This is a genomic window from Pseudooceanicola sp., from assembly GCF_041987405.1.
GTDB lineage: Bacteria > Pseudomonadota > Alphaproteobacteria > Rhodobacterales > Rhodobacteraceae > Pseudooceanicola.
The window spans coordinates 172369-226158 of sequence record NZ_JBHIWR010000003.1; the positions used below are offsets into that span (position 1 = coordinate 172369).

Annotated in this window: 60 protein-coding genes and 1 tRNA gene (1 of these 61 only partly in view); 33 read left to right on the forward strand and 28 right to left on the reverse strand. The window is 65.3% G+C overall.

All coding sequences use genetic code 11. From position 1 onward, the window contains the following. Positions 1 to 1218, forward strand: partial view of a phospholipase D family protein gene (locus ACFC2Y_RS08795; protein ID WP_375174862.1) — the 3' portion only. Its footprint begins 360 nt before the window's first position; 1218 of the gene's 1578 nt are visible here — the last part of the coding sequence; the start codon falls outside the window, past its left edge; the stop codon is at positions 1216 to 1218. A gap of 4 nt (positions 1219 to 1222) precedes the next feature. Here the strand turns inward: ACFC2Y_RS08795 and ACFC2Y_RS08800 are convergent, their stop codons facing one another. Further along, positions 1223 to 1936: a rhomboid family intramembrane serine protease gene (locus ACFC2Y_RS08800; protein WP_375174861.1), complete on the reverse strand. Its 714-nt coding sequence runs from the start codon at positions 1934 to 1936 to the stop codon at positions 1223 to 1225. Positions 1937 to 2090: 154 nt separating this feature from the next. On the opposite strand from ACFC2Y_RS08800, the gene trpS reads away from it, so the two are divergent. The 4 genes from trpS (at position 2091) to ACFC2Y_RS08820 (ending at position 7029) form a co-directional block, all read left to right on the forward strand. Beyond that, entirely contained in the window at positions 2091 to 3122 is a 1032-nt protein-coding gene (gene trpS, locus ACFC2Y_RS08805) for a tryptophan--tRNA ligase (protein ID WP_375174860.1), read from the forward strand. A gap of 561 nt (positions 3123 to 3683) precedes the next feature. Beyond that, complete coding sequence (locus tag ACFC2Y_RS08810) at positions 3684 to 4985, forward strand: DEAD/DEAH box helicase (protein ID WP_375174859.1); 1302 nt, start codon at positions 3684 to 3686, stop codon at positions 4983 to 4985. A 448-nt stretch (positions 4986 to 5433) separates the two neighbouring features. Next, on the forward strand, positions 5434 to 5919 hold the full coding sequence (locus tag ACFC2Y_RS08815; protein ID WP_375174858.1) for a VOC family protein: 486 nt from the start codon (positions 5434 to 5436) through the stop codon (positions 5917 to 5919). Between the two features lie 240 nt (positions 5920 to 6159). Beyond that, a complete protein-coding gene (locus ACFC2Y_RS08820; protein ID WP_375174857.1) occupies positions 6160 to 7029 on the forward strand; it encodes a branched-chain amino acid aminotransferase in 870 nt (289 codons plus the stop codon). 91 nt (positions 7030 to 7120) lie between these two features. Here ACFC2Y_RS08820 and ACFC2Y_RS08825 read toward each other — a convergent pair whose 3' ends face one another. Continuing rightward, complete coding sequence (locus tag ACFC2Y_RS08825; protein WP_375174856.1) at positions 7121 to 7837, reverse strand: GNAT family N-acetyltransferase; 717 nt, start codon at positions 7835 to 7837, stop codon at positions 7121 to 7123. 138 nt (positions 7838 to 7975) lie between these two features. Between ACFC2Y_RS08825 and ACFC2Y_RS08830 the strand changes: the two genes are divergently transcribed. Beyond that, the gene (locus ACFC2Y_RS08830) at positions 7976 to 8452 is read left to right on the forward strand and encodes a hemerythrin domain-containing protein (protein WP_375174855.1); all 477 of its coding nucleotides are present in this window, start codon (positions 7976 to 7978) and stop codon (positions 8450 to 8452) included. Positions 8453 to 8476: 24 nt separating this feature from the next. Here ACFC2Y_RS08830 and ACFC2Y_RS08835 read toward each other — a convergent pair whose 3' ends face one another. Then, positions 8477 to 9046 (reverse strand): hypothetical protein, encoded by a 570-nt coding sequence (locus ACFC2Y_RS08835; RefSeq protein WP_375174854.1) that lies wholly within the window; start codon positions 9044 to 9046, stop codon positions 8477 to 8479. A gap of 305 nt (positions 9047 to 9351) precedes the next feature. On the opposite strand from ACFC2Y_RS08835, the gene ACFC2Y_RS08840 reads away from it, so the two are divergent. The 3 genes from ACFC2Y_RS08840 (at position 9352) to ACFC2Y_RS08850 (ending at position 11912) form a co-directional block, all read left to right on the forward strand. Further along, on the forward strand, positions 9352 to 9786 hold the full coding sequence (locus ACFC2Y_RS08840) for a CHAP domain-containing protein (RefSeq protein ID WP_375174853.1): 435 nt from the start codon (positions 9352 to 9354) through the stop codon (positions 9784 to 9786). Positions 9787 to 10086: 300 nt separating this feature from the next. Beyond that, entirely contained in the window at positions 10087 to 11073 is a 987-nt protein-coding gene (locus ACFC2Y_RS08845; protein WP_375174852.1) for a DNA cytosine methyltransferase, read from the forward strand. Beyond that, entirely contained in the window at positions 11070 to 11912 is an 843-nt protein-coding gene (locus ACFC2Y_RS08850) for an NgoMIV family type II restriction endonuclease (protein ID WP_375174851.1), read from the forward strand. Before ACFC2Y_RS08845 ends, ACFC2Y_RS08850 begins: the two co-directional genes overlap by 4 nt. Before the next feature lie 105 nt (positions 11913 to 12017). On the opposite strand, the gene aspS is transcribed toward ACFC2Y_RS08850, so the two are convergent. The 4 genes from aspS to groES all read right to left on the reverse strand — a co-directional run bounded on the left by aspS (position 12018) and on the right by groES (position 17341). Next, a complete protein-coding gene (aspS, locus tag ACFC2Y_RS08855; RefSeq protein ID WP_375174850.1) occupies positions 12018 to 13793 on the reverse strand; it encodes an aspartate--tRNA ligase in 1776 nt (591 codons plus the stop codon). A 140-nt stretch (positions 13794 to 13933) separates the two neighbouring features. After that, positions 13934 to 15073, reverse strand: a complete 1140-nt coding sequence (locus ACFC2Y_RS08860; RefSeq protein ID WP_375174849.1) for an alpha-D-ribose 1-methylphosphonate 5-triphosphate diphosphatase — start codon at positions 15071 to 15073, stop codon at positions 13934 to 13936. 264 nt (positions 15074 to 15337) lie between these two features. Further along, positions 15338 to 16987, reverse strand: coding sequence for a chaperonin GroEL (gene groL, locus ACFC2Y_RS08865; RefSeq protein WP_375174848.1), 1650 nt, complete (start codon positions 16985 to 16987; stop codon positions 15338 to 15340). Between the two features lie 66 nt (positions 16988 to 17053). Further along, positions 17054 to 17341 carry a co-chaperone GroES gene (groES, locus tag ACFC2Y_RS08870; RefSeq protein ID WP_375174847.1) on the reverse strand — a complete coding sequence of 96 codons (288 nt, stop codon included), beginning with the start codon at positions 17339 to 17341 and terminating at the stop codon, positions 17054 to 17056. A gap of 213 nt (positions 17342 to 17554) precedes the next feature. Here groES and ACFC2Y_RS08875 point away from each other — a divergent pair, with 213 nt between their 5' ends. Further along, positions 17555 to 17896 carry a DUF4440 domain-containing protein gene (locus ACFC2Y_RS08875; protein WP_375174846.1) on the forward strand — a complete coding sequence of 114 codons (342 nt, stop codon included), beginning with the start codon at positions 17555 to 17557 and terminating at the stop codon, positions 17894 to 17896. A gap of 21 nt (positions 17897 to 17917) precedes the next feature. Here ACFC2Y_RS08875 and ACFC2Y_RS08880 read toward each other — a convergent pair whose 3' ends face one another. After that, positions 17918 to 18607 (reverse strand): DUF2161 domain-containing phosphodiesterase, encoded by a 690-nt coding sequence (locus ACFC2Y_RS08880; protein ID WP_375174845.1) that lies wholly within the window; start codon positions 18605 to 18607, stop codon positions 17918 to 17920. A gap of 213 nt (positions 18608 to 18820) precedes the next feature. On the opposite strand from ACFC2Y_RS08880, the gene ACFC2Y_RS08885 reads away from it, so the two are divergent. Beyond that, positions 18821 to 19348 carry a dihydrofolate reductase family protein gene (locus tag ACFC2Y_RS08885; RefSeq protein ID WP_375174844.1) on the forward strand — a complete coding sequence of 176 codons (528 nt, stop codon included), beginning with the start codon at positions 18821 to 18823 and terminating at the stop codon, positions 19346 to 19348. A 30-nt stretch (positions 19349 to 19378) separates the two neighbouring features. Here ACFC2Y_RS08885 and ACFC2Y_RS08890 read toward each other — a convergent pair whose 3' ends face one another. Then, the gene (locus ACFC2Y_RS08890) at positions 19379 to 19810 is read right to left on the reverse strand and encodes a winged helix-turn-helix transcriptional regulator (protein WP_375174843.1); all 432 of its coding nucleotides are present in this window, start codon (positions 19808 to 19810) and stop codon (positions 19379 to 19381) included. Between the two features lie 321 nt (positions 19811 to 20131). On the opposite strand from ACFC2Y_RS08890, the gene ACFC2Y_RS08895 reads away from it, so the two are divergent. The 8 genes from ACFC2Y_RS08895 (at position 20132) to ACFC2Y_RS08930 (ending at position 26490) form a co-directional block, all read left to right on the forward strand. Beyond that, positions 20132 to 21052, forward strand: a complete 921-nt coding sequence (locus tag ACFC2Y_RS08895; protein ID WP_375174842.1) for a manganese-dependent inorganic pyrophosphatase — start codon at positions 20132 to 20134, stop codon at positions 21050 to 21052. Positions 21053 to 21215: 163 nt separating this feature from the next. Beyond that, a complete protein-coding gene (locus tag ACFC2Y_RS08900) occupies positions 21216 to 21809 on the forward strand; it encodes a TetR/AcrR family transcriptional regulator (RefSeq protein WP_375186432.1) in 594 nt (197 codons plus the stop codon). Then, on the forward strand, positions 21806 to 22273 hold the full coding sequence (locus tag ACFC2Y_RS08905) for a VOC family protein (protein ID WP_375174840.1): 468 nt from the start codon (positions 21806 to 21808) through the stop codon (positions 22271 to 22273). Before ACFC2Y_RS08900 ends, ACFC2Y_RS08905 begins: the two co-directional genes overlap by 4 nt. A gap of 241 nt (positions 22274 to 22514) precedes the next feature. Beyond that, positions 22515 to 23390: a TIGR01459 family HAD-type hydrolase gene (locus ACFC2Y_RS08910; protein WP_375174839.1), complete on the forward strand. Its 876-nt coding sequence runs from the start codon at positions 22515 to 22517 to the stop codon at positions 23388 to 23390. Between the two features lie 101 nt (positions 23391 to 23491). After that, positions 23492 to 23935: a MaoC family dehydratase gene (locus ACFC2Y_RS08915; RefSeq protein WP_375174838.1), complete on the forward strand. Its 444-nt coding sequence runs from the start codon at positions 23492 to 23494 to the stop codon at positions 23933 to 23935. Between the two features lie 100 nt (positions 23936 to 24035). After that, positions 24036 to 24974, forward strand: a complete 939-nt coding sequence (locus ACFC2Y_RS08920; protein WP_375174837.1) for a bifunctional riboflavin kinase/FAD synthetase — start codon at positions 24036 to 24038, stop codon at positions 24972 to 24974. Further along, a complete protein-coding gene (locus ACFC2Y_RS08925; protein ID WP_375174836.1) occupies positions 24971 to 25444 on the forward strand; it encodes a YcgN family cysteine cluster protein in 474 nt (157 codons plus the stop codon). The genes ACFC2Y_RS08920 and ACFC2Y_RS08925 overlap by 4 nt, the downstream gene beginning before the upstream one ends. After that, a complete protein-coding gene (locus ACFC2Y_RS08930; protein ID WP_375174835.1) occupies positions 25444 to 26490 on the forward strand; it encodes a threonine aldolase family protein in 1047 nt (348 codons plus the stop codon). The genes ACFC2Y_RS08925 and ACFC2Y_RS08930 overlap by 1 nt, the downstream gene beginning before the upstream one ends. Before the next feature lie 318 nt (positions 26491 to 26808). Here the strand turns inward: ACFC2Y_RS08930 and ACFC2Y_RS08935 are convergent, their stop codons facing one another. Then, entirely contained in the window at positions 26809 to 27624 is an 816-nt protein-coding gene (locus ACFC2Y_RS08935) for an alpha/beta fold hydrolase (protein ID WP_375174834.1), read from the reverse strand. Further along, positions 27621 to 28223 (reverse strand): 2-hydroxychromene-2-carboxylate isomerase, encoded by a 603-nt coding sequence (locus tag ACFC2Y_RS08940; RefSeq protein ID WP_375174833.1) that lies wholly within the window; start codon positions 28221 to 28223, stop codon positions 27621 to 27623. The genes ACFC2Y_RS08935 and ACFC2Y_RS08940 overlap by 4 nt, the downstream gene beginning before the upstream one ends. 105 nt (positions 28224 to 28328) lie before the next feature. Between ACFC2Y_RS08940 and ACFC2Y_RS08945 the strand changes: the two genes are divergently transcribed. The 8 genes from ACFC2Y_RS08945 to ACFC2Y_RS08980 all read left to right on the forward strand — a co-directional run bounded on the left by ACFC2Y_RS08945 (position 28329) and on the right by ACFC2Y_RS08980 (position 34555). Further along, complete coding sequence (locus ACFC2Y_RS08945; RefSeq protein WP_375174832.1) at positions 28329 to 29345, forward strand: ribose-phosphate pyrophosphokinase; 1017 nt, start codon at positions 28329 to 28331, stop codon at positions 29343 to 29345. A 175-nt stretch (positions 29346 to 29520) separates the two neighbouring features. Beyond that, positions 29521 to 30462, forward strand: coding sequence for an aspartate carbamoyltransferase catalytic subunit (locus ACFC2Y_RS08950; protein ID WP_375174831.1), 942 nt, complete (start codon positions 29521 to 29523; stop codon positions 30460 to 30462). Next, positions 30459 to 30899 carry a hypothetical protein gene (locus ACFC2Y_RS08955; RefSeq protein ID WP_375174830.1) on the forward strand — a complete coding sequence of 147 codons (441 nt, stop codon included), beginning with the start codon at positions 30459 to 30461 and terminating at the stop codon, positions 30897 to 30899. The genes ACFC2Y_RS08950 and ACFC2Y_RS08955 overlap by 4 nt, the downstream gene beginning before the upstream one ends. Continuing rightward, a complete protein-coding gene (locus ACFC2Y_RS08960; RefSeq protein WP_375174829.1) occupies positions 30896 to 31468 on the forward strand; it encodes an aspartate carbamoyltransferase catalytic subunit in 573 nt (190 codons plus the stop codon). The genes ACFC2Y_RS08955 and ACFC2Y_RS08960 overlap by 4 nt, the downstream gene beginning before the upstream one ends. Continuing rightward, positions 31465 to 32010 carry a hypothetical protein gene (locus ACFC2Y_RS08965; protein ID WP_375174828.1) on the forward strand — a complete coding sequence of 182 codons (546 nt, stop codon included), beginning with the start codon at positions 31465 to 31467 and terminating at the stop codon, positions 32008 to 32010. Before ACFC2Y_RS08960 ends, ACFC2Y_RS08965 begins: the two co-directional genes overlap by 4 nt. Further along, a complete protein-coding gene (gene pyrC / locus ACFC2Y_RS08970) occupies positions 32007 to 33275 on the forward strand; it encodes a dihydroorotase (protein ID WP_375174827.1) in 1269 nt (422 codons plus the stop codon). Before ACFC2Y_RS08965 ends, pyrC begins: the two co-directional genes overlap by 4 nt. After that, positions 33272 to 33880, forward strand: coding sequence for a glycerol-3-phosphate 1-O-acyltransferase PlsY (plsY, locus tag ACFC2Y_RS08975; RefSeq protein WP_375174826.1), 609 nt, complete (start codon positions 33272 to 33274; stop codon positions 33878 to 33880). The genes pyrC and plsY overlap by 4 nt, the downstream gene beginning before the upstream one ends. 81 nt (positions 33881 to 33961) lie before the next feature. Beyond that, entirely contained in the window at positions 33962 to 34555 is a 594-nt protein-coding gene (locus ACFC2Y_RS08980; RefSeq protein WP_375174825.1) for a GbsR/MarR family transcriptional regulator, read from the forward strand. Positions 34556 to 34558: 3 nt separating this feature from the next. Here the strand turns inward: ACFC2Y_RS08980 and ACFC2Y_RS08985 are convergent, their stop codons facing one another. From ACFC2Y_RS08985 to ACFC2Y_RS08995, 3 genes are read right to left on the reverse strand one after another with little or no spacing between them, the layout of a single operon-like run. Beyond that, positions 34559 to 35929, reverse strand: a complete 1371-nt coding sequence (locus ACFC2Y_RS08985) for a glutamate--cysteine ligase (protein WP_375174824.1) — start codon at positions 35927 to 35929, stop codon at positions 34559 to 34561. Positions 35930 to 35987: 58 nt separating this feature from the next. Continuing rightward, positions 35988 to 36509: a hypothetical protein gene (locus ACFC2Y_RS08990; RefSeq protein WP_375174823.1), complete on the reverse strand. Its 522-nt coding sequence runs from the start codon at positions 36507 to 36509 to the stop codon at positions 35988 to 35990. Position 36510: 1 nt separating this feature from the next. Then, positions 36511 to 37233: a 16S rRNA (uracil(1498)-N(3))-methyltransferase gene (locus ACFC2Y_RS08995; RefSeq protein WP_375174822.1), complete on the reverse strand. Its 723-nt coding sequence runs from the start codon at positions 37231 to 37233 to the stop codon at positions 36511 to 36513. Positions 37234 to 37244: 11 nt separating this feature from the next. Here ACFC2Y_RS08995 and ubiA point away from each other — a divergent pair, with 11 nt between their 5' ends. From ubiA to ACFC2Y_RS09010, 3 genes are read left to right on the forward strand one after another with little or no spacing between them, the layout of a single operon-like run. Beyond that, positions 37245 to 38207 carry a 4-hydroxybenzoate octaprenyltransferase gene (ubiA, locus tag ACFC2Y_RS09000; RefSeq protein ID WP_375174821.1) on the forward strand — a complete coding sequence of 321 codons (963 nt, stop codon included), beginning with the start codon at positions 37245 to 37247 and terminating at the stop codon, positions 38205 to 38207. 47 nt (positions 38208 to 38254) lie between these two features. After that, positions 38255 to 40195 carry an OmpA family protein gene (locus ACFC2Y_RS09005; RefSeq protein ID WP_375174820.1) on the forward strand — a complete coding sequence of 647 codons (1941 nt, stop codon included), beginning with the start codon at positions 38255 to 38257 and terminating at the stop codon, positions 40193 to 40195. 6 nt (positions 40196 to 40201) lie between these two features. Next, positions 40202 to 40531 (forward strand): hypothetical protein, encoded by a 330-nt coding sequence (locus ACFC2Y_RS09010; protein WP_375174819.1) that lies wholly within the window; start codon positions 40202 to 40204, stop codon positions 40529 to 40531. Here ACFC2Y_RS09010 and ACFC2Y_RS09015 read toward each other — a convergent pair whose 3' ends face one another. From ACFC2Y_RS09015 to ACFC2Y_RS09080, 14 genes are all read right to left on the reverse strand, one after another. Then, a complete protein-coding gene (locus tag ACFC2Y_RS09015; RefSeq protein ID WP_375174818.1) occupies positions 40532 to 40969 on the reverse strand; it encodes a molybdenum cofactor biosynthesis protein MoaE in 438 nt (145 codons plus the stop codon). It abuts the gene before it with no gap. 9 nt (positions 40970 to 40978) lie between these two features. After that, positions 40979 to 41224 carry a molybdopterin converting factor subunit 1 gene (gene moaD, locus ACFC2Y_RS09020; RefSeq protein WP_375174817.1) on the reverse strand — a complete coding sequence of 82 codons (246 nt, stop codon included), beginning with the start codon at positions 41222 to 41224 and terminating at the stop codon, positions 40979 to 40981. Then, complete coding sequence (pgsA, locus tag ACFC2Y_RS09025) at positions 41224 to 41886, reverse strand: CDP-diacylglycerol--glycerol-3-phosphate 3-phosphatidyltransferase (protein WP_375174816.1); 663 nt, start codon at positions 41884 to 41886, stop codon at positions 41224 to 41226. Before pgsA ends, moaD begins: the two co-directional genes overlap by 1 nt. 85 nt (positions 41887 to 41971) lie before the next feature. Then, on the reverse strand, positions 41972 to 43837 hold the full coding sequence (gene uvrC, locus ACFC2Y_RS09030; RefSeq protein WP_375174815.1) for an excinuclease ABC subunit UvrC: 1866 nt from the start codon (positions 43835 to 43837) through the stop codon (positions 41972 to 41974). Positions 43838 to 44135: 298 nt separating this feature from the next. Continuing rightward, positions 44136 to 44930, reverse strand: coding sequence for an SDR family oxidoreductase (locus ACFC2Y_RS09035; RefSeq protein WP_375174814.1), 795 nt, complete (start codon positions 44928 to 44930; stop codon positions 44136 to 44138). Between the two features lie 9 nt (positions 44931 to 44939). Further along, entirely contained in the window at positions 44940 to 45887 is a 948-nt protein-coding gene (locus ACFC2Y_RS09040) for a calcium/sodium antiporter (protein ID WP_375174987.1), read from the reverse strand. Beyond that, a complete protein-coding gene (locus ACFC2Y_RS09045) occupies positions 45887 to 46048 on the reverse strand; it encodes a hypothetical protein (RefSeq protein ID WP_375186136.1) in 162 nt (53 codons plus the stop codon). The genes ACFC2Y_RS09040 and ACFC2Y_RS09045 overlap by 1 nt, the downstream gene beginning before the upstream one ends. A 1-nt stretch (position 46049) precedes the next feature. Continuing rightward, entirely contained in the window at positions 46050 to 46868 is an 819-nt protein-coding gene (locus ACFC2Y_RS09050) for a S49 family peptidase (RefSeq protein WP_375174813.1), read from the reverse strand. Positions 46869 to 46944: 76 nt separating this feature from the next. Continuing rightward, positions 46945 to 47706, reverse strand: a complete 762-nt coding sequence (locus tag ACFC2Y_RS09055) for an ABC transporter permease (protein WP_375174812.1) — start codon at positions 47704 to 47706, stop codon at positions 46945 to 46947. Beyond that, positions 47703 to 48632, reverse strand: coding sequence for an ABC transporter ATP-binding protein (locus tag ACFC2Y_RS09060; protein WP_375174811.1), 930 nt, complete (start codon positions 48630 to 48632; stop codon positions 47703 to 47705). Before ACFC2Y_RS09060 ends, ACFC2Y_RS09055 begins: the two co-directional genes overlap by 4 nt. A 190-nt stretch (positions 48633 to 48822) precedes the next feature. After that, positions 48823 to 48899 (reverse strand) — tRNA-Arg (locus tag ACFC2Y_RS09065). 62 nt (positions 48900 to 48961) lie between these two features. Then, positions 48962 to 50362, reverse strand: coding sequence for a sensor histidine kinase (locus tag ACFC2Y_RS09070; RefSeq protein WP_375174810.1), 1401 nt, complete (start codon positions 50360 to 50362; stop codon positions 48962 to 48964). Between the two features lie 20 nt (positions 50363 to 50382). Continuing rightward, on the reverse strand, positions 50383 to 51792 hold the full coding sequence (locus ACFC2Y_RS09075) for a dihydrolipoyl dehydrogenase family protein (protein ID WP_375174809.1): 1410 nt from the start codon (positions 51790 to 51792) through the stop codon (positions 50383 to 50385). Beyond that, on the reverse strand, positions 51789 to 52505 hold the full coding sequence (locus ACFC2Y_RS09080; protein ID WP_375174808.1) for a TVP38/TMEM64 family protein: 717 nt from the start codon (positions 52503 to 52505) through the stop codon (positions 51789 to 51791). The genes ACFC2Y_RS09075 and ACFC2Y_RS09080 overlap by 4 nt, the downstream gene beginning before the upstream one ends. A gap of 269 nt (positions 52506 to 52774) precedes the next feature. Here ACFC2Y_RS09080 and rpmH point away from each other — a divergent pair, with 269 nt between their 5' ends. The 3 genes from rpmH to yidD all read left to right on the forward strand — a co-directional run bounded on the left by rpmH (position 52775) and on the right by yidD (position 53562). After that, entirely contained in the window at positions 52775 to 52909 is a 135-nt protein-coding gene (rpmH, locus tag ACFC2Y_RS09085; RefSeq protein WP_136636952.1) for a 50S ribosomal protein L34, read from the forward strand. Between the two features lie 96 nt (positions 52910 to 53005). Further along, on the forward strand, positions 53006 to 53344 hold the full coding sequence (gene rnpA, locus ACFC2Y_RS09090) for a ribonuclease P protein component (RefSeq protein WP_375174807.1): 339 nt from the start codon (positions 53006 to 53008) through the stop codon (positions 53342 to 53344). After that, a complete protein-coding gene (yidD, locus tag ACFC2Y_RS09095) occupies positions 53341 to 53562 on the forward strand; it encodes a membrane protein insertion efficiency factor YidD (RefSeq protein WP_375174806.1) in 222 nt (73 codons plus the stop codon). Before rnpA ends, yidD begins: the two co-directional genes overlap by 4 nt. The last annotated feature ends 228 nt before the right edge of the window (positions 53563 to 53790 follow it).

Here is a 53790-nt window from a genome sequence, read left to right on the forward strand (position 1 = left end):
CCCAATGTCGAGATTATCGCGGCCCTGCACGATTGCGCCCCGGCGCCGCTGTGGGAGTGGGCCTTTGCCTTGCCGATCCACAAACGGCTGGCGGCGTTGCAGGACATGCCGCATGAACGGCTGACCCCGCACCAGCACCGCGCGCTGAAGGGCGAATATCACCTGCGGCCGGTGACCCTGCACCAGAAGTTCGCGGTGATCGACGAACGGCGCGCCATCATCGGCGGCATCGACGTGAACGAGCGGCGCTATGACGACAACACGCACGACCAGCGCCCCGAAGACACCTGGCATGACGTAAGCGTGGAGGTCACGGGCCCCGTCGTCACGCAGCTGCGCCGCCATTTCGCGGACTGCTGGACCCGTGCCTGCGGCGACTGCGGCACGGTCTTTTCCGAAAGCGCGACGCCGCTGGATCTGCCGGAGCCCGCAGAATATTCCGCACAGGATACCGCAAAGGATACGGGCGCCCGAGGACCGAAGATCCTGCGCACCCTGTCGACCCGTGGCACCGGCGCGGCCCGCTTTGGACCCGTGACCGAAGTGCGCGAGCATGAAACCGCGCACCTCGATGCCTTTGCCATGGCCGAACGCTCGATCTACATCGAAACGCAGTTCCTGCGCCACCTGCCCCTGGCCCGCGCCCTGGCGCGCCGTGCGGCCGAGGCCCCCGAGTTGCAGCTGATCTTCGTCATCCCGACAGAGCCGGAGCGCGTGATCTTTGGCCGCGACAGGGGCATGACCGCGCGCCACGCCCAGGCGCTGCAACTGCGCTGCCTGCAGATCCTGCGCCGCGCCTATGGCGACAGGCTGGCCATCGTCTCTCCCGCGCAGCCCAGGCCAGCGCCTGATGGCACGCCGATGCCGGTCAACGGCTCGGGCATCATCTATCTGCATTCCAAGGTGACGCTGGTGGATGACCGCACCGGCATTGTCGGTTCGGCCAACCTCAACGGGCGCAGCCTGCTGTGGGACACGGAGGCCTCGGTTCAGTTCGACGACGCCGGAGTGATCGCCGATCTGCGCGCCCGTCTGGCCGCGAAATGGCTGGGCAAGGACAGCGCCAGGATCGAAACGGCCGCCACCTGGACGCAGGCCGCCGAAGAGGCCGCGCAGACCCCGCCGGAGCAGCGCAAGGCCATGATCCAGCCCTTCCCGGAAAGCCGCAACCGCCGCTTTGCCCGCTACGTGCCCATCCTGCCGGACGCGATGTTCTGACCCCTCAGCCGCGCTTGCGCAGCCGTGCCATCAGTGCCGTGAAGCCACCCGGCGCCAGCACCGGCGCAAAGATCAGCCCGGTTACGAAGCCGCCCAGATCGCCCGGCCAGTCCTGGGCGAAGCCGAAGAGGATCCCGAAGATGAACTGGATCGCCGCCAGCACCGCGATCAGCTGAAACGCCATGATCTGCGGACCGCCCACGATCCCGAGCCGCACCCAGAGCAGATAGGTAAACGCCCCGATCAGCCCGTAGACCGGCGGGAAGGCCCCGTAGAGCCAGGCCTCCGGCACCGCCAGCGCCCACATCGCCACCGCCCCGCCGATGGTGCAGAGCACGAAGAGGATGAACACCGAGAGCGGCGCCAGCACCTCGCCCACATATTTGCCAAGCGCCAGCAGCATCACGCAGGCAAAGGCTGCCTGGGTGAAGGAGGCATGGACGAAGGGATAGGACAGGAAGCGCAGAAGATACTCCGGCCGCCACTGCCCGGTTTCCATCATGTAGGCCGGGAACTGCCCCTGGAACGCATAGTCCATCAGCGCCGCCGTGCGCCAGCCGACCGCATCGGCCCCGCCCAGGATGCCACGATTGCCCAATTGAAAGACCGCCTCGATCCCCGCCATCACCACGAAGATCGCCAGGATCAGCGGCGGGATCGGATTGACCGGGCTTTCGCCGCGCGGTTGGGGTCCGGGGTTGGAGTTCGGGTCGGACATGGGCACCTCTTGCTGGCCTGTCCCAGCCTTGACGGGGGACGGGGGCATGGGTAAGCCAGCGCGGCACGGAAATCCAGCCAAGACGCAGGCGCCGTGCCCGTAATACCTGTGGCGTAATGCCAGTGACGCAAAGCCAGTGACAAGGACCGCCGCCATGACCGACGCCGCCACCCCGGGCAAGACCTTCCAGCCCCGCATCTTTTCCGGCGTCCAGCCCTCGGGCGGGTTGACCCTCGGCAACTACCTGGGCGCGATCCGACGGTTTGTGGACATGCAGGACAGCGGGGTCGAGACGATCTACTGCATGGTCGACCAGCATGCGATCACAGTCTGGCAGAACCCCGAGGACCTGCGCCGCAACACCCGCGAACTGGCGGCGGGCTATATCGCGGCGGGTCTCGATCCGGAGAAATCCATCCTCTTCAATCAGAGCCAGGTCGCCGAACACGCGCAACTGGCCTGGATTTTCAACTGCGTCGCCCGCATGGGCTGGATGCAGCGGATGACCCAGTGGAAGGACAAGGCGGGCAAGAACCAGCAGAACGCCTCGCTCGGGCTTCTCGCCTATCCCTCGCTGATGGCCGCCGACATCTTGATCTACCACGCCACCCATGTTCCCGTAGGCGAGGACCAGAAGCAGCATATCGAGCTGACCCGGGACATCGCGATCAAGTTCAACAACGACTTCGGCGTCGATTTCTTCCCCATTACCGAGCCGGTGATCGAAGGCGCGGCAACCCGGGTGATGTCCCTGCGCGACGGGTCGAAAAAGATGTCGAAATCCGATCCTTCGGACATGGCGCGGATCAACATGACCGACGACGCCGATACCATCGCCCAGAAGATCCGCAAGGCCCGCACCGATCCCGACGCGCTGCCGTCGGAGGTCGCGGGGCTGGAGGAGCGGCCCGAGGCGCGCAACCTCGTCAACATCTACGCCGCGCTGAACGACCAGACGGTCGAAGAGGTGCTGGCGGATGTCGGCGGCAAGCAGTTCTCGGAGTTCAAGCCGATGCTGTCGGACCTGGCGGTAGCCAAGCTCTCGCCCATCTCGACCGAAATGGCCCGGCTGATGGAAGCCCCTGAAGAGATCGACGCCATCCTGCGCAAAGGCGCCGACCGCGCCCGCGCCATCGCCGCGCCGATCCTGCAACAGACCTACGATATCGTCGGCATGATCCGCTGAGGTTGGGGGCTGTCCCGGCCCTCGCGCCGGGACCTCGCTCCTGCTTCCAACGCGTTCGCCCATTTGCTCGCGGCCCCGGGGCAAGCCCGGGGCATGGCGCTCGCTCCGACTGTCCCGGCCCCCGCGCCGGGACCTCGCTCCTGCTTCCAATGTGTTCGCCCATTTGCACGAGGCCCCGGGGCAAGCCCGGGGCATGGCAACCGCTCCGACTGTCCCGGCCCCCGCGCCGGGACCTCGCCCCCCCAGCAGACGCATTCGCCTACCAGCACGCGGCCCCAGGGCAGGCCCGGATCAACCCCCACCCCAAGCGCCCCATTGACATCGCGCTGCAAAAGCCCCATCTGCACCGCAGTAGTCGCCGGTTCCTTACCGGTGCGGAGCTTTCCTCCGTATCTGCGAAACAGATTTCCCGCAGTCAGGTTGACCTGTCTCGCGAAGGGGCTCTCGCGATTACGACCGCCGGACAATCCCGTCCGGCCCGGTCTGTCGCGACGACCCGAACTCCGCCATGGACAGCGGAACATCATAGGCCCGCATGAGCCGGGCCCCGAAAGGACTTACATGACATTCGAAAAGCTGGGCCTGCGCCCTGCCCTGCTCGCCCGTCTGGCGGAGCAGAACCTCACGACTCCCACACCGATTCAGACCCGCGCCATCCCCGAGGCCCTGCAGGGCCGCGATGTGCTGGGCCTGGCCCAGACCGGCACCGGCAAGACCCTGGCCTTCGGCCTGCCGATTGCCGACGCGCTGTTGGCCCAGGCGGCCAAATGCGAGCCGAAATCCACCCGCGCGCTGATCCTCGCCCCGACCCGGGAACTGGCCAAGCAGATCACCGACAACCTTCAGGCCATCCTGAAGAACGCCCATCTGCGCGTCGGCCTCGTTGTCGGCGGCGCCTCGATCAACGCCCAAACACAGCGCCTGCTGCGCGGCACCCATATCCTGGTCGCCACACCGGGCCGTCTGATCGACCTGCTGGATCGCAATGCCATCAACCTGGCCAAGACCGAATACCTGGTGCTGGACGAGGCGGACCAGATGCTCGACCTCGGCTTCATCCATGCCCTGCGCAAGATCGCCACGCTGCTGCCCAAGCAACGCCAGACCCTGCTCTTTTCCGCCACCATGCCCAAGCTGATGGACGAGATCGCGGCCTCCTTCCTCACCGATCCCCTGCGGATCGAGGTGACGCCCCCGGGCAAGACCGCCGACAAGGTCGACCAGTCCGTCGTCTTCGTCAGCCCGGCGATGAAGCCGAACGCCCTTATCGACTTGTTGGACGAGCACCGTGAGGAACTGGCGCTGGTCTTCACCCGGACGAAATACGGCGCGGACAAGCTGGCCAAGAAGATCGACCAGGCGGGCTTTGCCGTCAGCGCGATCCACGGCAACAAGAGCCAGGGCCAGCGCAACCGCGCCCTGTCCGAGTTCAAGGAAGGCAAGATCCGCGTGCTGGTCGCCACCGATGTCGCCGCGCGCGGGATCGACATCCCCGATGTGCGCCATGTCTACAATTTCGAGCTGCCCAATGTGGCCGACAACTACGTCCACCGCATCGGCCGCACCGCGCGCGCCGGCAAGGACGGCCGCGCCGTCAGCCTGTGCTCCGAAGAGGAAATGGGCGAACTGCTGGATATCGAGAAGGTTATCGGCCAGCAGATCGAAACCGCCGGCGGCACCCGCCCGGCAGGCCGTAGCGCGGCCAAGCCGAAATCCGGCGGGCGTGGCCGGGGCGGTCGCGGCGGTGGCGCCCAGGCGCAAGGCAAGCCGCAGGGCAAACCCCAGGGCAATGCGGCGGGCAAGCCGAAAGCCGGTAACCGCAATCGCCGCCGCCGCTCCGGCGGTCAGCGCAACGCGGCCTGAGGCAACGCCCCTCCGATGACATGGTGATCGGCCGTCCGTGGATATCCCACACGGCCGATCCCGAGGCAGGGCCCCGACAAACCGCCCGGTGGCCCCCCAGCCGTTCTGACTAATGTGGAAGGTTCCTAAGCAAGCTCTTGTACAGTCGGACGCCTATTGGGTTCAGGCTTCGAAGACTTTGTCACAACACTGATCAAACGCACCGCCCGGCGGCAACGCCGGGCAGCGCCGACCCGCCCCCCAGGGCGGCGCTTTAGCGCCACCCTCGGGTCGGTCGCTGCCCTCGGCAAGGACTTGATCCCGTCGAGAAACACACGAAACAGAACGGCTAGCGGTGGCCCCGCCGACCCCCTCTCCCCTCACATTTCCGCACAACAGCCCTGCACCGGCGCCTCTTTTTCAGGCCCGCCGCACAGACTATTCTCCTGTCAACGCAAGGAGACAGATCATGACCACCCCCGTTCATCCCCAGGCCCGTATCGGCCATGTCCACCTCAAGGTCGCCGATCTCGACCGGGCGATCGGCTTCTATTCCGGCGTCCTCGGGTTCGAGCTGATGCAGAGATACGGGGCCCAGGCCGCCTTCCTCTCGGCCGGCGGTTATCACCATCACATCGGCCTCAACACCTGGGAAAGCCGGAACGGCACGCCGCCGCCTCCGGGCCATACCGGGCTCTACCACACCGCCTTCCTCTATCCCGACCGGGCCAGCCTGGGCGATGCATTGCGCCGCGTGGTCGAGGCGGGCATCCCCCTGGACGGGGCCGCCGATCATGGCGTGTCCGAGGCGGTCTACCTGCGCGATCCCGATGGCAATGGTGTGGAGCTTTACCGCGACCGGGCGGAGGAGGACTGGCCCCGCGACGCCGAGGGCAACCTCGCCATGGTCAACGCCCCGCTCGACCTCGAGGCCCTGCTGGCGGAGGCCGCCTGACCCGAAACCACCGCGATCCGGGGCGTCACAAAAGCTTCAAGACCGCGTCGTCGAACCGTTTCACTTGGCCCCTAGGGTCCGGCACGTGGACTATTGCTGCCACCTTCCCCAAACCGACCGCGAGGCCGGAACCGTATTTCAGAACGCACCCCCGGCCATCGCGCCGGGGTATTGCGTCCCGCCCTTTCCCTTCCCGCGACGGACTGTCATAAATCCCGCACGTCGAGACGGGAGAAACTGATGGCAACCGGCACCAACCTGCGCACCTATTTCAACGGCCAGTGGCACGAGGGCGACATCCCCGTGATGCGGGCCGGAGACCACGGGTCCTGGCTGGGCACGACGGTCTTTGACGGCGCGCGCATGGTCAATGGGCTGATCCCGGATGTGGAGGCGCATTGCGCCCGCGTGAACCGCTCCGCCCGGGCGCTGATGATCACCCCGACCGTCGAGACCGCGAAGATGGTGGAGATCGTGCGCGAGGGCCTTTCCCTCTACCCACGGGGCACGCCGGTCTATATCCGCCCGATGTACTGGGCGCTCGACGGCGGCCCGCTCGGCGTCGACCCGCAGCCCGACGCCACCGGCTTCTGCATCTGCCTGGAGGAAATCCCCATGGCCCCGCCGGACGCCTCGACCACCCTGGGCTACACCAGCTTCCACCGGCCGGTCATGTCCGACGCCGTGGTCAACGCCAAGGCCGGCTGCCTGTACCCCAACAACGCCCGCATGATCCTGGAGGTCCGCGCCCGCGGCTTCGGCAATGCGCTGGTCGCCGACGCCCTGGGCAATGTTGCCGAAAGCGCGACGGCCAATGTCTTCATGGCCCGGGATGGCGAGTTGTTCACCCCCGTCGCCAATGGCACCTTCCTGGCCGGGATCACCCGCGCCCGCCATATCGCCAACTTTCGCGCCGATGGCGTGACGGTGCATGAAACGGTCCTCACCTTCGAGGATTTCAAGCAGGCGGACGAGGTCTTCCTCACCGGCAACATGTCCAAGGTCACACCGGTCACGGCCATCGAGGACCGTCAGTACCAGACAGGCCCCCTGACCCGCCGTGCGCGTGAGCTTTATTGGGATTGGGCTGCGACCGATACAACGCTGTGACGTGGCCGGTGCGTGCAAGCACGCACCCTACATCGCGTGCCGCTCCGCCCTTCGTAGGGTGCGTGCTTGCACGCACCGCCAACCGCACACATCACAACTCCGGGTCCGAGCTCACCCGCACCAGCCGCGTCAGATCCGCCAGGCTTTCCTTCTGCCGTCCGTCCCCATCGAAATTCTCAGGCGAGAGCCAGACCTCATAGGCCTCCTTCAGCGCGGGCCAATCGCTGTCGATCACCGCGAACCAGGCCGTGTCCCGGTTGCGCCCCTTGACCACCGTGGCCTGGCGAAAGATGCCCTCGTAGGAAAACCCGAACCTTTGCGCCGCGCGCCGCGACGGACGGTTCAGCGCGTCGCATTTCCATTCGTACCGCCGATAGCCCGCATCGAACGCCCATTGCATCATCAGCGCCATCGCCTCGGTCGCCGCGGCGGTCCGCTGCAGCGCGGGCGACATCAGGATGAAGCCGACCTCGATCGACCCCGCCGCCGGGGTGATCCGCAGGAAGGAGGCAAAGCCGACAACCCGCCCCTCCCCCGGCAGGCGGATCGCCAGGAAGAACGGATCGCGCGCGTCTTCGGTCCCCTGGACGAACCGATGGAACTGCGCGGCGCTGTTGAAGGGGCCGACCGGCATGTAATCCCACAGCCAGTCCTCGCCCTCGATCTCCTTGAAAAGCCGCGCCGCATGGTCCCCCGCCCGCAGCGGTTCCAGCCGCACATGCCGCCCCTCCAGCACCAGGTCCTCGGGCGGGGCGGCCGGCTCTTGCCAGTCTGGAATGACAAAGCCCCGGGGGCGCGGATCGGTCATGAAAACACCCTGAATTCAATCGTTCGGACAAAGCTTAGGCAGCACCGCCGGGAAAGCCAAGCATCACGAGGTCCGCCGGTCGGGAACTCCGGCCAGCGTCACGGCGTTGGCACTTTGACCCTGCTACGGAGATCCGACATGCCATCCATCTACGACGCCATTCGCAAAGACCACGACCGCCACCGTGATCTTCTCGCCACCATTGCCGAGACCGAAGGCGACAGCGCGGCCCGGCGCGAGGCCTGGGATGAATTCTACAAGGATGTGAAAAGCCATTCCGCCGCCGAGGAGGAGACCTTCTATTCCAAGCTGCTGAGCCAGACCTGGGGTCAGGATGCAGCCCGTCATTCCGTGCATGAACATGCCGAGATGGACGAAATCCTGGAAGAGCTGCGCGAGATGGATATGTCCTCGCCCGGGTGGCTGACGCGGTTCAAGACGCTCAAGCACGACTATGAACACCACATGGACGAAGAGGAAAACGAGGTGTTCGAGCGCGCGAAGAAGGTGATTGGCGCGGAGGAGAACGAAGGCTTCGGCGACCGTTTCCTCACCCGCAAGGAAAAGGAACTGGGCCTTATCGAGAAAAAGCGCGAGGACGCGCTTGAGGACTGACCGACCTCTTACATCCCAAACAGGTCAACGGCGCCGGGCAAACACATCTGCCCGGCGTTCCCATTCATAGCGCCTGTCGTCCGGCACCCGCGCCCAGTAAAGCCGCCCGCCGTTGCGCCAGCCGTCCAGCACGATCCCCTCCTCCATCGTCGCGCCGCGGGCGGAGATCACCACGGTGCTGTGGTCGATCAGCAGGCTGGTGGCATTGGCGATGGCGCGATGCAGGGTGAGGCTTTCGAACCCCTCGGCCGCCAGCCGTGCCTCCAGATCATCCGCCCAATGCCAGCAAAGCCCGCGCGAACGCAGCCCCATGTTCACCTTGGTATTGTGGATCAACGGCGGATCGGTGACGCCGTATCGCGCGCGCAACTCCAGCGGATAGGTCACGGCGATACGCGCGGCGCGCGCCGCCTCCTCCGGGTCCACCTCGGGCGACAGCTCGAGGATCGCCTGTTCCAGCGCCAGATGAGCCGGCCCGGCTTCCCCCCCGGTCCCCGTGTCGCCCGCAGGCAGACAGGCCGCGAGGCTGAGCAGCAGGCCCATCATCAGGCTCAGCCCGGTCAGCCACCGGCCGATCGTCTGCACTGCCGTCATCCGTTTTCCTCGTCCCATGCCCCCAGTTTCACAGCTTCCCGTCCGGACGCAAGCCCGCGCCGCGCATGGAGGCAACCGGCAAAATCCCGCCAATACCTGAACTTGCGCTTGTGATTGATCGGGTTTTGAAAAGAATGCCATGGAAATTCGCTCCATAGCGGATGGATTTGGGGACAGTCAGGGGACATAGCAGCGTGAAAAGCGCCAGACCTTCTTTGCGTAGCCTGCTCTTTGTAGGCGCAACACTTCTACTGGGCGCGGGATGCGCTCATATCACTCCGGAACAAGCCGCCCGCGACGCCGCGTTGAACCTGGAGCTTCGCTCCATGGCGATCAACGAGGCGCAGGCCAAGCGTGCCCTGGGCCACCGTGTCTGGTGCGTGCCCTTTGCCCGCACCGCCAGCGGGGTGGAGATCCGTGGCAACGCCCACACCTGGTGGTCGCAGGCCGAGGGCCGGTTCACCCGCTCCGACCGTCCGCATGTCGGGGCTGTCATGGCCTTCGCCGCCACGCGCGGCATGCCGCTTGGCCATGTGGCGGTTGTCGCCGATGTCGTGTCGGACCGCGAAATCCGCATCGACCACGCGAATTGGGAGCGTAACCAGGTTTCCCTCGGGATGAGCGTGATCGACATTTCCGACAGCAACGACTGGAGCCGCGTGCGCGTGGAATCCAACCCCGGTCAATACGGTAAATCCTATCCGATCAACGGCTTCATCCTGCCCGAGACGGAGGTCTGACGCCCCGCGCGCAGACCGGACTGACGCCGCCAGACATGGCCCGCCCAGTGCGGGCCATTTTCATTTCCCGATCAATCTTTCATCAACCCTTTGTTGCCAAGATGTTCCCGTCGCGAACAGCACGGGAGGTGACAGAAACAGGGTGACACCCCAGCCCAAGGGGCGCTATATATTGGTCATGTCGAGCATTGCCGCGCAAGATTTGTCTGAACGGCCCGGGAAATCCCGGAACGTGACGGTGGCCACCTGCCATCCGTCGACGCCTGCGCGCACGCGACCCGAAACACCGGTGGCGGCCAGATGAAGGAGGGGAGCATTCCGGATCATGTGGCCCTGAGTTCGGTGGAGGTCTGCGCCGGTGCGGGCGGGCAGGCCCTGGGCCTGGAACGCGCGGGATTCCATCACCTTGCGCTCTGCGAGATCGACGCGCGGGCGCGCGAAACCCTGCGGCTGAACCGACCCGGATGGAACGTGCTGGAGGGCGAGGCGGCAGATATCAAGACCTTCAGCGCCAAACCCTATCGCGGGGTCGATCTTCTGGCCGGCGGGCTGCCCTGCCCGCCCTTCTCGGTCGCCGGCAAACAGCTTGGCGCGAATGACGAAAGGAATCTCTTTCCCGACTTCCTGCGCCTCGTGGACGAGGCGCAGCCCAAGGCGGTCCTGATCGAAAACGTCCGCGGCTTCCTCGATTCGGCCTTCGCGGAGTTTCGCGACAAGCTGGTGCAGGATTTCGACGCCCTCGGCTATGCCGTGCAATGGCGGCTGCTGCAGGCCAGCGATCACGGTGTGTCGCAATTGCGCCCCCGGGTAGCCATCGTCGCCCTGCCCAAGGCCAGCGCCGGGCTTTTCGCCTGGCCCGCCCCGACGGACACTCCGCCGCCCACGGTTGGCCAACTGCTGGAAAAGGCCATGGGCGCAGGCGGTTGGCCCGGCGCGAAGGCCTGGGCGAAACAGGCCGACAAGATCGCCCCGACCATCGTCGGCGGCTCGCACAAACACGGCGGCCCGGACCTGGGCCCGACCCGCGCGCGACGCGCCTGGGCCGAACTGGGGGTCAACGGCAAATCCCTGGCCGACGCCCCGCCGGACCCCGATTTCGCCGATATGCCCCGCCTGACCGTGCCCATGGTCGCGCGCCTGCAGGGCTTTCCGCCCGACTGGCGCTTTGCCGGGCGCAAGACCCCTGCCTATCGTCAGGTCGGCAATGCCTTCCCGCCCCCCGTCGCCGAAGCCCTGGGCCGCGCCATCGCCAAGGTGCTGACCGCCACCCACGCCGCCGCGGAATGACCTCGAAACTGCGCCGCCTGCGCGAGGCCTACCATGCGGCGCTCCTGCAGCAGACCCTGACGGTCAGCGCCAATGGCACCGCCAGCAATGCCGACAGCAGCAGCAAGCCCAGCAAACATATCGCCGACGGTATCCTCACCCGCCTGGGCACCGCGCGGGTCGGCGAAAAGATCGCCGGCCAGACCGCAGGGTCGAGCTTCGAACAGCTGACCGCCGATTTCGTGGCCGCCGCCCTGGCAGAATTCGCCCATATCCGCCCCGGCCGGTTCACCGTGCAGAAGGGCGGATTTATTGCGGGATTTCAGCAATATGCGCATCTGGATGACCTGGAGAGGATCGCCCGACAGAGCAAGGAGATCGCCACCGCCCTGGGCTCCGACTACCTGATCAAGCCGGATGTCGTCGTCTACCGGTACCCGCTGCTGGATACGGAGATCAACGCCAACGGCCCGCTTGTCGACCTCGACACCGCGCAGCTGAGCGGGCTGCGGCAGGTCAACGATCCCGCCCCGATTCTGCACGCCTCCATCAGCTGCAAATGGACCCTGCGCAGCGACCGCGCGCAGAACGCCCGCTCCGAGGGGCTGAACCTCGTCCGCAACCGCAAGGGATCGCTCTGCCATGTCACGGTGGTGACCGCCGAACCCCTGCCCAGCCGCCTCGCCTCCCTCGCCCTGGGCACCGGCGACATCGACTGCGTCTACCACTTTGCACTGGAAGAGCTGCGCGACGTCCTGCGCGCGCCCGGTCTGGAGGGCTATTCCGACACGCTGGAAATGATGATCGACGGCCAGCGGCTGCGCGATATCGCAGACCTGCCGCTGGACATCGTCATCTAAAGCGGTTCCAGGTTTTGTTTAAACATGGCATCGCCAATGTCCCGACACCGCCGAGGGCGTGGCAGGCTATTGGCGACCCAACATAAACTGGGAACGCTATAGCGCTCACTCCTGCGGGATCACCCGCAGCGACAGCTCCATCAACTGGTCCGAAGTCGGCTCCGACGGGGCACCCATCATCAGGTCTTCGGCCCGCTGGTTCATCGGGAAGAGGATGACCTCGCGGATGTTCTGCTGATCCGCCAGCAGCATCACCACCCGGTCGATTCCGACCGCGCAGCCCCCATGCGGCGGGGCGCCATATTGGAAGGCATTGACCATGCCGCCGAACCGCTTGCGCACCTCGTCCTCGCCATATCCGGCCAGTTCGAACGCCTTGATCATCACGTCCAGCTTGTGGTTCCGGATCGCGCCGGAGATCAGCTCATACCCGTTGCAGGCCAGGTCGTACTGATAGCCCAGCACCTTGAGCGGATCGCCATTCAGCGCCTCCAGCCCGCCCTGCGGCATGGAGAAGGGGTTGTGGCTGAAGTCGATCTCGCCCGACTCCTCATCTGCCTCGTACATCGGGAAGTCGACGATCCAGGCAAAGGCGAACCGGTCCTTGTCGGTCAGGCCCAGCTCCTCGCCGATGACAGTCCGCGCCCGGCCTGCGACCCCCTCGAACTGCGCGGGTTTGCCGCCGAGGAAGAAGGCGGCGTCGCCGACCTCCAGGCCCAGTTGCTGGCGGATCGCCTCGGTCCGCTCCGGGCCGATGTTCTTGGCCAGCGGGCCGGCGGCTTCCATGCCGTCGCCCTGGTCACGCCAGAAGATATACCCCATCCCCGGCAGCCCCTGCTCCTGGGCGAATTTGTTCATCCGGTCGCAGAACTTGCGCGAGCCGCCGGTCGGGGCGGGGATGGCGCGGATCTCCGTCCCCTCCTGCTCCAGCAGATTGGCGAAGATGGCGAAACCGGAGCCCGCGAAATGTTCGCTCACCACCTGCATCTCGATCGGGTTGCGCAGGTCGGGCTTGTCGGTGCCGTATTTCAGCGCCGCCTCGGCATAGGTGATCTGCGGCCACTCGGTGTCGACCTTGCGACCGCCGCCGAATTCTTCGAACACGCCCTGCATCACCGGCTGGATCGTGTCGAAGACATCCTGCTGCGTGACAAAGGACATCTCCATGTCCAGCTGGTAGAAATCCGTCGGCGACCGGTCGGCGCGCGGGTCTTCGTCGCGGAAACAGGGCGCGATCTGGAAATACTTGTCGAAGCCGGAGACCATCAGCAGCTGTTTGAACTGCTGCGGGGCCTGCGGCAGGGCGTAGAACTTGCCCGGATGCAGCCGCGAGGGCACGAGGAAATCGCGCGCGCCCTCGGGCGAGGAGGCGGTGATGATCGGCGTCTGGTATTCGCGGAACTTCTGGTCCCACATCCGCTTGCGCATCGAGGCCACGACATCGGACCGCAGGGTCATGTTCTTCTGCATCTGCTCGCGCCGCAGGTCGAGGTAGCGATAGCGCAGGCGGGTTTCCTCGGGGTATTCCTGATCGCCAAAGACCATCAGCGGCAGTTCCTGCGCAGCGCCCAGGACCTCCATGTCGCGGATGAAGACCTCGATCTCGCCGGTCGGCAGCTTGGGGTTCACCAGCTCCGGGTCGCGGGCCTTCACGTTGCCGTCGATGCGGATACACCATTCGGAGCGCACCTTCTCCACCTCGGCAAAGACCGGGCTGTCCGGGTCACACAGGACCTGCGTCGTACCGTAGTGATCCCGCAGGTCGATGAAGAGGATGCCGCCGTGATCTCGCACCCGATGGACCCATCCGGAAAGGCGGACGGTATCGCCGACATTGGACGAAGTGAGATCGGCGCAGGTGTGGCTGCGGAAAGGGTGCATGGGGCAGTGTCCTCTTGGTCGCGGGCCGGTCTGGTCCGGCATGGGTCGATACACATGCTCGGCGCGCGGAAGTCAAGCAGGACGGGGGGAAACGGTCCTTTTGGCGATGCGATCGGGCCGCGCCTTCACTCAGGCGACACCTACGCAGACAGTAACGCCCCTGCCGCCGCCGCATCCGCATGGGCCACCCTGCCCCCGGCCACTGTCAGCCCCGGCCGCCCCGTCACCGGGTTGAGCGCCACGAAATCCGCCCGCATCCCCGGCGCCAGCGCCCCCCGATCCGCCAGACCCAGCACCCCCGCCGGGCCGGAGGAGACGAGCCCCCAGGCCGCCGCCAGACCCAGCTCATCCGTCAGTTTCTGCGCCGCATGGCAGGGCGCGGGGTAATGGTAATCCGAGGCGATGGCGGTGCAGAGCCCGGCGTTGACAACCTCCCGCGCGCTGACTTTCCCGGCGTGGGAGGCCCCGCGCATCACATTGGGCGCGCCCATGATCACCGGCTCGCCATGGGCGATGGCCTCTGCCGCCGCCTCCAGGCTCTCGGGAAATTCGCTGATCGTCAGCCCTCGCTCGCGCCCCGCGCGCCGCGCCTCCGCCGTGGCGTCGTCATGGCTGCCGGTCAGCACGCCGCGCGCATGCAGTCGGGCCGCAAAGGCGCTCACCGCCTCCGGCACCTCGTCGCCTCGGGCGTGGAGCGCCTGCATCATCGCCAGGTGTTTTTCGGGATTGCGGCCGGATTTCAGCGCCTGCCCGGTCAGACGGGGCGGGCGTTTACCTTTCTCCAGCGCCTCATGCGGCAGGTGATCGTTGAAGACGACATAGCCGATGCCATGCTCCGCAATCACTTGTTCTATTTCAGGAAATTCATCCATCAGATGCGTTTCCACCCGCAGCTGCACCCGGATATCGGTGACCAGCCGCGCCCGGACATCGGCCAGCGCGGCCAGCATGGTGCGCGCGAACTCCGGCCCGCGCATGCCACCCTCCCAGCTCCAGAACTGGGCCAGGACGGCGGTGGTGATGCCATTGGCGGCCAGTTCCGCATCCAGGGCGAAGAAGCCCGATTCCATGTCGCGCAAGGCCCCGCGCCGCGCGGCGAGATGGCGTTCGAACCCGTCGCCATGCAGATCCACGATCCCCGGAAGGATCTGCCATCCCGGCAGATCCACTGCCCGCCCTTCATGCCCCACGCCGATCCTGTCGCCCACGACGGAGAGCGGCGCGCCCGAGAGGCCGTCAGGGCGCAGCGACAGCGCCCCGGTCAGGTGAAAGGGGATCATTGGCCATCCCCTTTGGCGGGTTGGCGGAAATTTCGCAGAGGCAGGGGTATCAGGGCAGAACCGGACATGCCCCCAGATACGCGCTGCGCCGCCCGGACGGAAGACCCGGCGCGCTTGGATATGGCAGATGGTTTGCCACGGGATCACCGCCACCATGCGCCGCAAAGAACGCGGGCGATCCAGAACCGGGCGACCATGAGGCCGCAAAACGCAAGAAGGGCGCCCGAAGGCGCCCTTCCCGTACAGTCAGCAGACGGGGGATGATTACATCATGCCGCCCATGCCGCCCATGCCGCCCATGTCGGGCATGCCGCCGCCAGCCGCGCCTTCTTTGGCGGGCTTGTCGGCAACCATGGCTTCGGTGGTGATCAGCAGACCGGAGATCGAGGCCGCGTCTTCCAGAGCGGTTCGGACAACCTTGGCCGGGTCGATCACGCCGAAGGAGAACATGTCACCATATTCTTCGGTCTGCGCGTTGAAGCCGAATTTGACGTCGTTGGATTCGCGGACCTTGCCGGCAACCACGGCACCATCGACACCGGCGTTTTCGGCGATCTGGCGCAGCGGAGCTTCCAGAGCCTTGCGCACGATGGCGATACCGGCGTTCTGGTCGGAGTTCGCGCCTTCCAGGCCTTCGAGGGCCTTGCCACCCTGAACCAGGGCAACACCGCCACCGACGATCACGCCTTCCTGCACGGCTGCGCGGGTCGCGTTCAGAGCATCGTCCACACGGTCCTTGCGCTCTTTCACTTCGACCTCGGTCATGCCGCCGACGCGGATGACGGCAACGCCGCCGGCCAGCTTGGCAACACGTTCCTGCAGCTTCTCACGGTCGTAGTCGGAGGTCGTTTCCTGGATCTGGGTGTTGATCTGGGCAACGCGTGCTTCGATTTCCGACTTTTCGCCATGGCCGTCCACGATGGTGGTTTCGTCCTTGGTGATGGAGACGTTCTTCGCGGTGCCGAGCATGTCGACAGTCACGTTCTCCAGCTTCATGCCGAGGTCTTCGGAGATGACCTGACCGCCGGTCAGGATCGCGATGTCCTGCAGCATGGCCTTGCGGCGATCGCCGAAGCCCGGTGCTTTCACGGCTGCGATCTTCAGGCCGCCGCGCAGCTTGTTGACCACGAGGGTCGCCAGCGCTTCGCCTTCGACGTCTTCAGCAATGATCAGCAGCGGCTTCTGGGACTGGATCACCGATTCCAGCAGCGGAACCAGCGGCTGCAGCGAGGAGAGTTTCTTCTCGTGCAGCAGGATCATGCAGTCTTCCAGCTCGACCGTCATCTTGTCGGCGTTGGTGACGAAGTAGGGGGACAGGTAGCCACGGTCGAACTGCATGCCTTCGACGACATCCACTTCGGTTTCCATGCCCTTGGCTTCCTCGACGGTGATGACACCCTCGTTGCCGACCTTCTGCATCGCGTCCGCAATCATGCGACCGATGGAGGCTTCGCCGTTGGCGGAGATGGTGCCGACCTGGGCGACTTCGTCGCTGTCGGTCACGTCACGGGCCGCGGCCTTGATCGCTTCGACGACCTTGGTGGTGGCCAGGTCGATGCCGCGCTTCAGGTCCATCGGGTTCATGCCGGCCGCAACGGCCTTCATGCCCTCTTTGACGATGGCTTGCGCCAGCACGGTTGCGGTGGTGGTGCCGTCACCGGCTTCGTCGTTGGTGCGGGAAGCGACTTCCTTCACCATCTGGGCGCCCATGTTCTCGAACTTGTCTTCCAGTTCGATTTCCTTGGCGACCGAAACACCGTCCTTCGTGATGCGCGGTGCGCCGAAGGATTTGTCGAGGACCACGTTCCGGCCTTTCGGGCCGAGGGTCACTTTCACCGCATCGGCCAGCACGTTGACGCCCTTGAGCATCTTGTTGCGGGCTTCGGTGTTAAACTTTACGTCCTTTGCAGACATATGCGTCTCTCCTGACTAAGTCGTTGGTTGAGAAAGCGTAGGATGGGTGATTGCCGCCCATCACCCTCAGGCGATCACGCCGAGGATATCGCTTTCCTTCATGATCAGCAGTTCTTCGCCATTCAGCGTGATCTCGGTCCCGGACCATTTGCCGAACAGGACCTTGTCGCCGGCCTTCACGGCCATCGCGATCAGTTCGCCACTGTCCTTGCGTGCGCCTTCGCCCACGGCAACGACTTCGCCTTCCGCCGGCTTTTCCTTGGCGCTGTCGGGGATGATCAGCCCGCCTGCGGTTTTCTCTTCGCTTTCGACGCGCTTGACCACAACACGGTCATGAAGCGGTTTAAATGCCATCTCTGAGGCTCCTTGGCTCAAAGTTTCTCCCTTGCCCCCTGCCCTCGATCTCGACCGGCAGAGAGGCGTTATCACTCACCTGTGTCGAGTGCTAACGGCGCGGAGATAAGGAGCAGGGCGGAGCCTGTCAAGCGTATGCGGATGAATTTTCAACGACCACGGGAACCTTCCGGGCCTCTCGCGCGCTTGTCCCGGGTAACCCAGGAGGCAGCGATGGTCGACCCCGAAATCTGGAAAGCCGAAGAAGTGATGTGGACCGGCGGCACCGACGCCTTTCAACGCAGGATGGGCCCCGTCTGCATGATGACCTTCCCGGGCATTGGCGTGCTGGAGCGTGAAGACATCATGCCCGCACTGGCCGCAGCCCCCCGGTGGAGCCATATCGACATGAAGGAACGGCACCTCGCCGAGACGGACGGCATGATCGTGCTGGCCTATCGCGCCCACGCGATCCGCGACGGAGATGCGCCCTACAATGCCTATTGCAGCTCCACCTGGATCGCCACGTCGGAGGGCTGGCGCATCGTGCAGCATCAGCACACACCTATTCATTAACGCCGCATTCTGGACGGAGGCCTAGTCGGGCGATGACACTTCCGCCGCCTTTGGTGCGTCGTAGAGTGTCAGCCCCTCTGCCCCCTTTGGCGTCAGCCCATAGACCCCGCGCTCGACCCGCTCGAACCAGCCATAGTGATCGTCGCGCATGATCGTCGTGGCCGTGGGCACCTGCGCGGCCCGGGCCACGACAGCCCCGCGCGCAGGCCCGTTCGCCGCCAGATAGGCCGCACAGCGCAGCGCATCCTGGCGATAGGCCGTCACCAGCTTCACCCCGACCGAGCCACCGGCGTTCGGATCGCCCACCCTGCGCTGAAACTCCCGCAAAAGCCGCCCCTTACGCGGCTTGGACTGGCGCGGCGCATAGGGGCCGGGATCGCACTGCACATCCACATGGCCGTCGCGCAGCCGCACCGTCATCAGTCCCAGACCCAGCCTGCGGCACAACGCGACATGCCCGGCCAGCGCCTTGCGTCCCTTGAAGGTCGGCACGGCGAGATAGACCCAATCCGTCAGCGCCTGACGCGCGACGCCCTGCTGAACGAGCGTCAGGTTCATCCCGGTCTTCATCTCGACGATCAGCGGATCGGCTTCGTCGTTCCGCATGGCGACCACATCCGCGCCCGCCACCTCGGATTTCACCTCATACCCCTGCCCTTCAAGATAGGCCTTGATCGGCGGATAGAGGTCGGTTTCGCGCGGTTTCGTCATGCGGGAATCCTGTGGCATCCCGGCAGAAGGGGCAAGAGGACGCGCCCGTCCGCGCCCCGTATCCCGCGTCGCTGTTTCCCCGCCGCGACACCTGTGCTAGGGAGGGGGCGTTCGCAGAAGGATCGGGACGATGATCAACTGATTGCCGCAGGCATCACATCCTGACCGCCGGGGCCCAGTGGCACCCGGCACCCCTCAGATACGGACATTTCCATGCATGACATCATCTATGACGTCGCCATTTCGGCGGACGGCTTCATCTGCGATTCCAACGGCAACACCGATCAGTTCCTCGCAGAGGGCGACCATGTCACCGACTACCTCGCGCGCCTCCAGACCTACCGCTGCGCCCTGATGGGCCGCAGGACGTATGAATACGGGCTCGCCATGGGCCTGCCCCTCGGCGCCAATCCCTATCCGCATATGCCTTGTCATATCCTCTCGACCCGGCTGCGATTGCCGGAGGAGGCCGAGGTCAGCCTGACCTCGCCGGATCAGATCGCCAGCCTTCGGGAGGCGGCGGAGGGTCCCGTCTACCTCTGCGGTGGCGGAGATCTGGCGGGATGGATGAACCGGCAGGGCCTAGTTGACCTGCTGCGGCTCAAGATCAATCCGATCATTCTGGGGCGCGGCATCCACCTATGGGGTCCTCAGGGCGGGCGCGCCTTGTCTGACGCACGCCTGACAGAAAGCCGACACTACACCTCCGGCGTCATCTATCAGGAATATCGCCTGACCTGACAGGAGGGTCGGCCCTGCGGGGCCGGCCTTTCACGCCTCCAACGACGGCCCCTGCTCCAGCGATTGCATGATCGCCGCGGCAAAGGCCTCCGGCCGGTCCCGCAGCGCCTCGGCAAAGGCATCGGGCACCTCGTGCCGTGCGTCCCATTTTCGCGACCAGGCCACCATCGCCAGCAGGACGGGCACCAGATCGCGCCCCTTCTCGGTCAACTCATAGACCACCCGTTTGGCATGCGCCGGATCCTGTCTGCGGGTGATGACCCCCTCGACCTCCAACCGCTGCAGCCGGTCCGTCAGGATGTTGGTCGAGATCCTCTCGCCCCCCGCCACAAAATCGCCGAAATGTCGTGATCCCCTGAAAATCAGATCGCGCAGGATCAGCAGGGCCCAGGCATCACCCAGCACCGTGGCGGCAAATCGGATCGGACATCCGAACCAGTTTTCGCTGTTTTGCTTTGCCAAGATGCTCCATCCCATCTTAAACTTTCGTTCTGCAAGTGAATTTGACCATATAAACTTGTAAATCACAAGTTTAAAAAAATCACTCGAAAACAGTATATAAGCAGCCGTTCTGCTATCAATCAGGGCGAGTCTTCGCGCAGTTGAGCACATCGCAAGCGAGTCATCGCCCCGACACAGCAGCCAGCGCAGACACTTCACTTGCAAATCAAAAGCGACGCCGCCCCGACCCCGATGCCGCACCGCAGCAGAGGGCAGGTGACAATCCCGCACCCCGCCCCTATAAGGGCGCCGAATTGACGCCCTGAGACAGGATTTCGCAAAATGACGATCAAGGTATTCGGCCACAAATCGCCCGACACCGACTCCACCGGCTCCCCGATCATCTGGGCCTGGTACCTCTCCGAAGTGCGCGGCACCCCCGCCACCCCCGTCCTGTTGGGCGAGCCGAACACCGAGGCGAACTTCGTTCTGAAGAAATGGGGCTTCGACAAGCCGGAGATCATCAGCACAGTCGCGGCAGGAGACAAGGTCGTCATCGTCGACACCAACAACCCCGCCGAACTGCCCGAGGCGATCAATGACGCGGACATCATCCAGATCATCGACCACCACAAGCTGACCGGCGGGTTGGAAACCAAAGCGCCGATCGACATCACGATCAAGCCGCTCGCCTGCACCGCGACCATCATGTACAACCTGATGGGCGACAACGCGTCGAAGATGCCCGACACCATCAAGGGCGCAATGCTGTCCTGCATCCTCTCCGACACGCTGGAATTCCGCTCGCCCACCACGACCGATCAGGACAAGGCCCTGGCGGAGCAACTGGCGAAAGAGCTGAACATCGACCTCACCGCCTATGCGTCCGAAATGTTCGAAGCAAAATCAGACGTTTCCGCCTTTTCCGACGCCGAACTGATCCGCATGGACAGCAAGGAGTACGCTGTTGGCGACACGAAATTCCGTGTCTCTGTGCTGGAAACCACGGCGCCCAAGATCGTGCTGGATCGCAAGGACAGCCTGATGGAGAGCTTCAAGTCCGTCGCCGCCGAAGATGGCGTGGACGAGGTCCTGCTATTTGTCGTCGACATCCTGAACGAGGAAGCCACGTTGTTCGTGCCGAACGACCTGATCAAGGGCGTGGCAGAGAAGAGCTTTGGTGCCACCGTGTCCGGCGACACGGTCGTCCTGCCCGGCATCATGTCGCGCAAGAAGCAGATCATCCCGAGCCTCAAGGTCTGATCCCGGACCAGAGAAATTCGAGACCGACACGAACCGCCCGGAGCAATCCGGGCGGTTTTTCGTTGCGCGTCCGACAAGAATTGACCCGTTACATACCAATTGGTATTTAACGATGGAATTAAGGAGAATCCCCTTGCCACCACAGCCGCGCGCCCGCACCCTTTTGCTGAATGTCGCCATCGACGCGGTGCGCGAAAGCGGGTTCGCGGCCACGTCCGTCGAGGATTTGTGCCGCCGGGCCGGTGTCACCAAGGGCGCGTTTTTCCACCATTTTCCGACAAAAGAGGCGCTCGGCATCGCGGCCGCGGAACACTGGTCGGCAACCACCGGCGACCTATTTGAAACCGCGCCGTATCACGCGCCCGCAGACCCTCTGGACCGTGTCCTCGCCTATCTCGACTTTCGCAAGGCCATCGTCGAAGGCGACATCGCCGGGTTCACCTGTTACCTCGGCACCACCGTCCAGGAAGCATATGCGGCCCCCGCGCTGCGCGACGCCTGCCGCGCGGGCATCTCCGGCCACGCCGAGACCCTGGAGGAGGACATCGCCGCCGCGATCGCACTCTACCCGCCGTCGTCTCCCGTGACCCCGTCCGGACTTGCGCTGCATTTTCAGGCGGTTATCCAGGGCGCTTTTGTCATGGCCAAAGCCTGGAACGACCCGGCGACCGCCCGTGACAGCCTTGATCACCTGATTGCATATGTCCGCCTGCTATTCCCCGCACCCACTGAGAGGAGCCGACCATGCCCAAAATGACCCCTACCCTTTGGTTCGACATGAATGCCGAAGAGGCCATTACCTTCTGGTGTTCGATCATCCCCGACAGCCGGATCGACAACATCGTGCGCGCATTGTCCGACACGCCGTCCAATCAGGAATGCGACGCCATGGTCGTCTCCTTCACCCTTCAGGGACAAAGCTGGACCGGCATCAATGGCGGCCCGCATTTCCCATTCAGCGAGGTGATCTCCTTCGCGCTCGCCTGCGAAGATCAGGCCGAGGTGGACGAGATCTGGAACCGGCTGACCGAAGGCGGCAGCGAAAGCATGTGCGGCTGGTGCAAGGACAAGTTCGGCTTCTCCTGGCAGGTGGTGCCGAAGCGTCTGTACGAATTGCTGGATGATCCGGACCGCGACCGTGCGCGGCGCGCGTCGGAATACATGCTGACCCAGCACGGAAAACTGGATATCGCGGCCATCGAAGCCGCCGCGGACGGGTGACAGCCGGGCATCGCTATCCCGAAAATCCCGCCGGAGGTCGTTTGATGCGGAATGTGAGGAATCCTGAATCTTCACATCACATTTCCGACCTATCCGATTCAGAAGACTCGCAAAATTCTGATAATGATGACACCCGGAGTCCCCGCCTGAACCACAGATACCCTTCGCCGTAGAGAGGAACCTTCACCCTCGCCGGGAATTGGTGCAAGAAGTCGCCAGACAAACCGGAAGGACACCCCCAGTGACCCAGATCATCCAGTCCCTCGCCGACATCTCAGCCCGATACGACGCGCTCTTCGTCGATCTCTGGGGCTGCGTCCACAATGGGGTCACCGCCTTTCCCGAGGCCTGCGCCGCCCTCATCGCCTATCGCGAACGCGGCGGCACGGTGGTGCTGGTCACCAACTCCCCCCGCCCCCGCGGATCGGTCGAGACACAGCTGGACGGCTTCGGCGTCCCCCGTGAGGCCTGGGACACGATCGCCACCTCCGGCGACAGCGCCCGGGCGGCGGCCTATGACGGGGCGGTTGGCGAAAAGGTCTTCTTCATCGGCCAGCCTGACGAGGAAACCGTCTTCCTCCACCCGTTGCAGATCCAGGACAACCCGATCGACATCACTACCGTCCCCCTGGACGAGGCCGAGGGGATCATCTGCACGGGCCCCTTCGATCCCCTTGCCGATCCCGCCACGCTGCGCCCGCAGCTGTTGCATGCCAAGACACGCGGGTTGAAGCTGCTTTGCGCCAATCCCGACATCGTCGTCGACCGGGGCGAGCGGCGCGAATGGTGTGCCGGCGCGGTGGCGCAGCTGTATACGGAGATGGGCGGCGAAAGCCTCTACTTCGGCAAGCCGCATCCGCCGATCTACGACCTTGCCCGCCGTCGCCTGGCCGCGACCGGAAAGAACGTGCCGACCGAGGGAATCCTGGCGATCGGCGATGGAATCGCCACCGACGTTCTGGGCGCCCTCGGAGAGGATATCGACAGCCTGTTCATCACGGGCGGGCTGGCCGCAATGGAAACGAAAACCGCGGATCGGCCAGATGAAGCGGCGCTAAAGGCTTATCTGGAAAAGGAAAAGTCCGCGCCCACCTATGCTATCGGCTTCCTGCGGTGAAACAACTCCGCTCTTGATTTTCTGCGCTTGCGAAGTAATAAAGTTGCCAACGCGGGCGATTGCCCGTCAGAAAATTACTCAGCCGATCAGGGGTGGAGAGAATGTTGGACAACTTCCCGCGCGGTACGATCTGTATCGAAGACATTGAAATGGGCATGACGCGCCACCTGCGCAAAGTCGTGACCGACGAGGATATCGAGATGTTCGCCCAGGTCTCCACCGACCATAACCCGGTGCATCTGGACGACGATTACGCCCGCGACACGATCTTTGAGGGGCGCATCGCCCACGGGATGCTGACCGCCGGGCTGATCTCGGCCGTGATCGGTGAACAGCTGCCCGGCCATGGCACGGTCTACATGGGGCAAACGCTGAAATTCCTCGCCCCCGTGCGCCCCGGCGACATGGTTCTGGCCGAGGTGGAGGTCATCGGCATCGACCACGCCAAGCGCCGCGTGCAGCTGGACTGTCGCTGCAAGGTCGACGGCAAGAAGGTTCTGATCGGCGAAGCCACGGTCCTCGCCCCGTCGCGCAAGTTCGACTGACCCGACCCCGCGGAATTGCACGGACGGCCCGCCCCATGGCGGGCCGTTTCGCGTTTCGCATCCCCTTGCGCCTGCCCCGCCCCGGGGCTACCCCTTCGCCATGAAGATCGTGCGCGACTACCAGTTCACCACCGGGGCCGATAAGGGCGCCTCCATCGCCATCGGCAACTTCGACGGGGTGCATATCGGCCACCGCGCGGTGATCGACATCGCCCGGGCCGAGGCCGACCGCTTGAACGCCCCCCTCGGCGTGATGACCTTCGAGCCGCACCCGCGAGAGCTCTTTGCCCCCGACGCCCCCGCGTTCCGCCTGACCGGCGCCGCCGCCCGGGCACATCGGCTGGAAAAGATCGGCGTCGACATCCTTTACGAGCTGACCTTTAACCCCGCCCTCGCCGCGCTGACGCCCGAAGAATTTGTCACCCGCGTGCTGGTCCAGGGCCTTGGGGTCACCCATGTCACCGTCGGCGCAGATTTCCATTTCGGCGCGAAACGGGCGGGCACGCCGGACAGCCTGCGCGCGTTCGGGGCGGACCATGGCTTTGGCGTCACCATCGCCGATCTGGTTCAGGAGGGCACCGAAGAGGTCTCCTCCACCGCGATCCGCGAGGCGCTGACCGAGGGCCGCCCGCGCGACGCCGCCGCCATGCTGGGCCACTGGCACCGGATCGAAGGCCCGGTGGTGCGCGGTGACCAGCGCGGCCGCGACCTTGGCTATCCGACGGCCAATATGTCCATAGCGGGGCTGCATCAGCCGAAATTCGGCGTCTATGCGGTGCTGATCGACGTGCTGACCGGGCCGCACAGGGGCAGCTATCGCGGCGCGGCCTCCCTCGGTCTGCGTCCGCAGTTCGATGGCGAGACGCCGAACCTCGAAACATTCATTTTCGATTTCACCGGCGACCTCTATGGCGAGGTCATCTCGGTCGGGCTGGTCGATTACCTCCGCCCGGAGGCGAAGTTCGACAGCCTCGACGCGCTGATCGCCCAGATGGACGCCGACTGCGCCCAGGCCCGCACGATCCTGGAGAGGCCATGACCGAGGATCCGATCGACCGGACCGGCCTGCGCCCGCGCTACTGGGAAACCACCCCGCTGACAAAGATGACCGACCGGGAATGGGAGGCGCTTTGCGATGGCTGTGGCAAGTGCTGCCTGAACAAGCTGGAGGACGAGGACACCGGCGAGGTCGCCCTGACCCGCGTCGCCTGCCGCCTGCTGGACGATGCAACCTGCCGCTGCGCGCAATACCCGATCCGGCATCAGTTCGTGCCGGAATGCATTACCCTGGATCCCAAGACCATCCAGGATCACATGTACTGGCTGCCGCAGACCTGCGCCTATCGCCTGCTCCACGAGGGGCGGCCGCTCCATGACTGGCACCCGCTGATCTCCGGCACGGCGGAAACGGTGCACCGCGCCGGTGTCTCGGTCCGGGGCATGACCTATAGCGAATTCGACGTCGCCGACGACGACTGGGAAGATCACATAATCGAGGAACCCATCTGATGTTCTTTGGCTCCGACAATACCGGCCCCGCCCATCCGCAAATCATGCAGGCCCTGGCCGAGGCCAATACCGGCTACGCCACCCCCTACGGCGCCGACCCCCTGATGGAGGAGGTCCGCACCCGCCTGCGCGAGATCTTCGAAGCGCCCGAGGCCGCGGTCTATCTGGTCGCCACCGGAACAGCCGCCAACTGTCTGGGGCTCGCCACGCTCTGCCCGCCGACGCATACTGTGTTCTGTTCCCCGAACGCCCATATCCATGTCGATGAATGCAATGCGCCTGAGTTCTACACCGGCGGCGCCAAGCTGACCCTCGTTGGCCAGGAGGACAAGATCACGCCGGAGGCCCTGCACGACGCCATCGAGGGCGAGGAGGTCCGCGGCGTCCACGGTCCGCAGCGCGGCCCGGTCTCGCTGACCCAGGCGACCGAGTTCGGCCAGACCTATTCGGTGGCGGAGGTCGCGGCGCTCTGTTCCGTGGCGCGCGACTATGGCCTGCCGGTCCAGATGGACGGTGCACGTTTTGCCAATGCGCTGGTCACCGCGAATTGCACCCCGGCGGAGATGACCTGGCGCGCCGGGGTCGACGTCCTGTCCTTCGGCGGCACCAAGAACGGCTGCATGGGGGTCGAGGCCGTGGTGCTGTTCGATCCGGCCAAGGCCTGGGAATTCGAGCTGCGCCGCAAGCGCGGGGCACAGCTGTTCTCCAAACACCGCTACCTCTCCGCCCAGATGGCCGCCTATCTGCGCGACGACCTCTGGCTGTCGAACGCCCGGTCGGCCAACGCCAACATGGCGCGCCTGGCCGAGGGGCTGCGTCAGGTGCCGGGTGCGCGGTTCGCCTATGAGCCCGCGGTCAATATCGCCTTCGTCACGCTGCCGCGTGCGGTGCTGCAACGGCTGAAGGCGGAAGGTGCCGTGTTCAATGTCTGGACCGGAAACCTCGACAAGGGCGATCCGGAGGAGCCGCTGCTGACCCGGTTTGTCACCGACTGGTCGCTGCCCGAAGCGGAGATCGACCGGTTTCTGAGCCTGCTGACCACCTGACACGTCCCGGCCCCCGCGCCGGGACCTCGCGGCAGAGGGCGCGCGGTCGGACTGGGGTGGCTGCAATGGCAAGCGGTCCCGGGGCAAGCCCGGGACATGGTTGTTGGCGCGGCAGTGGCCCGGCGCCAGGGGCACACCCGACCCGCTTCAGCACCGTCTGATCCCTGCCAGAGGCCGAGATCGACCGGTTTCTGGGTCCGCCGACCACCTGACACGTCCCGGCCCCCGCGCCGAGATCACATGGCAGAGGGCGCGCGGTCGCACTGGGACGAACCCAATGGCAAGCGGTCCCGGGGCAGGCCCGGGACATGAGCCGTCCTACACGTCCGACAGAAACTCCGCCACGACCGGCCCGACCACATCTGCATGGGTGATCGACACCATATGCCCCGCACCGGGCACGGTGACAAAACGCGCATCGGGGATCAGCGCGTCCAGCGCCAGGACGATGCGGTGGCTGGCCTCCGGGCTGTCTCCCCCGTCCACCATCAGCGTGGGTGCCTTCAATCGCGCCACCAGGCCCTTGGCCAGGATCCCCTCGGGATCGCCGTTGTTGGTGACGCCGACCGCCTCCACCAGTTTCATCTGTTCTGTGAAGAGATCCTGCTGCGCTTCACTCATCTCCTCCCACGGCTGGCCATTGCCCCAATCGGCCAGAAAGGCCCGGGCCGCGGCCCGGTAGTCGCCTGTCCGGAACCCCTCCTGCACCGGATTGGGTTGGGATTTCAGACGTGCGGCGAACTCAGGATCGGCCTGCAGGGCGGCGGTGAAGAAGACCGGCTCCACCATCACCAGGCGGCGGACCAGCTCCGGCGCGGTGGCGGCGATGCGCAGACAGGCGGTCGCGCCGAAGGAATGACCGATAAGATCGACCGGCGCCTCCCATTCCGCGATCATCTCGCGCATCTGCTGGCAGACGAGGTCCTGATAGACCCCCGCGCCATCCCAAGGGGCGCTGCGCCCATGGCCCGGCAGGTCGAAGGCGCGACATTCATGGGTCGCCGTCAGATGCGCGGCCACGCCCTTCCACGCCCCGGAATGCGCCATGGAGCAATGCACCATCAGCGCCCGCCCGGGCCCGCCGGGCCAGGTTCTGAGTGCGGTCTCACGGCCCGCGTATATGCTTGATGTCACGAAAGCGCCCCCGAGAGGTAAAGATCCAGCATGTCCAGCCGGTCCTGACCCCAGAATTTCTCCACATCGTCGACGACGTAGAAGGGCGCGCCGAAGGCCCCGACGGCAATCGCCTCCTCGGTATTGGACTCGTAGGTCATCGCCCCGGTCAGCATGCCGCTGCTGGCCAGATCGGGATCGAAGCCATTGGCGGACAGGCAGTCGCGAATCACACCCTCGTCGGCAACGTCCCTCTCCTCGGCCCAGCAGGCCCGGAGCACCGACTGCACCAGCCCGCCGATATCCCCGCCCCCGGCGCTTTGCGCCGCGATGATGGCATAGGAGGCAGGTGCGGGATTGGTCGGGAAATGGGTCGGCTGCAGGTTCAGCGGCATCTTCAGCCGCGCGCGCCAGCGGATCAATTCCTGCATCCGGTAATCCGTCCGCGCCTGCGGCCGTTCGGCCAGGGGCAGCCCGCCGGTGGATTTGAACACGCGGTTCATGTCGCAGGGTTTGTAGGTGATGGTCGCGGCGTGTTTGTCCGCGATCTCCTCCAGCCGGTTGCCCGCCAGATAGGTCCAAGGAGAGATCGACACGAAATAATAGTCTATATGCGGCATCTTATCCTCCCCGCCGGTTTGGCAAGACCCTAGCGGGGTGGTAAGCGGGGTTCAACGTCACGAATCTGTCACTCCGCCTTTGCTGCCAGAACCTCCGGAGCCGCCATGCCGAACGTCGTCGAACCCAAGCTCATCGCCGGGAATTCCAATCTACCGCTCGCCTCGGCGATCACCCGGCGCATGTCGATCCATCGGGGGGTGAACCTCGGTCTGGTCGACGCCAGGGTCGAACGCTTCAACGACGGCGAGATTTTCGTCGAGGTTTTCGAGAACGTCCGCGGCGAGGACATGTTCATCATCCAGTCGACCTCGAACCCGGCGAACGACAACCTGATGGAGCTGCTGATCATGGCCGATGCGCTGCGCCGGTCCTCGGCCAGCCGGGTGACCGCAGTGATCCCCTATTTCGGTTACGCCCGCCAGGACCGCCGCACCAAGCCCCGCACGCCCATCACGGCCAAGCTGGTCGCCAACATGCTGGTCGAAAGCGGAATTTCCCGCGTGCTGACGATGGATCTGCACGCCGCGCAGATCCAGGGCTTCTTCGACATCCCGGTCGACAACCTCTACGCCAGCCCGATCTTCGCCCTCGACATCAAGGAGAAGTTCAAGGGCCGCATGGACGAGATCATGGTCGTCTCGCCCGACGTCGGCGGCGTGGCCCGCGCCCGCGAACTGGCCAAACGGATCGACGCGCCCCTGTCCATTGTCGACAAGCGCCGTGAAAAGCCGGGCGAAGTGGCGGAAATGACCGTGATCGGCGACGTGAAGGACAAGATCGCCATCATGATCGACGACATGTGCGACACGGCCGGCACGCTGTGCAAGGCGGCGGAACTGCTGATGGAATACGGCGCCAAGGAAGTGCATGCCTATATCACCCACGGCGTCCTGTCCGGCCCGGCGGTGGAGCGGATTTCAGGCTCCGTCCTGAAGAACCTGGTCATCACCGACACGATCGCCGCGCCGCAGCCGGTTGCCGAGTGCGACCGCATCCGCGTGCTGCCGACGGCCCCGCTTTTTGCCCAGGCGATCCTAAATATCTGGAACGGCACCTCGGTCTCCTCTCTTTTCGAGACGCAGACGATGGAGCCGATCTACGAAGGCGTCTTCCGCAGCTGATCCCGCCCGCGCGGCGTCATCCTCGGGCTTGACCCGAGGATCTCCGGCCGCCGGGCGCGTGGACCGAAGGAGGCCCCGGGACAACCCCGGGGACGACGCCAGTGACCGGGACCGGTATCGCCCTTGTGACACGCGCACAGGATTTCTATAAGCGACGCAACCGGATGAGGGGATCATGGGCTTCAGACAGGACCACCTGCTTGGCATCGAACCGCTGGCGCCCGACGAGATCTCGGAAATTCTCGATTTGGCCGACGAGTACGTCGCCCTCTCGCGCAGCGCGGACAAGCATTCCGACGCCCTGCGCGGCCTGACCCAGATCAACATGTTCTTCGAGAACTCGACCCGCACCCAGGCCAGTTTCGAACTGGCGGGCATGCGGCTTGGCGCGGATGTGATGAACATGGGCATGTCGACCTCTTCGGTGAAGAAGGGCGAGACGCTGATCGACACCGCGATGACGCTGAACGCCATGCAGCCCGATCTGCTGGTCGTCCGTCACCCGCAATCCGGCGCGGTCGATCTGCTGAGCCAGAAGGTCAACTGCGCCGTGCTGAACGCCGGCGACGGGCGGCACGAACATCCCACCCAGGCCCTGCTGGACGCCCTGACCATCCGCCGCAAGAAAGGGCGGTTGCACCGCCTGTCGATCGCGATCTGCGGCGACATCGCCCATAGTCGCGTGGCCCGGTCCAATATCATCCTGCTCGGCAAGATGGAGAACCGGGTGCGCCTTGTCGGCCCGCCGACGCTGATGCCCTCGGGCATGGATGAACTGGGCTGCGAGGTCTACGAGGACATGACCGAGGGTCTGCGGGATGTGGACGTCGTCATGATGCTGCGCCTTCAGAAGGAGCGGATGGACGGCGGTTTCATCCCGTCAGAGCGCGAATATTACCACCTCTACGGGCTGGATGCGGAGAAGCTCTCCCACGCGAAGCCCGACGCCATCGTCATGCATCCCGGCCCGATGAACCGCGGGGTGGAGATCGACGGCACCCTGGCTGACGACATCAACCGCTCCGTCATCCAGGAGCAGGTGGAGATGGGCGTCGCCGTCCGCATGGCCGCGATGGACCTGCTGGCCCGCAACCTGCGCGCACGGAGGGCCGCATGATCCGCCCTGATCCCGACGAACAGATCGTCGCCCGCCGCGCAAATGGCCCGCGCGCGATCCTGCGCGGTGCGGCGCTGACCGGTGCCGGGGGACTCGCGCTCTTTGCCCTGCTGGCCTGGGCGGCGACCGGCGGCGTGCCGCTGGCCGGGCTGGCGCTGTTTGTCGTGACCTTCGGCACCCTCAACACCCTGCTGCACCTGCTGGTCCGCCGCCGCATCGACTATTGCCTGACCGACCGCCGCCTATTGATCGCGCCGGATCGGGAGATCCCGCTCGAAGAAATTTCCGGCTTTGATGTCGGGGCGCATTCCCTGACCGTCCGCACCCCGGACCGGGAGCACCGCATCCTGGCCCTGGGCAGCCCGGCCTGGCTGGCCACCCGCCTGAACCGCTGCCGCGCCCAGGCCGCGCCCGACAGCGGAAAGGTCGCGGCGTGAGCGGCCGTTTGCATACCCACACCGGCGAGGGCTGGGATGGCATCCTGATGCCGTCGGAAACCATTCTCTGGCAGGGCCGCCCCGATCCCAGCTTTCAGTTCGGCGTGGCCCAGGCGGGGGCGGCGGCATTCGGCCTTCTCTTCGCGGGGTTCGCTGCGGTCTGGATGCTGCTGGCTTCCACCGCGGGCGGCTATTTCTGGACCTTCGGCCTGATCCATTTCTCGGTCGGTGTAGGGCTGGCCTTCGGGGCCTTTCTCTACCCCCCGTGGCGGCGGCGGCACACCTGGTACACCCTGACCAACCGCCGCGCCTTCATCGCCACCGATCTGCCGATGGCGGGGCGCAAGCTGAAATCCTGGCCGATCCACGGGGATACCGAAATCACCTATCACGACGGCGCGCAGGCCACGATCCACTTCGCCAATGATTTCCGGCAGACCAAGAACGGGACGCGCAAAATCCCGATCGGTTTTGAACGGATCACCGAGGGCGACGAGGTCCATCGCCTGATGTGTCAGGTCCGGGACGAGAGACGGGCCGCCGAAGCCATGGAGGAGGCCGCGCAATGACCCTGACATCCGGCGACCGCGAAACGATCCACCTTTTCACCGTCGATCTGCCCGAGGATGACCTCTGGACCTTTGTCACCGCCGACCCCGACAGTGGCGCATTCCCCCTGCGCTCCGCGCTTGGCGTCGAGACGCTGGATGAAACCCAGGTCGAGGGCGCGGTGATCGACGATCTGGTTGGCATCGGGCTGGCCGGGTTCCTGACCGAGGGGATCGGCGTGGACGAGGGCCTCATCGCCCGGGACCGCACCCGCATCGACGCACTGACCGGATCGGTCGTCATCGTGAAGGGCGCGGCCTTTGACGGCGCGGGGGTGACCCTGACACCGCAGCCACCGCTGACCCATATCGGCACCTGGCAGATGACCGCCGCCGCCAGCACGATGGAACCGCTGGACAGCGCCGCCGCCAGGGGCAGCGTGCCCCCGCCCCCCGCGCCCGCACCGAAGCCGGAACCACGGCGCCGCAAATCCATCCCCTGGATCATCGCGGGTGTCCTTCTGCTCATCCTTCTGACCGTCGTTGTCGGAGCCGTCCTATGACCGCCTTCACCCTCACCAACCTGCGCCTTATCGACCCGGAAAGCGGCGAGGAAACGCGCGGCGGGCTGACGGTCGAGGACGGGGTGATCACTGCCCGCCATGAGGGGTCCGGCCCGGGTGTCGATTGCGGCGGTCTCTGCCTCGCGCCCGGCATCGTCGATATCGGCGTGAAGGTCTGCGAACCCGGCGAGCGCCACAAGGAAAGCTTCGGCTCTGCCGGTCAGGCGGCGGCGGCGGGCGGAGTCACCACCATGGTCACCCGCGCCGACACCACACCCACCATCGACAACCCCGAAACGCTGGAGTTTGTCGCCCGCCGCGCGCGCGAGGCCGCGCCGGTCCGCGTCCTGCCCATGGCCGCGCTGACGAAGGACCGCGCAGGCGGCGAGATGACCGAGATCGGGTTTCTCATGGATGCCGGCGCCGTGGCCTTTTCGGACGGCGACCGCGTGATCAAAAGCACCAAGGTCCTGTCCCGCGCCCTGACCTATGCCCGCACCCGGGGCGCGCTGGTCGTCGGTCATGTGCAGGAGCCGGGCCTGTCCGCCGGGGCCTGCGCGACCTCAGGAAAGTTCGCCTCGCTGCGCGGGTTGCCCTCTGTCAGCCCGATGGCCGAGCGGATGGGCCTGGACCGCGACATCGCCCTGCTGGAGATGACCGGCGCGGCCTATCACGTTGATCAGATCACCACCGCCCGCGCCCTGCCCGCACTGGAACGCGCCAAGAAGAACGGGTTGGACATCACCGCAGGCGTGTCGATCCATCACCTGACGTTGAACGAGCTGGACGTTGCGAACTACCGCACCTTCTTCAAGGTCAAGCCGCCCCTGCGTCACGAGGATGACCGCATGGCCGTGGTGGAGGCCGTGGCCTCCGGCCTGATCGACATCATCTGTTCCATGCACACGCCGCAGGACGAGGAAAGCAAGCGCCTGCCTTATGAGGCCGCCGCCAGCGGGGCGGTCGGCTTGCAAACCCTGCTTCCCGCCGCGATGCGCCTCTACCATTCCGGCGATCTGACCCTGCCGCAGCTGTTCCGCGCCCTGTCGCTGAACCCGGCGAAACGGCTCGGCCTGCCCTCCGGTCGGCTGTCTGTCGGCGCACCCGCAGATCTGATCCTCTTCGACCCGGACGCGCCTTTCATCATGGACCGCTTCACGCTCCTGTCGAAATCCAAGAACACCCCCTTTGACGAGGCGCGGATGCAGGGCCGGGTCAGGGCCACCTGGGTCGGTGGCAAACAGGTTTACGGAGAGGCCCCATGATCCCCGAGATTGTCACCACGCCCCTCGCGCTGCTGCTCTGGGCGGTAACGGGCTATCTGCTTGGCTCCGTCCCCTTCGGCATCGTCATCGCCCGCCTCTTCGGGCTGGGCGACCTGCGGCAGGTCGGATCGGGCAATATCGGGGCGACAAACGTCCTGCGGACCGGGAACAAGACCGCGGCCGCCCTGACCCTGATCCTCGACAGCGGCAAGGGCGCGGCGGCGGTGCTGATCGCGCGGGCCCTGGCGACGGAGGATGCGGTGCAGATCGCCGGCGTGGCGGCTTTCCTCGGTCACTGTTTTCCGATCTGGCTGAAATTCAAGGGGGGCAAGGGGGTTGCGACCTTCCTCGGCTTGCTGCTGGCCTATTTCTTCCCGCTTGGCTTGGCCGCCTGTGCCACCTGGGCTGTCACGGCAGCGATCACGCGCATCTCCTCCCTCTCGGCGCTGATGGCGGCGCTCCTCTCTTCGGTCTGGGCGGGCGTGCTGGGCCTGCCGCAGGCGATTGCGATGACGCTGGCCCTGGCAACGCTGATCTTCATCCGCCACCGCCCCAACATCGAGCGGCTGCTGGCCGGCGAAGAACCCAAGATCGGCCGCAAGTAGCCGCGACGCCGCCGGGCGTCACAAATTGATCAAATCGGAACCCTATGCTACTTTCTGAATTCTCAGAAAGGAGGCGGCGCCATGCAACTCACGCCATCCATGCAGGCCTTTGTCCTGCATTGGGGGGACATGGGATCGAAATGGGGGTTGAACCGCTCCGTCGCCCAGATCCACGCTCTCCTCCATCTGTCGCCTGATCCGCTGACGGCCGAACAGATCGCCACGACGCTGAACCTCGCACGCTCCAATATCTCCACCGGGCTGAAGGAACTCGGCGCCTGGAACCTGATCCGGACCTCCCGGCAGCTCGGCGACCGAAGCGAATATTACACCTCTCTCGGCGACATCTTCGACCTGGTCGAAGCGGTCATCGCCGCGCGTCGCGAACGCGAATTCGCCCCGACCCTCACCGCCCTGCGGGACATTCAGGGCAGCGCCGAGGGCGACGACACCCCGGCGGAGGTCAAGGCCCGGATCGCCGAAACGGTCGAGGCAATGCAGCAGCTGGATCGCTGGTATGACAGCATCGCCACCCTGCCCCGCGCGCTTCAGCTGACCCTGTTGAAAACGGGGGCGAAAATCGCGGACCTGCTGACGCCCGCCGCCCCGGGGGAGCCAGAGGCGCCCAAGCCCAAGAAGAAGAAAAAGAAGAAGAAACCCGCGCCCGAGAGCTGAGGATCAGTAGGAGAATTCCGGGTAGATGCGGGTCAGATCGCCCTGCCAGTCGCCGTGGTACTTCTCCAGCAGCTCATCCGCCGGCACCATCCCTGTCTCCACGCTTTCCTTCAGAGCGTTCAGGAAATGCGTCTCGTCCGGCACCAGACCGCCCGCCCCGGGCCGGGCCCGCGCCTTCAGCCCGGCCTCGGCAATCGCCACCACCTCGCGCGCGATGTCGTGCATGTCCAGCCCCGCGACCTTGGCCTGAAGCCCATGCTCGCCCGCTTCCACATGAAGCGCCGCGCGCTGCTCTTCCGTCCAGTCCTTTACCAGATCCCAAGCGGCATCCAGCGCGGTCTGATCATAGGTCAGCCCGACCCAGAAGGCCGGCAGCGCACAAAGCCGCCGCCACGGCCCCCCATCCGCGCCGCGCATCTCGATGAACTTCTTCATCCGCGCCTCGGGGAACAGCGTCGTCAGGTGATCCGCCCAGTCCGACAGGGTCGGCACCTCGCCCGGCAATGCCGGCAACTCACCTTTCAGAAAGTCCCGAAAACTCTGACCGAGCGCGTCGATATACTTGCCGTCGCGGTAGACAAAATACATCGGCACATCGAGCGCATAGTCGACCCAGTTCTCGAAACCGAAGCCCTCGTCGAACACAAACGGCACCATCCCTGTCCGCGCATTGTCGAGATTGCGCCAGACATAGTTGCGATAGCTTTTGACCCCGTTCGGCTTGCCCTCGAAGAAGGGCGAATTGGCGAAGAGCGCATTGGCCACCGGCTGCAAAGCCACGGCGACGCGCATCTTCTGCACCATGTCCGCCTCTGACGCGAAATCGAGGTTCACCTGCACCGTGCAGGTCCGCCGCATCATCACGCGGCCCATGGTGCCGACCCGGCCCATGTAGTCATCCATCAGTTTGTAGCGCCCCTTGGGCATGAGGGGCATATCCTCATGCGTCCAGATCGGCGCGGCACCGAGGCCGATGAACCCGACACCGACCTTGTCGGCGATGTCCTTCACATCCTCCAGATGCTGGTTCACCTCGTCGCAGGTCTGGTGGATCGTCTCCAGCGGCGCGCCCGAGAGCTCCAGCTGCCCGCCCGGTTCAAGAGAAACATTCGCCCCGTCCTTGGTCAGGCCGATCAGCTTGCCGCCTTCCTCCAGCGGGTCCCAGCCATGGCCGTCGCGCAGCCCTTCCAGCACCGCCAGGACCGACCGTTCGCCCTCATAGGGGATCGGTTTCAGCGTGTCCTTGCAATAGCCGAACTTCTCGTGCTCCGTCCCGATGCGCCAGTCCTGCTTGGGTTTGCAGCCGCTTTCCAGGTATTCTGTCAGCTGCTCGGGGCGCTCGATCGGGCCGCCTCCGGACTGGGGAATGGACATGTCAGCGGCCTCCGGGCTTTGTCTTGTCCGACAGGGATGGTCGGATTTCCCGGGGGTGTCAATGCAGGCGCATGTGTTCCCGGGTTTTCTCCCAGATCACGACCCTGTGTGGCGCGGAGGCGCGGCGCATCTCCTCCAGCATCCGGTCGGTGCGGATCCCGGGCAAGGCCGCAAAGACATCAAAGAGCGCATCCGCCCCCTCCGCCGTCAGCGGCACCGCCAGTTCCGGCTGGCCCGGTTGTTCAAGGACCCACACCGGCGGCACGCTTTGCGCGTCCAGTGACAGGCGGGACAATTCGGTCAGCGCCACGGCGCCACCGGTCAGGGGACCGAAATAGGCCACCTGCCCCTCGTCGACGCGCACCACCCCCGGCCCGCCGGAGCCGGTGCGGAACCGCCCGCGCTGCACCCCGGCGATGATCATCACCGGAGAGAGGGCCACCAAGCCCCAGCCTATCCAGGACAACAGCCCGAAAGAGGTGAGCGCCCAGAACAGCCCGAGCGCGCCGATGCCCGCGCCGATCAGCGCCTCGTGCCAGCGCCCGGCCCAGGCGCGCAATTCCGGCCGCACCAGCGCCATCCTAGTGCCAATCGCCCAGGGCGTTCTGCCACAGGGTCATCGCCGCGACTGCCGCCGTATCGGCCCGCAGGATCCGGGGGCCAAGCGATACGGGATGCGCGAACGGCAGGCCACGCAACCGCGCCCTCTCGCCTTCGGAAAAGCCCCCCTCCGGCCCGATGAGGATCGCCCAGGGTCCGCCCGCATCGGGCAGCCCCGCCGACCCGCCAACCAGCGCCTCGTCACAGAACATCAGCTGCCGCTCCTCCGGCCAGTCGCGCAGCAAGGCCTCCAGCCGCAGCGGCTCCGCCACCTCCGGCACATAGGTTCCGCCGCATTGTTCCGCCGCCTCGACGCAATGCGCCTGCAGCCGGTCGACCCGCACCCGTTCGGAATTGGTAAACTCCGTCAGCACCGGGACGATCCGCCGCGCGCCCATCTCTGCCGCCTTTTCGACGATGAAATCCGTGCGCGCCTTCTTGATCGGGGCGAAGATCAGCCAGAGGTCCGGAGGGTCCATCTGCGGCGCGCTCTGCCCGACACAAGCCAGCACGCCGTTGCGCTTGTTGCCCGTGACAACCTCGGCCCGCCACTCCCCCGCATGCCCGTTGAACAGCGCCACGGCATCGCCCGGCCCCATCCGCATCACGTTAAAGAGATAGTTGGCCTGATCACGATCCAGAGGAACGGTTTGCCCCGCCCCCAATGGGTGATCTACATAGAGCCTGACTTTCGCACGATCCATGAGGCCTACATATGTCCCAAGCCACGCCGACACCAGAGGGGCAGGTTTCCGACGCGGTCAAGGGCAACTGGGTGGACCGGCTGGCCCCGGCCTGGACCCGTCCCTACCTGCGGCTCAGCCGGGCGGACCGGCCGATCGGCACGTGGTTGCTGCTGCTGCCCTGTTGGTGGGGGCTGATGCTGGCGATCCTGCATGATGGCAGGCCGACGCCGGGCGACCTGTGGATCGCGGCGGGCTGCGGCGTGGGGGCCTGGCTGATGCGGGGTGCGGGCTGCACCTGGAATGACATTACTGATCGCAAGATCGACGGCTCGGTGGAGCGCACCCGCTCGCGCCCCATCCCTTCCGGCCAGGTCACGACGCGGCAGGCCCTTGCCTGGATGGCTGCACAGGCGCTGATCGCCTTTGCCATCCTGCTGACCTTCAACACGGCTGCCATCGTGCTTGGCGTCCTCTCGCTTGCCCCGGTCGCGATCTATCCCTTTGCCAAACGCTTCACCTGGTGGCCGCAGATCTTTCTCGGCCTCGCCTTCAACTGGGGCGCGCTGCTGGCCTGGACGGCGCATACCGGGTCGCTCTCCTGGCAGCCGCTGGTTCTCTATGTTGCCGGGATCGGTTGGACACTCTTCTATGACACGATCTACGCGCATCAGGACAAGGAGGACGACGCGCTGATCGGGGTGAAATCGACCGCCCGCCTCTTTGCAGAGGACACCCCCCGCTGGCTTCGCCGGTTCCTGATCGTGGCCGTTTCGCTCATGGGAATCACCGTGCTGGGGGCCATGCTGCCCGGCGCCAACCCCCTGGCGCTGGTTCTGGCGCTGGCCGGACCCTGGGCTTTCGGCTGGCACATGGCCTGGCAGCTGCGTCGTCTCGATATCGACGACAATGACCGTCTGTTGCAGCTATTCCGGTCCAACCGCGACGCCGGCCTGCTGCCTCTGCCGTTTTTCGCCGCCGCCCTGCTGGTTTGATTGCACAGGCATGCAAACCTCTCTAAACCCTTCCCACCAACAACAGAATGCGTGAATTCATGCGCCTGTCCTCCGTCACGATCCTGGTTGGAACCTTTATCGGCGCCGCCCTGATCTCTCTTATTGTCGCCACATTCGCCGCCGCCGTGATCGAGCGGAGCTCGGCCAATGGTGTCAAGCTGGCGCTGGATGTCGAGGCGATGAACTGGGCCGATGTCACTGCCGACGGGCTGCAGATCGAACTGACCGGCACCGCACCGTCGGAGGCCGAACGCTTCCGCGCCATCACCGTGGCCGGTCAGGTCGTCGATGCCACCCGGGTGATCGACAACATGAAGGCCGCCGACAGCGAAGGCCTGGCCCCGCCGCGCTTCTCCATCGAACTGCTGCGCAATGACGGTCAGATTTCCCTCTTCGGCCTGATCCCGAGCGCCACGGACCGGGACGCGCTGATCAAGCGGTTGAACGACCTGCCCAATGTCGACAAGGTCTCCGATCTGTTGGAAACCGCGAACTACCCCGCCCCGGACAATTGGTCCCTGACGATGGACTACGCCATCACAGCCCTGCGCGACCTGCCCCGGTCCAAAATCTCCCTCGTCGCGGGCGCTGTCACGGTCACCGCCATGACCGCCAGCCAGGAAAGATTGAAGGAGCTTGAAGCCCGCCTGACTCGCCGCGCCAGCGGCCCGATCAAGCTGACCCTTGATCTTTCGGCGCCGCGTCCGGTCATCACACCCTTCACCCTGCGCTACATCATCGACGATGACGGTGGCCGCTTCGACGCCTGTTCCGCCGATACCGCCGCGGCGCGCGAACGTATCCTGACCGCCGCCAAGGGGGCCGGTCTGATCAACGGGGATCCCCGCTGCACCCTCGGCCTGGGCGTGCCCTCGCCGGAATGGGATGCCGCCACCAGCTCGGCCATCCTCGCCCTGGCGCGGATCGGCAAGGGATCCGTGACCTTCTCCGACGCCGATATCAGCCTGATCGCGGCCGAGACAACGGACCGCGCCACCTTTGACCGCGTGGTCGGAGAACTGGAGAACGCCCTGCCCGATGTCTTTGCCCTGCACGCCGTCCTGCCCGAGGTTGAAAGTGGCGAGAACCGGGGGCCGGCGGAATTCACCGCCACCCTGTCCCCCGAAGGCCAGGTGCAGCTGCGCGGACGGGTGCGCAACGAGTTGTCCCGCAAGACGGCCGACAGCTATGCGAAATCCCGCTTCGGGATCGAAAACGTCTACTTCGCCGCCCGCCTGGACGACAGCCTGCCCGAGGGCTGGTCGCTGCGCGTTCTGGCCGGCCTTCAGGCCCTGTCCCACCTCGCCAATGGCGCGTTGAATGTGACCGAGGACAGCGTGACCATCTCCGGCGTGACCGGCAACAAGGACGCCAACGCGGACATCGCCCGCATCCTGTCCGATCAACTGGGCGAAGGGCAGGAATTCCGCATCGACGTCACCTACAACGAGAAATTGGATCCCGATGCAGCCAAACCCCCGCCCGAGACATGCATCGCCGATGTGAAGGCACTGCAGGCCGCCCGCAAGATCAACTTCGAACCGGGATCGGCCACGGTGACCGGCGACAGCCGCCGGGTGCTGGACGACATCGCCGAGGTCCTGCGCTTCTGCGATCCGCTGCGGGTCGAGATCGCCGGGCATACGGACAGCCAGGGTCGCGAGGAAATGAACCTGGGCCTGTCCCAGCAACGGGCCGACGCCGTGATTGCCGAACTGCGTCAGCGGCGCGTCATCACCCGCGGCTTCGACGCGATCGGCTATGGCGAGACGCAGCCCATTGCAGACAACGCCACCGAAGAAGGTCGCGAACAGAATCGCCGGATCGAATTCAACCTTATCGTCGAAGCCCCCCCCGCCGAGGAGGGCACACCCGAAGAGACCGAGGCCACCGAGGACGCCGCGCTTGAAAAGACCGACGATTCCGTCGCAGAAGAACCAGAGCCGCAAAAGGCCGAAGAGGAATAAGCCCGGATGAACAGAACCGAATTCGTGATCGCCACCGCGATCATCCTGTTTGTCGCCTTCGCACTGGGGTGGTTCGCCTATTGGCTGATCCATCGCTTCACCCGCGTGGCCAAGGCGGACATGGGCGAACTGGAACGGATGGCCAAGGAGTTGCACGAGGCCGAGGAGATGCGCGATCAGGCGATCACCTACCTCCAGCAGCGGGAATCCGAATTGACCAACCAGCTGAGCCAGACCGAGGCGGAGTTGTCTGCCGCAATGGAAGGTCTGCGCGAAGCCCGGCACGAGGCCGAAGAGCTACGCGCCTATGTCGAACGCCTTCACGCGCAGCAGTGATCACCAGCGGGTCAGCGCTGCCTCATCTTCATCCTTCGCCGCCACCCAGGCCTGCCCGTCCGGCCCGGTTTCCTTCTTCCAGAAGGGCGCGCGGCTTTTCAGGTAGTCCATCAGGAATTCCGCCGCCTCGAAGGCATCCTTGCGATGCGGCGCGGCGGTGGCCACCATCATGATGACCTCGCCGGGCGTCAGCCGCCCATAGCGGTGGATCACCAGCACATCGCCCAGGGACCAGCGGTCGCGCGCCTCCTCCGCGATCTTGGTGATCGCGCGTTCCGTCATGCCGGGGTAATGCTCGATCTCCATCGCCGCCAGCCCACGATCCCCGCGCACCAGGCCGGAGAAGGTGACAATCGCCCCCATCTCGTGGTGCCCGGCGGAAAAGGTGTTCACCTCCGCCCCGGGATCAAAGCTGTCGGACTGGACAACGACCCGCATTCCGCCCCCTCAGCCGCCGGTCATCGGCGGGAAAAAGGCGACCTCGCGCACTCCCTCCAGCGGCGCGTCGAAATCCGCCAGCTCCTGGTCCAGCGCCACGCGCAGGGCCCCCAGATCGGCAAAGGCGGCCTCGTATCTCTCTTCCCGGGATTTCAGTTCTTCGACCAGATCAGCCACGGTGACCGCCGAACTCTCCACGGTTTCTTTCGGAATCCCGATCCTTTCCCGGACCCAGGCGAAATAAAGTATCTCCATCAGTCCTCTCCCAGATGCGCCCGCGCCTTGGCGAAATAATCCCAGCCCGAGATTGCGGTCAGAACGGCTGCCAGCCACAGCAGCCCGATGCCAAGATACCCGCCCCACTCGGTGCGGAACACCTTGCCCTGGATATTCAACGGATCCGCCTCCCGCCCGTCGAGGATGGCCGAGATCGTCTCGCCATCCATGCCAAAGGCAGCCATGCCGAGAGAGGTGTTGAACGCCCCTTGCGCCAGCAGCAGCGCAATCGCCACCATCTGCACCGTGGTCTTCCATTTCGCCAGCTGCGTCACCTTCAGCGTACCTGCGACATTGCCCAGAAACTCCCGCAATCCCGACACGAAGACCTCGCGGAAGAGGATGATCGCCCCGGGCAGTACCGCCAGATGCGCCAGCGGCGACCAGACCGCCAGCGCCAGCAGTGCCACCGCCACCATCGCCTTGTCTGCAATCGGGTCCAGCATGGTGCCGATCCGGCTGATCTGGTTCCATCTCCGGGCGAGATAGCCGTCCAGATAATCGGTCAGCGACGCCCCCACAAACAGGGCAAAGGCTAGCCAGTCCGCATAGGGACGCGGCAGAAGCAGGAAGGCCACCACCACCCCCGGCGCCGCCAGCAGCCGGAAAAGCGTGAGAATATTCGGGACGGTCATACGCATGCCGTTTACCTAGCCCGCCAGCCCGCAGGAGGAAAGAGCGAGCAGCAGGGAGGATTGCGGCACGAGGACGTCGTCCTGCAGCCGCTCAGCCCTTCTCGTGGAAATGGGCATAGATCGTTTCCGCCATCGCGTCGGAAATCCCCTCCACCGCCTTGAGGTCCGTCAGCCCCGCGCGGCTCACCGCCTTGGCCGAGCCGAAATGCGTCAGCAGCGCGCGCTTGCGGGTCGCGCCGACGCCGGGGATCTCATCCAGCGGCGTGGCGGAAACCGCCTTGGCCCGTTTCGCCCGATGCGTGCCGATGGCAAAGCGGTGCGCCTCGTCCCGCAGGCGCTGCACGAAATAAAGCACCGGGTCGTTCATGCGCAGGGCAAAGGGCGGCTTGCCGGGGCGGTGAAACTCCTCTTTCCCGTGGTCGCGGTCCACACCCTTGGCCACACCGACCATCGGCAGGTCCGATACGCCAAGCTGGTCGAGGATCTCCTGCACCGCCGACACCTGCCCCGCCCCGCCGTCGATCAGCAGCAGGTCCGGCCAAAGCCCGTTTTCCCGGTCCGGGTCTTCTTTCAGCAGACGGGTCAGCCGCCGGGTCAGCACCTCCTTCATCATGCCGAAGTCATCGCCGGGGGTCAGCTCCTCCCCCTTGATGTTGAACTTGCGGTACTGGCTTTTCAGGAAGCCCTCTGGCCCCGCCACGATCATCCCGCCAACCGCATTGGTCCCCATGATATGGGAGTTGTCGTAGACCTCGATCCGCTGCGGCGCGCTCTCCAACCCAAAGGCCTCCGCCAGCCCTTGCAGCAGTTTGGCCTGTGTCGCGCTTTCCGACATCTTGCGGGCCAGGCTTTCGCGGGCATTCCGCGCCGCGTTTTCGACCAGCTCCGCCTTTTCGCCCCGCTGCGGCACCATGACCTCGACCTTGCGGCCCAGCTTGTCGCTCAGCGCCTGCTGCATCAGGTCCGGGTTCTCGATCGGATGCGACAGCAGGATCTGCCGCGCCGGGTCCTTTGTGTCGTAGAACTGGCCCAGGAAGGCCTCCAGCACCTCCGCCTCCTCGACCTCCGCCCCGACGCGGGGATAGAAATCGCGGTTGCCCCAGTTCTGGTTGGCCCGGATGAAGAAGACCTGAACGCAGGCCTGCCCGCCCTCCATATGCAGGGCGATGACATCCGCCTCCGGCGTGGTGCGGGGATTGACCCCCTGGCTCGACTGCACATTGGTCAGCGCCTTGATCCGGTCGCGCAGCGCCGCCGCCCGCTCGAACTCCAGCGCGTCAGAGGCCGCCGCCATCTCCGTCGCCAGTTTCTCCTGCACCTGGGTCGACCGTCCCTGCAGAAACCGCTCCGCATCCGCGACGGAGGCGGCATAGTCCTCCTTGCTGATCAGCCCGGTGCAGGGGCCGGAACAGCGCTTGATCTGGTACAGCAGACAGGGCCGCGTCCGGCTTTCGAACATGGAATCGGAACAATTGCGCAACAGGAAGACGCGCTGAAGCTGATTGAGCGTCCGGTTCACCGCCCCCGCGCCGGCGAAGGGACCATAATAGGCGCCCTTGCGCTTTTTCGCGCCCCGGTGCTTCAGGATCTGGGGATAGCCGTGATCCTTGGTGACCAGGATATTCGGAAAGCTCTTGTCGTCGCGCAGCAGCACATTGTAACGCGGCTTGAGCTGCTTGATCAGGTTCTGCTCCAGCAGCAGCGCCTCGGTCTCCGTTCGCGTTGTCAGGAACATCATCGACGCGGTTTCCCGGATCATCCGCGCGATCCGCCCCGAATGCCCCGAAGGCCGCGCATAGTTCGACACCCGCGCCTTCAGGTTCCGTGCCTTGCCGACATAGAGAACTCGGCTCTCCGAATCGAGCATGCGGTAAACCCCCGGCGACGAATCAAGCGTCGGCAGGAGCGACTGGATCAGCTCATGTCCAGTGGCTGCGGCGGGTTTACCCTGGGTCATGTCTCCATTCCGACGATTCGGGACCATGGCTGCAAATTTTGGACCGTTCGGACAAGGGCTAACCTGTCCACCAATCCTGTGGATAACTCTGGGAGCAAATCTTTTCCATTATGAAAAATCCCTTGTTCCTTCGCAGTTTGCATAGTTTGCCCAATTTTTGGGCGCATTTATACGCCGTTGTTTTCAAACGAAATTATTTCGTTGGCAGAGCAAACTATTGAAAACCCTAACGTTTTATTGACGCTTTTGTGACGACACTTTTGCGGGTGCACAACTTCGCTGAGGGATGACGTCGGGGTCACTCCAGCCCGGTGACATCCGGCGTCTGCCAGGCCAGGTGCTGTCCCCCGTCCACACAGATCAGTTGTCCCGTCACGGCCTTGGCGCGGACCAGATAGCGGACCGCCTCGACCACATCCTCGGGGTTCGACCCACGCCCCAGAATCGTCGCCTGACGCTGTGCTGCGAATTGCGATTCGCTCTGCCCGGAATTGCGCAAGGTCGGCCCCGGGCCGATCGCATTGACTCGCACCGCCGGGGCCAGCCCCTGCGCCGCCGTCTGGGTCAGAGTCCAGAGCGCGGCCCGCGTTAAGGTATAACTTGCAAAATCCGGCGTAAGCTTGCGCACCCGCTGGTCGATCATGTTGATCACGACCGCTTCGGCGAGGGGCTCGCCATCTGCATCTTCACCGGCAGGCGGCACCTGCGCGGCGAAGTCCTGGATCAGGCGAAACGGCGCACGGAGGTTGGTTTCCATGTGCAGGTCCCAGCTTTCCCGTGTGGCATCCCGGATGCTGTCACGCTCAAAGGCGGAGGCATTGTTGACCAGGCAGGTCAGGGGACCGCCAAGCGCCTCCGCCGCCTCCGGAACCAGCCGTGCGACCTCCGCCTCCCGCGACAGATCGGCCTGCAGCGCAACCGCCCGCCGCCCCATGTCACGCAACAGGCTCACGACCTCCTCTGCCGCCTCTGCAGAAGTGCCATAATGCACCGCGACATCCATCCCCATCTCGCCAAGGCCAAGCGTAATCGCCCGCCCCAGACGATGAGCGGCGCCGGTCACCAGGGCGCGGGGCATCTGATTGTCTGGCATGTGACCCCCTCAGAGTAGAATGGCTGCGATATAGACCATATAGAGCCCGGCCAGCAGCGCGCCCCATCTCCGCCCGAGATCGCGCTTCAACAGCACGAAGGGCGCCAGGCTCACCGATGCGGCCAGCATGACCCAGAGATCGAACCGCAGGAACGACGCATCTACGGGCACCGCGCCGACAAGCGTCGTCACCCCCATGATGCCCAACAAATTGAAGATGTTGGACCCGATCACATTGCCCAGGGCCACATCCGCCTGTTGCCGCAGGGCCGCCATCACCGTCGTCGCCAGTTCCGGCAGGGAGGTCCCGACCGCCACCAGCGTCAGCCCGATCACGGCGTCCGAAACACCGAAATCCCGCGCGATGATCGAGGCGTTCTGCACCAGAAGATCCGCCCCGAAGGGCAGCCCGATCAGACCCAGGCAGAGAAACCCGATGATCTTCCACCAGGGCATGTCCGGATCCGCGCCCTCCAGATCGGCGATCTCCTGCGCCCGGCTTTCGGCCTTGTGGGCGCGCGCCTCGCTGATCTGATCCCAGAGCACATAGGCCAGCCCGCCCAGCAGGATGAGACCGCTGATCCAGGTCAGCGTGCCGAAAAAGGCCAGGGCAATGAAACCGACACTGGAGACCAACATCATGATGTAGCTGCGCCGCGTGTCGAAGCGGCTGGTATGCATCCGCGACAGCAACGCGGGCAGCCCGAGAACCAGCAGGATATTCGCCGTGTTCGAGCCGACCACATTGCCCAGGGCAAGCCCCGGCTTGCCCTCCAGCACGGCGCTGATTCCGATCAGCAATTCCGGGGCGGAGGTGCCGAAGGCCACAATGGTCAGACTGACGATCAGCGCGGGGATGCCGACCCGCAGCGACAGGTTCACCGCCCCGCGCACCAGCGCATCGCCCGCCAGCAGAAGGATCGCCAGACCGACACAGGTCCAAACCCAGGGCAGGATCATTTGCCGCTCCCGCAGGGGCATGGCCCCTTGCCGATCCGGTGACGGCCGCAGGACGGGCACTTACGAGACAGGCGCTTTGCGCCCGGCACCTTCAACTTGCCGAACATCGCCAGCACACCCATGCCGACCAGAAACAGTGTGACAATCTTCAGGATCACGTCAGAGACCAAGCCGGGCAAAGGCCGCCCGCTCCTCGACCCCGGCCAGGACATCCTGCACGACAGAGGCGCCGAACCGCGCCAGCAGGCCGCGCCGCGGCCCGTAGCGGCGGAAGCGGACCTTGTCGCCGAACCGCGCTTTCATCTCCGGCACCAGATGACCGATCCCGTCGATCAGCCCCAGCTCCTGCGCGCGACCCGCCAGCCAGAATTCCCCGGTAAAGAGGCTTTCGTCCTCTTTCAGTTTTCCGCCTCGCCGCGCTTTCACATGGTCGGTGAAGGCCGCGTGAATATCCTCCAGCAAGACTTTGAGTCTCGCGACATCTTCTTCCTTCTCGGGCTGGAACGGATCCAGCATCGACTTGGACTTTCCCGAGGTATGGACGCGCCGCTCCACCCCCTGCCGGGACAGCAGCACATGCGCCCCGAACCCGGCGGAAATCACCCCGATCGAGCCGACGACAGAGGTCCGGTCGGCATAGATCTCATCCGCCGCGCAGGCCAGCCAGTAGCCGCCGGACGCCGCCGCATCCTCGACAAAGGCATAGACGGGCACGCCTTTTTCCTCCGACAGGCGCCGGATACGCGCCGCGATCAGAGAGGATTGAACGGGCGAGCCGCCCGGGGAATTGATCGACAGCGCCACCGCCTTGGGTTTGCCCCGGCGAAAGGCCCGCTCGATCATCGGGGCCAGCGACTCGTCACTCAACGGCCCGCGCGGACCGGAGGCGATCATGCCCTGAAGCCGGATCACGGCGACCGTCGGCGGGCGTCTGCGAATGCGATCAATGATGTTCATGGAGCCGATGTAGAGGCGCATGTCGGGCCCGGCAAGGCTGGGCGCGGAATAACCTGCCGCGCCCCGTGCTTTTCCCACAGGGGCGCGGCGCAAGTGCTCAGGCGCGGATGCGCCAGCCGGTGCGGAAGATCCACCAGATCACCGTCAGACAGAGCGCGGTAAAGCCCGCGATTGCCACGAGGCTGATCCCGATCGGCACATCCGCCATGTCGAAGAACGCCCATCTGAAGCCCGAGATCAGGTAGACCACCGGATTGAACAGCGTGATCGTCTGCCAGACGTCCGGCAGCATGGAGATCGAGTAGAACGAGCCCCCCAGGAAAACCAGCGGCGTCACGATCAGCAGCGGAACCAGTTGCAACTGCTCAAAATTTCCGGCCCAGATGCCGATGATGAATCCCATCAGCGAGAAGGACACACAGGTCAGCACCAGGAAGGCCACCATCGCCAGCGGATGCGCAATGGTCAGATCGACAAAGATCGAGGCCGTGCCAAGGATCACCAGCCCGATGAACAGCGATTTGGTCGCCGCCGCCCCGACATAGCCCAGAACGATTTCCAGAAAGTTGATGGGCGCGGAGAGCAATTCGTAGATCGTGCCGATGAACTTGGGGAAATAGATCCCGAAGGAGGCGTTGGAGATCGACTGCATGATCACCGACAGCATGATCAACCCCGGCACGATGAAGGCCCCGTAGCTGACGCCCTCGACCTCCTGGATGCGGCTGCCGATGGCGGTGCCGAAGACCACGAAGTAGAGCGAGGTCGAGATGACCGGCGAGATGAAGCTTTGCAGCAACGTGCGGAAGAACCGCGTCATTTCATAGCGATAGATCGCCCAGACTGCCCGGAAATTCATGCCGCGCCCTCCTTCACAAGACCCACGAAAATCTCCTCCAGCGAAGATTGCCGCGTCACCAGATCGCGCAACACGATCCCTTCCTCCGACAGCGCCGAGAGCAGTGCGGTGATCCCGGTCCGCTCCTTGCTGACGTCGTAGCTATAGGTCAGCGCCGTGCCATCCTCCGACAGTTCCAGCGCATACGCAGACAGGCCCGCGGGCACTGCGGTCAGCGGCTCGCGCAGCTCGATCGTCAGCTGTTTCTGGCCCATCCGGTCCATCAGCGCCTGCTTTTCCTCGACCAGCAGCAGTTGCCCGCCATTGATGACGCCGACGCGATCGGAAATCGCCTCCGCCTCTTCGATGTAATGGGTGGTCAGGATGATCGTGACGCCCTGCGATTTCAGCTCCGCCACGATATCCCACATGTCCTTGCGCAGTTCCACGTCCACGCCCGCCGTCGGCTCGTCCAGGAACAGGACCCGCGGCTCATGGCTCAATGCCTTCGCGATCAGGACACGGCGCTTCATCCCGCCGGACAGTTCCCTGATCCGGCTGGATTTCTTGTCCCAGAGCGACAGGCGCTTCAGAATATCTTCCAGCAGCGCGTCATCCCGCTTCTTGCCGAAGATCCCCCGCGTCAGCCGCACGGTGTTCCACACGGTCTCGAAGGGCTCAAGGTTGATTTCCTGCGGCACCAGACCGATCTGCTCCCGGGCAGCACGGTAGTCGGTGATGATGTCATGCCCGGCCACGGTGGCCGACCCGCTGGTCGGCACGGTGATGCCGCAAACGGTCGAAATCAGGGTCGTCTTTCCAGCCCCGTTTGGGCCGAGCAGGGCCAGGATCTCCCCCTCCTCGATGTCGAGGGTCACGCCTTTCAGCGCCTCGAAGCCGCCCTCATAGGTTTTCTTCAGATCAGTGATCCGCAAGATCGGTGCCATGGCCCGTCCTCCTGTTCGCGAGACCCTAGGTAATACCGCTGACAGCCCATGCCAAGAACTAAACCGAACAGTTCAGTTGCGCAGATGCACAGTTGGCCCGCCCTCAGGTGCAGGGCGCAACGATACAGAAGCGGACGCCCAGCCCGGGCTGGAGCCTACGTGTCTGAATTTTCAGGAAACTGGGTCAAGGTGGCGGACCGAGGAGGATTCGAACCCCCGACCCCTTGATTCGTAGTCAAGTACTCTATCCAGCTGAGCTATCGGTCCGTAGGGGGTGCATGTAGACCCCACCCCGGCAGAGTTCAAGCGGAAATTTTGCGAAATCGGACCTATTCGGCCGCGGCCTCCAGCGGGACAAGCGTCTTGGGCAGGTCGATCCGGAACCGCGTCCCCTCCGCCCCGGTCCAGTCCAGCGACAAGAGCCCGCCATGGCCGCGGATCAGCTCGGCCGAGATCGCCAGGCCCAGCCCCGATCCCCCGCGCGAGGCGCCGCCCTGGAACGGGGTAAAGAGGTTTTGCTGCGCCTTGGGCGGCAGTCCGGGCCCGGTGTCCGTCACCACGATCCACCAGCTGTCGTCATCCTCCTGCGCGGCGACCGATATCTCGCCGGGCTTGCCGGTCGCGACAATCGCCTGCCGCGCGTTGCGCACGAGGTTCAGCACCACGCGGTGCAGCTGCTCCGCATCCGCGCGCAGGGTCAGCGTCGCGGGGATGTCTTCGGAGAAACTGACATCCGCCTCCCCGACCGCCAGGCGTTCGCCGTCGATCACATCGCCGACCAGTTCGGCCAGCGTCACCTTGGTCAGACGCGGCGCGGGTTCCTCGGCGCGCCCGAAGGCCAGCGTGTTCTCGCAGAGGTTCACGGCCCGGGTGATCGAATTCACCAGCTTGGGCGCCAGCCGCCGCACGGTCGGGTCCTCCGACTGTTCGATCCGGTCGGTGAAGAGCTGCGCCGAGGTCAGGATATTGCGCAGGTCATGGCTGATCTTGGCCACCGCCCCACCCAGTTGCGCCAGCCGTTCCTTCTGCTTCAGCGAAGCGGTGATTTCCGTTTCCAGCGATTTCAGCGCCTGCTCCGCCTCACGCAGCTCGGTGATATCGGCGGAGGGCTGAATGATCCGACGGGCATCTTCGGGGGCGGCGGCATAGCTCTGCATCTGGCCGATCACATGTTTGATCGGACGCACCAGCAATAGCCGCACCGCCAGAAACAGGAAGACCGAGGTGATGACCGAGATCGCCAGCGACAGCCAAAGCACCCGCCAGCCGTAGGCGAACATCGCCCCGCGCAGGTCATCCGTGGGCATTGTCACCTCGATCAGCAGCCCCGCCTCGCGCACCGGATTGCCAAAGACCCGGATGATCCGCGGCTCCGGATCTGCCAGCCGGGCCAGGGCATCGCGCATCAGCACCCAGGGACTGGGCGCGCGCAAGTCATAGGTGGCATAGACCTCGCCCGGCACGGGGGAGTTCAGGACGAGCTGCCGGGCCTCGTCCCGCCGGAGCACGACGTTGAAGACCTCGGCGTTGCTCAGCAGCTCTTCTTCCAGATCGGCGTCGATGTCATCGTCCGCCAGCTTGGCGAGTGACGCGATCTGCGCCCGCTCCAGCCGGGACAGCAGGTAATCCTCGCGGAATCGCGCAATGGACGGCACAAAGATCATCACCTCGGCGATCATCACGAAGAGCACCGTCAGGATGAGGAAGCGGCCGGAAAGCGATCGTAACATATGCGGTCCGTTGCGGGTTCTCAGGGAACGACACGCTGGATAAGGCGGACCACCCGTTCAACCCATGGATTACCAAACAGTTTCATAGAGAAATAGGCCCCTGCGGCCCGTTTGCCTAGGTCCGACAGTGTCGGATAGGGGATAACGAGGCCGGAAAGCGTGGAAAGACGGGTGCCCGCGGCCATCGCCTGAACCCATGGGGCGATCAGCTCTCCGGCCTGGGCGCCGACGATTGTGACGCCTACTGGCCGCCCCCGGTGCAGCACCAGCTTGATCCAGCCCTCCGTCGTCCGTTCGGCCCGTGCGCGGTCGATGCCGGACATGTCTTCCCGGATCACCTGCACGGCGCCATGCGCCTCGCGCGCCTCCGCTTCGGTCAGGCCGATATGGGCCAGTTCGGGCGCCGCGTAGGTGACGCGGGGGATGCGGCTGTGATCGGCCTTGGCCGGCAGGCCCAGCATGGCCTGTCGGATAACGATCCCTGCATGATAGCCCGCGACATGGGTGAACCGCGGCGCCTCCGCGACGATATCCCCGATGGCGAAGACATGGCGGTTCGCCGTCCTGAGCCGCCGGTCCACCGCGATCCCCTTGCCATCTCCGGTGATCCCTGCAGCCTCCAGCCCAAGCCCGGCAACCGCCGCCTCGCGCCCCGTCGCCACCAGCAGATGAGAGCCCGCGATCCGCTCCTCCCCGATCCGCAGCCAGGTGCGACCGTCATCCTCCCCTGCCGCCTTCACCTCTGCCCCTTCGCGCAGGGTCACGCCCTCTCGGGTCAGCGCCTCCCGCACCACCTCGACCGCCTCCGGGTCTTCGCGCGTCAGGATCGTTCCGCGTTGCACCAGTGTTACCTGCGATCCCAACCGGCAAAAGGCCTGAGCCAGTTCCACCCCGATCGGCCCGCCGCCGAGGATCAGCAGATGCGCGGGCCTCTCGCGCAACGCGAAAACTGTCTCGTTCGTCAGATACTCGACCCCGTCCAGCCCCGGCACCGGCGGCACGAAGGGGCGCGATCCCGCCGCCACGACGATCCGCCGCGCCGTCAGCCTCTCGCCATTGACCTCCACCGCATCGCGCCCGACAAACCGCGCATGGCCCCGGATCACACGGACGCCCAGCCCCTCGAACCTCTCTTGGCTGTCATGCGGCGCGATCCCGGCGATCACGTCGGCCACGTGATCCATCACTGCCGCGAAATCCACCTCCGGCTCCACCGTCCTGACCCCGAAGCGCCCCGCATCGCGCATCCCCTGCGCCGCAGCTGCCGCCGCGATCAGCGCCTTGGAGGGCACGCAGCCGTGGTTCAGGCAATCGCCCCCCATCTCGCCCCCTTCGATCAGCACCGCTCGCGCGCCCATCTGCGCCGCACCAGAGGCCACCGAAAGCCCCGCCGCCCCCGCTCCGATCACGATGATGTCGGCATCCTTCATACCGGCGCCCTCCCCTTCAGCAGCACCGGCAGCAGCGACAGGCCCGCCAGGCCGAGCAGCGGCAGCAGGATATGCGGCTCGAAGATCACGCCGAGGTCCGGCTCTCCCCCCTCGCGCAGGACCTGGCCCAATCCGGCCCCGACGGAGGTATAGACCACCGCCCCCGGTGCGATGCCCAGAAACGTCGACACCACGAACCGTCGCACCGGCACATTCAGCAGACCCGGCAACAGATTGGCCGCAAAGAACGGGATCACAGGCACCAGCCGGATGAAGAAGAGCATCGACCACTGGTTCCGGTCCAGCCCCTGTTTGATCCGCGCCACCCGTCCTTCCGACGCGTCGATGCGCACCGCCAGCGACCGGCCAAAGCCGTAGCGGATGGCCAGAAACAACAGTGTCGCCCCCAGGGTCGCGCCCAGAATGTTGAACAGGGTCCCCGGCCAAATACCGAAGAGGAACCCGCCGGTCAGCGTCGTCACCGTTGCGCCGGGCAACGACAGGGCCACGACAGCGGTGTAGATCGCGATGAACGCCAGCACGGTCGCAAGGTAATTGTCGTCCCGCGCCGCCTCCATCGCCGCGTGACTGCTGCGCAACGTGTCGAAGGTCAGCCTGTCGTGGAAGGCCCACCAGGCCCCTGCAGCCAGGACGATCAGCAGGGCAATCGGCCAAAGGCGGGCCAGGATCGGGCGGGGGGCGGTCGGGGTCATGCGGTCTCCGTCACGGGGTCGCGACAGGATGCGGCCTGCGGCGCGCCGAGGGAACCCACATCACGTGCGATTGATCCGCTGAAACGCCGCCCGGCCTCCGCCACAGAAAATCCCCGCCGAACGCCTTTGCGCGTTTGACAAGCCCCCGCCCCCCGCCTATAGACCGGGCTTCTAACAACAGCGGGCCCTGGGGCGATTCCCGCATCGTCCTTCTGGTGCCTGCACCGACCGAACCCGCCACACCGGCGCAAGCAGACGGAGATGGAGCGATGAAACGCACCTACCAACCCTCGAACCTCGTGCGCAAGAAGCGTCACGGTTTCCGCGCCCGCATGGCCACCAAGGCCGGCCGGAAGATCCTGAACGCACGTCGCGCCCGCGGCCGCAAGTCTCTCTCCGCATAAGCCGGACCCGCGCGCCATCCGCGCGGTTGAGGTCAGACGCTTGAACAACCGCCGGGGCACCCGCCCGGGCGGTTTTCGCTTGTCCGGGGACATGTCATGACGACCGAGGTTGAAACACTGCGCCGACGCGCCGATTTCCTCGCCTGCGCGCGGGGCAAGCGGCAGGGGACCAAGGGTATGATGGTCCAGGGTCTTGATCGCGGCGATGACGGCCCGGTGCGCGTCGGCTTCACCTGTTCCAAGAAGGTCGGAAACGCCGTCGCCCGCAACCGCGCCAAGCGGCGCCTACGGGAGGTCGCGCGCCTCCTCCTGCCCCTCCACGGCCGCCCGGGATGGGATTACGTGCTCATCGGCAGCCGCGACCGCACCGCCGACCGGCCGTTTGACGAGTTGCAGGCCGATCTCCTCCACGCCCTGCGAAAGCTGCACGGATGACCCCGCTGGCGCATCTTCTTGCCCTGCCCGTCCGGGTCTATCGCAAGGTGTTTTCGCCCTGGGTCGGCCACAACTGCCGCTATGACCCGACCTGTTCGGCCTATGCTCTGGAGGCGCTGGAAAAACACGGCGGCCTCAAGGGTGGCTGGCTGGCCGCCCGGCGCATCGCCCGCTGCCATCCCTGGGGCGGCATGGGCGTGGATGACGTGCCGGACTGAGGCTTGATCCCAGGAAGTTTCGTGTTTGAGCAATCCTATAGGCCAAGTGCTGAGGGCTGCGCCGACCCGCGGGGTGGCGCAAATGCGCCGCCCGTCACGCCAAAGGCGTGCCAGTCTATTATGGCGCACCTCCGGTGCGACGAGGGCGGGTCGGCGCAGCCCGGCGTGCCGCCGGGCGGGACCTATAATGAATGGAGAGACAGTCGAAGCCCGATCCGGAAGAATGAG

What these genes read in the sequence shown, in the direction of transcription:
- ACFC2Y_RS08800 (WP_375174861.1), bottom strand. Translation starts at nt 1,936, where the DNA reads ATGTCCGACCCGAACTCCAACCCCGGACCCCAACCGCGCGGCGAAAGC.
- trpS (WP_375174860.1), top strand. Translation starts at nt 2,091, where the DNA reads ATGACCGACGCCGCCACCCCGGGCAAGACCTTCCAGCCCCGCATCTTT.
- ACFC2Y_RS08810 (WP_375174859.1), top strand. Translation starts at nt 3,684, where the DNA reads ATGACATTCGAAAAGCTGGGCCTGCGCCCTGCCCTGCTCGCCCGTCTG.
- ACFC2Y_RS08815 (WP_375174858.1), top strand. Translation starts at nt 5,434, where the DNA reads ATGACCACCCCCGTTCATCCCCAGGCCCGTATCGGCCATGTCCACCTC.
- ACFC2Y_RS08820 (WP_375174857.1), top strand. Translation starts at nt 6,160, where the DNA reads ATGGCAACCGGCACCAACCTGCGCACCTATTTCAACGGCCAGTGGCAC.
- ACFC2Y_RS08825 (WP_375174856.1), bottom strand. Translation starts at nt 7,837, where the DNA reads ATGACCGATCCGCGCCCCCGGGGCTTTGTCATTCCAGACTGGCAAGAG.
- ACFC2Y_RS08830 (WP_375174855.1), top strand. Translation starts at nt 7,976, where the DNA reads ATGCCATCCATCTACGACGCCATTCGCAAAGACCACGACCGCCACCGT.
- ACFC2Y_RS08835 (WP_375174854.1), bottom strand. Translation starts at nt 9,046, where the DNA reads ATGACGGCAGTGCAGACGATCGGCCGGTGGCTGACCGGGCTGAGCCTG.
- ACFC2Y_RS08845 (WP_375174852.1), top strand. Translation starts at nt 10,087, where the DNA reads ATGAAGGAGGGGAGCATTCCGGATCATGTGGCCCTGAGTTCGGTGGAG.
- ACFC2Y_RS08850 (WP_375174851.1), top strand. Translation starts at nt 11,070, where the DNA reads ATGACCTCGAAACTGCGCCGCCTGCGCGAGGCCTACCATGCGGCGCTC.
- aspS (WP_375174850.1), bottom strand. Translation starts at nt 13,793, where the DNA reads ATGCACCCTTTCCGCAGCCACACCTGCGCCGATCTCACTTCGTCCAAT.
- ACFC2Y_RS08860 (WP_375174849.1), bottom strand. Translation starts at nt 15,073, where the DNA reads ATGATCCCCTTTCACCTGACCGGGGCGCTGTCGCTGCGCCCTGACGGC.
- groL (WP_375174848.1), bottom strand. Translation starts at nt 16,987, where the DNA reads ATGTCTGCAAAGGACGTAAAGTTTAACACCGAAGCCCGCAACAAGATG.
- groES (WP_375174847.1), bottom strand. Translation starts at nt 17,341, where the DNA reads ATGGCATTTAAACCGCTTCATGACCGTGTTGTGGTCAAGCGCGTCGAA.
- ACFC2Y_RS08875 (WP_375174846.1), top strand. Translation starts at nt 17,555, where the DNA reads ATGGTCGACCCCGAAATCTGGAAAGCCGAAGAAGTGATGTGGACCGGC.
- ACFC2Y_RS08880 (WP_375174845.1), bottom strand. Translation starts at nt 18,607, where the DNA reads ATGACGAAACCGCGCGAAACCGACCTCTATCCGCCGATCAAGGCCTAT.
- ACFC2Y_RS08885 (WP_375174844.1), top strand. Translation starts at nt 18,821, where the DNA reads ATGCATGACATCATCTATGACGTCGCCATTTCGGCGGACGGCTTCATC.
- ACFC2Y_RS08895 (WP_375174842.1), top strand. Translation starts at nt 20,132, where the DNA reads ATGACGATCAAGGTATTCGGCCACAAATCGCCCGACACCGACTCCACC.
- ACFC2Y_RS08905 (WP_375174840.1), top strand. Translation starts at nt 21,806, where the DNA reads ATGACCCCTACCCTTTGGTTCGACATGAATGCCGAAGAGGCCATTACC.
- ACFC2Y_RS08915 (WP_375174838.1), top strand. Translation starts at nt 23,492, where the DNA reads ATGTTGGACAACTTCCCGCGCGGTACGATCTGTATCGAAGACATTGAA.
- ACFC2Y_RS08920 (WP_375174837.1), top strand. Translation starts at nt 24,036, where the DNA reads ATGAAGATCGTGCGCGACTACCAGTTCACCACCGGGGCCGATAAGGGC.
- ACFC2Y_RS08925 (WP_375174836.1), top strand. Translation starts at nt 24,971, where the DNA reads ATGACCGAGGATCCGATCGACCGGACCGGCCTGCGCCCGCGCTACTGG.
- ACFC2Y_RS08930 (WP_375174835.1), top strand. Translation starts at nt 25,444, where the DNA reads ATGTTCTTTGGCTCCGACAATACCGGCCCCGCCCATCCGCAAATCATG.
- ACFC2Y_RS08940 (WP_375174833.1), bottom strand. Translation starts at nt 28,223, where the DNA reads ATGCCGCATATAGACTATTATTTCGTGTCGATCTCTCCTTGGACCTAT.
- ACFC2Y_RS08945 (WP_375174832.1), top strand. Translation starts at nt 28,329, where the DNA reads ATGCCGAACGTCGTCGAACCCAAGCTCATCGCCGGGAATTCCAATCTA.
- ACFC2Y_RS08950 (WP_375174831.1), top strand. Translation starts at nt 29,521, where the DNA reads ATGGGCTTCAGACAGGACCACCTGCTTGGCATCGAACCGCTGGCGCCC.
- ACFC2Y_RS08955 (WP_375174830.1), top strand. Translation starts at nt 30,459, where the DNA reads ATGATCCGCCCTGATCCCGACGAACAGATCGTCGCCCGCCGCGCAAAT.
- ACFC2Y_RS08965 (WP_375174828.1), top strand. Translation starts at nt 31,465, where the DNA reads ATGACCCTGACATCCGGCGACCGCGAAACGATCCACCTTTTCACCGTC.
- pyrC (WP_375174827.1), top strand. Translation starts at nt 32,007, where the DNA reads ATGACCGCCTTCACCCTCACCAACCTGCGCCTTATCGACCCGGAAAGC.
- plsY (WP_375174826.1), top strand. Translation starts at nt 33,272, where the DNA reads ATGATCCCCGAGATTGTCACCACGCCCCTCGCGCTGCTGCTCTGGGCG.
- ACFC2Y_RS08980 (WP_375174825.1), top strand. Translation starts at nt 33,962, where the DNA reads ATGCAACTCACGCCATCCATGCAGGCCTTTGTCCTGCATTGGGGGGAC.
- ACFC2Y_RS08985 (WP_375174824.1), bottom strand. Translation starts at nt 35,929, where the DNA reads ATGTCCATTCCCCAGTCCGGAGGCGGCCCGATCGAGCGCCCCGAGCAG.
- ACFC2Y_RS08990 (WP_375174823.1), bottom strand. Translation starts at nt 36,509, where the DNA reads ATGGCGCTGGTGCGGCCGGAATTGCGCGCCTGGGCCGGGCGCTGGCAC.
- ACFC2Y_RS08995 (WP_375174822.1), bottom strand. Translation starts at nt 37,233, where the DNA reads ATGGATCGTGCGAAAGTCAGGCTCTATGTAGATCACCCATTGGGGGCG.
- ubiA (WP_375174821.1), top strand. Translation starts at nt 37,245, where the DNA reads ATGTCCCAAGCCACGCCGACACCAGAGGGGCAGGTTTCCGACGCGGTC.
- ACFC2Y_RS09005 (WP_375174820.1), top strand. Translation starts at nt 38,255, where the DNA reads ATGCGTGAATTCATGCGCCTGTCCTCCGTCACGATCCTGGTTGGAACC.
- ACFC2Y_RS09010 (WP_375174819.1), top strand. Translation starts at nt 40,202, where the DNA reads ATGAACAGAACCGAATTCGTGATCGCCACCGCGATCATCCTGTTTGTC.
- ACFC2Y_RS09015 (WP_375174818.1), bottom strand. Translation starts at nt 40,969, where the DNA reads ATGCGGGTCGTTGTCCAGTCCGACAGCTTTGATCCCGGGGCGGAGGTG.
- moaD (WP_375174817.1), bottom strand. Translation starts at nt 41,224, where the DNA reads ATGGAGATACTTTATTTCGCCTGGGTCCGGGAAAGGATCGGGATTCCG.
- pgsA (WP_375174816.1), bottom strand. Translation starts at nt 41,886, where the DNA reads ATGCGTATGACCGTCCCGAATATTCTCACGCTTTTCCGGCTGCTGGCG.
- uvrC (WP_375174815.1), bottom strand. Translation starts at nt 43,837, where the DNA reads ATGACCCAGGGTAAACCCGCCGCAGCCACTGGACATGAGCTGATCCAG.
- ACFC2Y_RS09035 (WP_375174814.1), bottom strand. Translation starts at nt 44,930, where the DNA reads ATGCCAGACAATCAGATGCCCCGCGCCCTGGTGACCGGCGCCGCTCAT.
- ACFC2Y_RS09050 (WP_375174813.1), bottom strand. Translation starts at nt 46,868, where the DNA reads ATGCGCCTCTACATCGGCTCCATGAACATCATTGATCGCATTCGCAGA.
- ACFC2Y_RS09055 (WP_375174812.1), bottom strand. Translation starts at nt 47,706, where the DNA reads ATGAATTTCCGGGCAGTCTGGGCGATCTATCGCTATGAAATGACGCGG.
- ACFC2Y_RS09060 (WP_375174811.1), bottom strand. Translation starts at nt 48,632, where the DNA reads ATGGCACCGATCTTGCGGATCACTGATCTGAAGAAAACCTATGAGGGC.
- ACFC2Y_RS09070 (WP_375174810.1), bottom strand. Translation starts at nt 50,362, where the DNA reads ATGTTACGATCGCTTTCCGGCCGCTTCCTCATCCTGACGGTGCTCTTC.
- ACFC2Y_RS09075 (WP_375174809.1), bottom strand. Translation starts at nt 51,792, where the DNA reads ATGAAGGATGCCGACATCATCGTGATCGGAGCGGGGGCGGCGGGGCTT.
- ACFC2Y_RS09080 (WP_375174808.1), bottom strand. Translation starts at nt 52,505, where the DNA reads ATGACCCCGACCGCCCCCCGCCCGATCCTGGCCCGCCTTTGGCCGATT.
- rpmH (WP_136636952.1), top strand. Translation starts at nt 52,775, where the DNA reads ATGAAACGCACCTACCAACCCTCGAACCTCGTGCGCAAGAAGCGTCAC.
- rnpA (WP_375174807.1), top strand. Translation starts at nt 53,006, where the DNA reads ATGACGACCGAGGTTGAAACACTGCGCCGACGCGCCGATTTCCTCGCC.
- yidD (WP_375174806.1), top strand. Translation starts at nt 53,341, where the DNA reads ATGACCCCGCTGGCGCATCTTCTTGCCCTGCCCGTCCGGGTCTATCGC.